The organism is Klebsiella sp. ME-303, from assembly GCF_007910085.1.
GTDB classification, from domain to species: domain Bacteria; phylum Pseudomonadota; class Gammaproteobacteria; order Enterobacterales; family Enterobacteriaceae; genus Klebsiella; species Klebsiella michiganensis.
In genome coordinates, this window is sequence record NZ_VOJB01000083.1 from 87,937 (window position 1) to 144,718 (window position 56,782).

Genomic DNA, 56,782 nt, shown 5'->3' on the forward strand with positions numbered 1-56,782 from the left:
TTGGATGAAGATGCCCGCCTGTGTTCATTCTCGGTATTCGACGCTTTTCGCCTGCTGCAGGATCTGATAACCGTCCCGCAGGAGGAGCGCGAAGCGATGTTCTTCGGCGGCCTGTTCGCCTATGACCTGGTCGCTGGCTTTGAAGACCTGCCGCCGCTGGAGAGCGACACCGCCTGCCCGGATTACTGCTTCTATCTGGCGGAAACGCTGCTGGTTATCGACCATCAGACCAAAAATACCCGTATCCAGGCGAGCCTGTTCACGCCGCTGGAAAGCGAAAAACAGCGTCTGCTACAGCGGCTCGCTCAGCTTCGTCAGCAGCTAAACGAGCCGCCGGCGCCGCTGCCGGTGACCACGGTTGCCGAAATGAGCTGCGACTGCGATCAGAGCGACGAAGAGTACGGCGCCGTCGTGCGTAAAATGCAGCGCGCCATCCGCGCGGGCGAGATTTTTCAGGTCGTGCCGTCGCGCCGCTTCTCGCTGCCCTGCCCGTCGCCGCTGGCCGCTTATGATGTGCTGAAGAAGAGCAACCCGAGCCCGTACATGTTCTTTATGCAGGACAACGATTTCACTCTCTTCGGCGCGTCGCCGGAGAGTTCTCTCAAGTACGATGCCACCAATCGCCAGATTGAAATCTATCCCATTGCCGGTACCCGCCCGCGCGGCCGCCGCGCGGATGGTTCGCTGGATCGCGATCTCGACAGCCGCATTGAGCTGGAGATGCGCACCGACCATAAAGAGCTCTCCGAGCATCTGATGCTGGTCGACCTTGCGCGTAACGACCTCGCGCGCATCTGTACCCCGGGTAGCCGCTACGTCGCCGACCTGACCAAAGTCGACCGCTACTCCTTTGTGATGCACCTCGTCTCCCGCGTGGTTGGCGAGCTGCGCCGCGATCTTGACGTGCTGCATGCCTACCGCGCCTGTATGAATATGGGCACCCTCAGCGGGGCGCCGAAAGTGCGCGCCATGCAGCTTATCGCCGCCGCTGAAGGCAAACGCCGCGGCAGCTACGGCGGCGCGGTGGGCTACTTTACCGCCCACGGCGACCTCGATACCTGCATCGTGATCCGCTCCGCCTACGTGCAGGATGGCATCGCCACGGTGCAGGCCGGCGCCGGTATCGTGCTCGACTCCGTTCCCCAGTCAGAAGCGGATGAAACCCGTAATAAAGCTCGCGCGGTGCTGCGCGCTATCGCCCAGGCCCACCACGCGAAGGAGATTTTCTAATGGCCGACATTCTGCTGCTCGATAATATCGACTCTTTTACCTATAACCTGGCAGACCAGCTGCGTTCGAACGGCCATAACGTGGTGATTTACCGCAACTCCGTCCCGGCGCAGGCGCTGATTGAGCGCATCGGCACCATGAAAAACCCGGTACTGATGCTTTCTCCGGGGCCGGGGACGCCGAGCGAAGCGGGCTGCATGCCGGAGCTGCTGACCCGCATGCGCGGCAAGCTGCCGATTATCGGTATCTGCCTCGGCCATCAGGCGATTGTCGAAGCCTACGGCGGCTACGTCGGTCAGGCCGGTGAAATTCTTCACGGGAAGGCGTCAAGCATTGAGCACGATGGCCAGGCGATGTTTGCCGGACTGAGCAATCCGCTGCCGGTCGCCCGCTACCACTCGCTGGTGGGCAGCAATATCCCGGCCGGACTCACCATCAACGCCCACTTCAACGGTATGGTGATGGCGGTGCGTCACGACGCGGATCGCGTCTGCGGCTTCCAGTTCCACCCTGAGTCAATTCTGACCACCCAGGGGGCACGCCTGCTGGAGCAAACCCTGGCCTGGGCGCTGCAGAAGCTGGAGCAGACCAACACCCTCCAGCCGATTCTGGAAAAACTGTACCAGGCCGAAACCCTGAGCCAGCAGGAGAGCCATCAGCTGTTCTCTGCGGTGGTGCGCGGTGAAGTCAAACCCGAGCAGCTGGCCGCCGCGCTGGTGAGCATGAAAGTACGTGGTGAGCATCCGCAGGAAATCGCCGGCGCCGCCACCGCGCTGCTGGAAAACGCCGCGCCGTTCCCGCGGCCGGATTATCCGTTTGCCGACATCGTCGGTACCGGCGGCGACGGCAGCAACAGTATCAATATTTCGACCGCCAGCGCGTTTGTGGCCGCCGCCTGCGGCCTGAAGGTCGCGAAGCACGGTAACCGCAGCGTATCGAGTAAATCCGGTTCTTCCGACCTGCTGGCGGCGTTCGGTATCAACCTGGATATGAATGCCGATAAATCTCGCCAGGCGCTGGATGAACTGGGCGTTTGCTTCCTGTTCGCACCGAAGTACCACACCGGTTTCCGCCACGCGATGCCGGTCCGTCAGCAGCTTAAAACCCGCACCCTGTTTAACGTGCTTGGGCCGCTGATCAACCCGGCTCATCCGCCGCTGGCGCTGATTGGCGTCTATAGCCCGGAACTGGTGCTGCCGATTGCGGAAACCCTGCGCGTGCTGGGCTACCAGCGCGCCGCGGTGGTGCATAGCGGCGGTATGGATGAAGTGTCGCTGCACGCGCCGACGGTGGTCGCGGAACTGAACCATGGCGAAATCAAGAGCTACCAGCTCACCGCCGCCGACTTTGGCCTGACGCCTTACCATCAGGAGCAGCTGGCAGGCGGCACGCCGGAAGAAAACCGTGACATTCTTACGCGCTTGCTACAAGGTAAAGGTGAAGCCGCTCACGAAGCCGCCGTTGCCGCCAACGTCGCCATGTTGATGCGTTTACATGGACACGAAGACCTGAAGGCCAACGCGCAGCAAGTCATCGATGTGCTGCATAGCGGAGCGGCCTATGACAGAGTGACCGCATTAGCGGCAAGAGGGTAAAAAATGCAGACCGTTTTAGCAAAAATCGTGGCCGACAAAGCGATTTGGGTAGAAGCCCGCAAACAACAACAACCGTTAGCCAGTTTTCAAAATGAAGTGGTACCGACGCAGCGCAATTTTTATGATGCCCTCGCCGGAACCCGCACCGCGTTTATTCTCGAGTGCAAAAAGGCCTCGCCATCAAAAGGCCTGATTCGCGAAGATTTTGACCCGGCGGCCATCGCCGGCGTCTACAAGCACTACGCCTCGGCTATCTCGGTGCTGTGCGATGAGAAATATTTCCAGGGCAGCTTCGATTTCCTGCCGATGGTCAGTAAGGTCGCGCCGCAGCCGATTCTCTGTAAGGACTTCACCATCGATCCTTATCAGATTTACCTGGCGCGCTACTACCAGGCCGACGCCTGTCTGCTGATGCTTTCAGTGCTGGATGATGAGCAGTATCGCCAGCTCTCCGCCGTCGCGCACAGCCTGAACATGGGCGTGCTGACCGAAGTGAGTAATGAAGAGGAGCTGGAGCGCGCGATTGCGCTGAAGGCGAAAGTAGTCGGCATCAACAACCGCGATCTGCGCGATATGTCGATTGATCTCAACCGTACCCGTACCCTGGCGCCTAAGCTCGGTCACGATGTCACGGTGATCAGCGAGTCCGGCATCCATACCTACGCGGAAGTGCGCGAACTGAGCCACTTCGCCAACGGTTTCCTGATTGGCTCAGCGCTGATGGAGCACGCCGATCTCAACGCCGCCGTGAAGCGCGTGCTGCTCGGCGAGAATAAGGTCTGCGGCCTGACCCGCCCCCAGGATGCCCAGGTGGCGTATGAATCCGGCGCGGTCTACGGCGGCCTGATTTTTGTCCCGACGTCGCCGCGCGCGGTGAACGAGGCGCAGGCGCAAGCGGTGATCGCCAGCGCGCCTCTGAGCTATGTCGGCATATTCCGCAATACCCCGATGGCGGAAGTGATCGCCCGGGCGGAAAACCTCGACTTAGCCGCCGTACAGCTGCACGGCAGCGAAGACCAGACCTATATTGATACCCTGCGCGCCGAACTTCCGCCGAAGGTGCAAATCTGGAAAGCCCTCAGCGTAGGTGAAACGCTACCGCCGCGCGAGCTGCGCCATGTCGATAAATACGTTCTCGACAACGGTCAGGGCGGCACCGGCCAGCGTTTCGACTGGTCCCTGCTGCAGGGCCAGGACCTGCATAACGTCATGCTGGCAGGCGGCCTCAGCGCCGATAACTGCGTAGAAGCCGCCAAAAGCGGCTGTGCCGGACTCGATTTTAATTCAGGCGTAGAGTCGCAGCCGGGTATTAAAGATGCCGACAAGCTGTCCTCTGTGTTTCAAACGCTGCGCGCATATTAAGGAGCAATAATGAGTACTTTACTGAACCCCTACTTTGGCGAATTCGGCGGGATGTACGTTCCGCAGATCCTGATGCCCGCCCTGCGCCAGCTGGAAGAAGCCTTCGTCAGCGCGCAAAAAGATCCGGCATTCCAGGCCGAATTTACCGACCTGCTGAAAAACTACGCCGGTCGTCCGACGGCGCTGACCAAATGCCGCAACCTCACTGAAGGCACCCGCACGACGCTGTATCTGAAACGTGAAGACCTGCTGCACGGCGGTGCGCATAAAACTAACCAGGTGCTCGGCCAGGCTCTGCTGGCGAAACGGATGGGCAAAACGGAAATTATCGCCGAAACCGGCGCCGGTCAGCACGGCGTGGCCTCTGCCCTCGCCAGCGCCCTGCTCGGCCTGAAGTGCCGCATCTATATGGGCGCGAAGGATATCGAACGCCAGTCGCCGAACGTTTTCCGCATGCGCCTGATGGGGGCGGAAGTGATCCCGGTTCATAGCGGCTCTTCTACGCTGAAAGATGCCTGCAACGAGGCCCTGCGCGACTGGTCCGGCAGCTACGAAAAAGCCCACTATATGCTCGGCACCGCCGCGGGTCCGCACCCGTTCCCGACCATTGTGCGTGAATTCCAGCGCATGATTGGCGAAGAGACCAAAGCGCAGATCCTCGAGAAAGAAGGTCGCCTGCCGGATGCGGTTATCGCCTGCGTCGGCGGCGGATCGAACGCTATCGGCATGTTCGCCGATTTTATCGACGAAACCGCTGTTGGCCTGATTGGCGTGGAGCCGGCAGGTCACGGTATTGAGTCCGGCGAGCACGGCGCGCCGCTTAAGCACGGTCGTGTGGGCATCTACTTCGGTATGAAATCGCCGATGATGCAAACCGAAGAAGGCCAGATTGAGGAGTCCTACTCCATCTCCGCCGGGCTCGATTTCCCGTCAGTCGGCCCGCAGCATGCTTATTTAAACAGCATTGGCCGCGCCGATTACGTGTCGATTACCGATGACGAAGCGCTGGAGGCCTTTAAAGAGCTATCACGCCATGAAGGGATTATCCCGGCGCTGGAATCCTCCCACGCCCTGGCGCACGCGCTGAAAATGATGCGTGAAAACCCGGAAAAAGAGCAGCTGCTGGTGGTTAACCTCTCCGGCCGCGGCGATAAAGACATCTTCACCGTACATGATATTTTAAAAGCGCGAGGGGAAATCTGATGGAACGTTATGAGACGCTGTTTGCACAACTGAAAGCTCGCCGGGAAGGCGCGTTTGTTCCCTTCGTCACCCTCGGCGATCCGAATCCGGAACAGTCGCTGAAAATTATCGATACGCTGATTGAAGCCGGTGCCGACGCGCTGGAGCTGGGCATTCCTTTCTCCGACCCGCTGGCGGATGGCCCGACCATTCAGGACGCCACCCTGCGCGCTTTTGCCGCCGGGGTGACCCCCGCGCAGTGCTTCGAAATGCTGACGGCGATTCGCCAGAAACACCCTACCATTCCTATCGGCCTGCTGATGTACGCCAACCTGGTGTTCAGCCCCGGCATCGATGAATTCTACGCCGCGTGTGAACGCGCGGGCGTCGATTCCGTGCTGGTTGCCGATGTTCCCGTGGAAGAGTCCGCGCCGTTCCGCCAGGCCGCGCTGCGCCACAATATCGCGCCGATTTTCATCTGCCCGCCCAATGCCGATGACGATCTGCTGCGCCAGATAGCCTCTTACGGTCGCGGTTATACTTACCTGCTGTCGCGGGCGGGCGTGACCGGCGCGGAAAACCGCGCCGCGCTGCCGCTGCATCATCTGATTGAAAAGCTGGCCGAGTACCACGCCGCGCCGCCGCTGCAGGGCTTTGGCATCTCGGCGCCGGAGCAGGTTACCGCCGCGATTGAGGCCGGCGCGGCCGGCGCGATTTCCGGCTCAGCCATCGTCAAAATCATCGAACGGAACGTGAATGATCCGCAGGCCATGCTGGCGGAACTCAAGGCTTTCGCCCGAAGCCTGAAAGCCGCCACTAAAGCGGCTTAACGTACCTGCCGTCCGGCCCCGGGCCGGGCGGTTATTTCAGCTGTAAGCTGTCGGCGTATTTACGCGTCAGGCGAAACAGCGCCATCACCTCTTCTTGCGTCCATCCGGCCAGCACCTCATTCATCAGCCGCGTTCTTGCTCCCGCGATACGATCGATCATCGCCTGCCCCGCTTCGCTGAGCGTCACCTCGCTAATCCGGCGATCTTTTGCATTGGGCTGCTTGAGTACCAGCTGCTGCGCTTCCAGCTTCTTCACCTGCCCTTTCCGCCGCCGATATCTCTCTCAATGGCGCGGTGCTACGATCCTCGCCGCTGCAGCTGATGGGCAGCGGAATTGGCAGCCTTTCTGTGCCCCAGCTGCTGGCCGCCACCGGGGAGATGCTGCAGGCCGCCGTCGCCGGCGGATTGACTATCGCCACGACTCCCCGGCCGCTTCGCGAGGTCGCCACGGCGTGGCCGCAGGACGACAGCCAGAAACGCACCGTCTTTGTCGTCGATTAAAAAAATCGCTTCTGCACAAAAGTTGGGGTTGATATCTTAAATGAGAAATATTATCTTTCTCATTACTGAATAGTTGAGCAAACAGCTCAGGTATTCGGTACGACATTGCTCACATTGCTTCCAGTATTTTTGCCCGCACCTGTGCGGGCTTTTTTTATGGTTGTCGACACACTCTGCGCACCAGCTGCCTTAGCCAGCGATGTGCCGATTCATGCTCCTGGCGAGGATGCCACATTTGTGACACCGTTATCTCCGGCGTACTCACCGGGAGAGGAAAAGCGACCATCTCTTTTCCCGCCGCGCTCTGCAGGCAGGAGGCCGGGACAACGGCGATGAGCTGAGAATCCCGGGCCACGGCCAGCGCGGCGGAAAAACCAGGCACCACCGCGGCAATCCTGCGGCGCATGCCACACGCCGCCAGCGCATCATCAACCGGCCCGCGTATCAACCCGCGACGGGAGGTAATGACGTGCCCCACGGAAACAAATTGTTCTCGCGACATATCGGCAAAGGCGGCCAGCGGATGGTTTTTGGCCAGCGCGACGACAAAACGATCGCGAAACAGCGCCTGCAGGCGGATCTCCGGCCCCATATTTTTCAGTACGCCAATTTCCAGGTCCACCCGCCCCTCGCGTAAAAATCGGGCATCTTTCTCCGGCTTAGCGACAAACTCCAGCGTCACGCCCGGTGCTTCCCGCGCGGCCGCGTTCACCAGCGCCGGGCCAAAAGCTTCTATAAATCCCTCATTGGTACGCAAAGTAAATCGCTTCTCGAGGGTCGATAAACTCAGCGGCGCAGGCGAAGCCTCGAGCACCGCGCGCATCTCGGAGACAACGTTTTTTGCCCGCGCCTGCAGACTTTCTGCGTGCGGAGTCAGCACCATGTTTCGCCCGGCTCTGACCAGTAGCGGGTCGCCGGTGACCTGCCGTAGGCGCGTCAGCGTGCGGCTCATCGCCGAAGCGCTGAGCTCAAGCCGTTTAGCCGCCCCGGCAACGCTTTTCTCGCTCAACAATACATCCAGCGCCGCCAGTAAATTGAAATCAGGATCGGTCATTTTTTCTCCACTCCAGGATAAGGCGTCTGATGCACTTTATTATTGCAAATGCTGCGCCTTCCGCCTGCTACAGCACCAGCCTATATTTACCCCATCATGTATTTACTCAGGAGTTATGCCCATGGTCACTTCCCCTAAAACAGTATTGATCGCAGGCGCGTCACGCGGGCTTGGGCACGCCATGGCTGAACAGTTTCTGCTGCATGGCTGGCAGGTCATCGGCACCGTACGCGATCTCTCACAAACGACGCCGCTGCATCATCTGGCCGAGGCTTATCCTGGACGGGTGCGCATTGAGGCGCTGGATATTTGTGATAGCGACGGGATCGCGGCGCTGCGCAATGCGCTTGCCGATAGCGTGCTGGATATGCTGTTCGTCAACGCGGGCACCACCAACCGCGATCCCACACAAACCATCGGCGAGATCGCGACGGAAGAGTTTATTCACGTCATGCTGACCAACGCGCTCGCGCCGATGCGGGTTATAGAAAATCTGCAGGCGCTGGTGCTGCCGCAGGGGCTGATTGGCGTTATGTCTTCAGGACAAGGCAGTTTGAGCAATAATACCGGCGGGCAGCGCGAGCTGTATCGCGGGAGCAAAGCCGCGCTGAATATGTTTATGCGCAGCTTTGCCGCCCGCCCTGCCAGCGTATCGCATCCGATGGTGGTCATGGCGCCGGGGTGGATCCGCACGGCTCTTGGCGGCGAGAGCGCCCCGCTCACCATGGCGGAGACCATCCCCTCGCTGGTGAACGTGCTGCTGGAAAAACAAAATCGTCCCGGATTAGAGTATCTGGATTATCGCGGATGTCGCGTGCCGTGGTGATAAGTCTATGCGTATTAATGGCCTGCAGACGGGTTCATGGCAGTCAATTTTCGCTTTTTACTGGGCAAAGCTGCCATCTTCTAAATATAACCGACCGGGACATAATAATGCAGAGTGTAAATGGGTCGGTCGTTTCCTAAAGGAATATTTTCCTGAGGGACAAAACGTTCGATATCATAACCTTCACGTCGATACAGACCCAGTTCAGGAAGGTATTTCAGATAGACATGATTCGAAAGAAAAATAAAGTCTTCCCATGAGCCACTAAATTCAAGACCAAGGTATAGCCCACGTTTAGCGACCCGTACCTCACGAAAAGAAGCCGCCCGCGAATTAAACGGTGTGCCGATGAATGCATTGATCGCTGTTTTATATATATTGTGCGCAGCGGGGGAACATGCAGAGAGAATGTAGATATCGCGGTCTGCGCCTGTCGCGCCGCCGGCAATTTTTCTCCGGGTGACCTCTTTTCGCGTAGCGATATCATCAGTCAGAGATAGCGTATAGTTGAATCCATATCCAGCAAACGACTGTCCTTCAAGAAAACAAAGGTAAGGTGCCGGTACGCCGCCGCCCTGCGGTGCCACCTTCTGATAAAGTAACGACATATCCCAACAGGTCGAATCCCGATACGCTCCGGGACTAAGGCCAAAGGTTTTTTTAAACTCACGGGAAAAGGTTTGATGAGAATCAAAGTGCAGTAAACAGGCAATCGATGAAATTGATTGCTGAGTCAGCTTTAGCTTACCGGCGGCAAGCGTCATTCTGCGCATGCGAATATATTTCCCGACGGGAAGGCCGGCATGCTCATGGAACAGGTTATAAACAAAACGCCGGGAATACCCAACCCCACAGGCGATATCATCAACGGCCGGATTGATTGTCAGGCGGGATTCAATCCACTCCACCACCTCATTAAAAATTGCCCGTTTCATTACCTTTAAGAATACCCTGACCAGTTCATCCTCAGCCAAAATCTTACCAGTAAAGCAATACGGACACTAAGCTTTTCGTGCACGACAAAAATAAATAAAAACGATCTCAGTTAAAAAACTCAAAAAGGCTCACTATCTATTTGAAAGATAAGATTTTTCCCATGAAAAATATCTGAATTCTCATTTTCTATAGAAATATTGCTTTTTAAAAACCTCTACAATATCTTATTTGCAGTTTGTTAAACCACTCATTACCGTTAGACCTCTTAGTTTTACGTACGGCCATTATCAGGCACTGACACTATTTTAATTCTGATTTATTTATTCATAAGCATGTGAATCTTTATTTATGATAACCATTTTAATCAATACCAAAAACATCTACACCCGATATGCCATCAAGCAGCTGATGCAGGAAAGCGTAGCCCATGAGGAAAACCTCATTTTTGTAGATAGCTACACCCCCGGTAACATCGCAGAGGCTCAGATCATATTCACCGAAATGGCACCCGGAGAAATATTTTTATGCCATGATGAATTGAAATATAAAACCACGAAAAGCTTACTATTTATTCTTCAGGAAAGGGAAAATCAATGTTCGGAAAATGAACTCCCCAACTGTACTAAAGATTGTTTGTTTTTATATAAAGGTGATTCGCTTCCGGCGATAAGAAATAAAATAAAAGTTCATGTTTATGCATTCACCTGGACGGACAATGAAACAGGATATCGCCCGCAGACTAGCCGCTGCATTAACTGTCCCTGTAAATCGCTGACCCAGGCGCAGTCAAAGGTCGTTCATGCCCTGAGTCTTGGGCTTAACCAGCTGGAAATCGCGAATAAATTGAACATTAACTATAAAACAGTGTATTCTCACAAGAAAAATGTCATGCATGACTTTAAGATTGAAAGCAATACCGATCTTAATAAGTTTCTAAACGTGCTAGAGAAAAGAAAACAGTTTATGACCTAGCGTCACGATCGTCAGAAGTATAAAAACAACGAAACACATTACGTCGTCTTCTGATCTCATTAAAATAAGCCACACCATTGTATACGGAAATAACCAATAGCAAGATGGAGATAAATAAAAGAAGTAAATTACTCATAAGGCACCCTGGATATAAAAGAAAAGACATTTACAGGCAGAGGCATCATAGAGCACGGCGTATTATTCCAACAAGCCATTTGCTTTTATTTCAGAATTGATGGTGTCGCGGCAAGAGTTTTCTCATTAAACGTGCAGCTCAAATAACATAGCATTAGAAACCAGATGTTTAATAACGCTCCAAACGGAACAACCGTACCAATAGCCTTAATAAAGGCCAGCGCATGTCGCACGAACATCCTTACGCCTCGATAGCGGGGCGTTACCCTCCCGTTGCGCATAGTGTGGGCTAGTCATACGTTTTTCTGGGCGTTCCTGAGCTAAAGCCAGGCAGGGGTGATACTATTCAAGCCAGAAAATGCAGGCACAACGTCAACCGGGAGCGATTTATGCACGAGGAAGTACCACTGAAATATTACGACATTGCGGATGAGTATTCGACGGAGTCCGCCGAGCCCGTCAGCGAGTCAGAACGTGAGCCCCTGGCGCGCTATTTTCAACTGCTGATTACGCGGCTGATGAATAACGAAGAAATCAGCGAGGAGGCGCAGGGAGAGATGGCCATACAAGCGGGCATCGATCGGCAGCGCATCGATGATATCGCGGTATTCCTGAATAAATGGGGTAATGAGTAGCGGTTGACGCGGACGTTCCGCGGAATGATTGCGGCAAATGACGCATCGGCAATCGCGGCAGCGGACTTCGCGTTGGGATGTGCAATAAAGCTGGTCATTGCGACCAGCTTTACCTGAGACTTTAGAACCGGTATCCCGCAGAGAACATAAACACCCACGGATCCAGACGGATGCTGTCGTGCTGCTGCGCGCCCGCCAGCTTATAGTTGGCGGTGGTGTCGATATCCATGTACCACACCGACATGTTAATCAGCCAGTCGCGGTTAATCAGATAGTCCATCCCCACCTGTCCTGCCGCCCCCCAGGAGTCTTTCAGGCTCAGATCGGATATGCCGGTCTTTTTACCCGTATCGTTCACGCTTTCATCGAAGAAGGTCGTGTAGTTGATACCCGCGCCAATGTATGGACGGAGCTTGCTGCTGGAGTCGCCAAAATACCACTGCGCCATGAGCGTCGGCGGTAAATGGTGAACGGTCGCAATATTGCCGGTTGCCGCGGTCCCGACTTTATGGCGGAACGGCGTGGCGGCCAGCAGTTCAACGCCGATGTTATCCGTTGCCATATAGGTGAACGTCAAACCCAGTTGCGTATTATTGCTGACGTTAAAGCCCCCCAGGCTGCCTAACGTGCCGCCCGCGCCTTCGGTCGGTCTGACCGTTGCCGAACCCGCGCGAATAAAAAATTCACCGGCTTCATGCGCCCAGACGCTGCTGCCGGAAAGACTGCTCAGAATAACAACCGCCGCTGCTAACTTTTTCATACCCACTTCCTCATTATGGTTATTCAGCGCCAGAATATACCTACATTGAAGTATGTTTGATCCAACATAGATCACATTAAGTGGGCAAATTTAACATTTATTGATCCAGATTAATTTTCACTTTCTCAATACAATCAGTGAGAAGCGTGTCATATCAAATTTCTTCCTTTATGACACTCAAGGCAGCGCGTCGCTGATTTCCTCTTCTATTTACAAAGATATACTTAGCGTGCAGGAGCAGAGACTGCTACCCAGCCGCGATTTGCGGTACAATCGCCGGCTAGTTAACACCTGCAATACTCAAGGAGAATGCATGTCTATCACGGCGAAGTCCGTCTACCGTGACACCGGGAACTTTTTCCGCAATCAGTTCGTTACTATCCTGCTGATTGCGCTGCTATGCGCGTTCATTACGGTAGTACTTGGCCATGCCTTTTCACCCAGTGAAGAGCAGCTGTCAATACTGAGCCAGGGCGATAGCCTGGCGGGTAGCGGCGGGCTGTTCGAACTGGTCCAGAGCATGACGCCGGAGCAGCAGCAAATCCTGCTGCGCGCGTCTGCGGCCTCCACCTTCTCAGGGCTGGTAGGTAACGCCATTCTTGCCGGCGGCATTCTGCTCATGATTCAGATGATCTCCGCCGGCCAGCGAGTCAGCGCCCTGCGCGCGATCGGCGCTTCTGCGCCGGTGCTGCCAAAGCTGCTGCTGCTGATCCTGCTGACGACGTTTATCGTGCAGATGGGAATGATGCTGGTGGTGGTGCCGGGCGTCCTGCTGGCTATCGTGCTCTCTTTCGCACCGGTTATGCTGGTGCAGGATAAAATGGGGATTTTCAGCGCCATGCGTAGCAGTATGCGTCTGGCCTGGGCCAACGTACGTCTGGTGGCGCCGGCCATTATCGGCTGGCTGCTGGCGAAAACGCTGCTGCTGCTGTTTGCCTCCAGCTTCGCGGTCCTGACGCCAAACGTTGGCGCGGTGGTAATAAATACCCTCAGCAATCTTATCTCCGCATTGTTGCTGATCTATTTATTTCGCTTGTATATGCTCATTCGTAACTAACCTAATCCGGGGCGGGTGCTCCCTGCCCCAACCTGAACGACGGAATCGATGTATGAAGCAGTTTCTGGATTTTTTACCGCTGGTAGTCTTCTTCGCATTCTACAAGCTTTATGATATCTACGCCGCGACGACCGCGCTGATTATCGCTACCGCCATCGTGCTGATTTACAGCTGGGTGCGCTATCGTAAAGTCGAGAAAATGGCGCTGATTACCTTTGTGCTGGTGGCCGTATTTGGCGGCTTAACCATCTTCTTCCATAACGATGAGTTTATTAAATGGAAGGTGACGGTTATCTACGTGCTGTTTGCCAGCGCGCTGCTGTTTAGCCAGTGGGTGATGAAGAAGCCGCTGATCCAGCGCATGCTGGGTAAAGAGCTGACGCTGCCGCAGCAGGTATGGTCGCGTCTGAATCTTGCCTGGGCGGTGTTTTTCATCCTTTGCGGACTGGCGAATATCTATATCGCTTTCTGGCTGCCGCAGAATATCTGGGTCAACTTCAAGGTCTTTGGTTTGACCGCCCTGACGCTGGTATTCACCCTGCTGAGCGGCGTGTATATCTATCGCCATATGCCGCAGGACGACAACCACTAAGCTGGCTTTCCCACGGCACGCCGGACGGCGTGCCGCGTTCTTCGCTTTTCCCCTCTCCGCATAAATCGCTTCAGCTGAAACGATTCGTAATGTAAGCTATTTCTCACAGGAGATGGCATTCCTCCTTGAACCGCCATGTGGCTAATGATGCCTGCTTTTTATTCCCGGACCGGGAATGGGCAGGCATATCTGAATTGCAGGCACCGCGTCCGGGAAGGTTAATCTTCTAAGGAACTGACGATGCGTGCAAACCGCTTTTCATCACTCTCTCTGCTTTTCTTCCTCGGAAAATGGCTGCTCCTCGCCTTTATCATCGCGGTGCTGGCGGGTACGGCATCGGCGTTTTTTCTTTTCTCACTGCAGTGGACCACGGCAACGCGTGAAGCTCACCGCTGGCTTATCGGGCTCCTGCCGTTGGCCGGTTTTGCCGTCGGTTGGATCTACCTGCGCTACGGCACCCGCGTGGAGGCCGGCAATAACCTGATTCTGGAAGAGATTCACGACCCTCAGCGCGTCATTCCCTTGCGCATGGCGCCGCTGGTCTTTTTTGGTACCGTTGTTTCTCATCTGTTTGGCGCCTCCGTCGGGCGTGAAGGCACGGCGGTGCAGATGGGTGCCTCGATTGCCGACCGTTTTACGGCCCTTTTCCGCCTTAACGACGATGCCCGGCGAATGATACTGATGGCCGGGATCAGCGCCGGTTTCTCTTCGGTTTTCGGTACCCCGCTCGCCGGAGCGCTATTCGGGCTCGAGGTCCTGGCTATCGGACGGATGGACTACAGCGCCATTCTTCCCTGTCTGTTTGCCGCGATTATCGCCGATCGGGTCGGCATCATGTGGGGGGTGCAGCATACGCACTACTTTATTACCGGCTTTCCCACGCTGACGCTCTGGACGCTGCTGGCCATCATTATCGCCGGCTGCTGCTTTGGCCTCGCGGCGCGCATTTTCGCCGACAGCACGCATGCGGTCGGCGCCTTCATGAAAAAACGGATTCACTACGCGCCGCTGCGGCCGTTTATTGGCGGACTGGCGATTGCCGGCGCCGTCTGGCTGCTGCACGGAGAGCGCTATATTGGCCTGGGCATACCGGTGATAGTGGACGCTTTCCAGCATCCGCTGGCGCCGTGGGACTGCTTCGGCAAACTGATCTTCACCGTTGTCTCTTTAGGCAGCGGATTTAAAGGTGGCGAAGTCACCCCGCTGTTTTACGTCGGCGCGACGCTGGGCAATGCGCTGGCGCCGCTGCTGCATATGCCGCCAGGTTTTCTGGCCGGGATAGGTTTTGTCGCCGTCTTTGCCGGCGCGGCGAATACCCCCATCGCCTCGACGCTGATGGCGATTGAGCTATTTGGCGCGGAAATCGGTGTTTACGCGGCGCTGGCCTGCGTGGTGGCATGGCTGGTCTCGGGCTATACCGGTATTTATCGTTCCCAGCGCATAGCCTGCCTGAAACAAAGCTATGTCCCGACCGGCATCAGACTGGCTGAGCTCCCGGCGTGGTACCAATCGCAAACACGCCGTCAAAAAACCGACAACGAAACCCCCACCTCCTGACGAACGCGCCCGGAAACCGGAGGGTTCAGGCTCGCCGGTTTCTTCATGATATCTACCACATGTCGGAAAGTTGCGGCAATTGTGAGGATTTAATGGAGATTAGCGTCTCTTTATTGAAACGATAATGATTATCATTGATATTCTCGATCTCAATTTTTTCATGATTTGATATGGATATTTATAATGAGAACGCAGAAAAATCACATAGCAACGCCCCTGGCCCTGGCCATTGCAGGCTTACTCAGCCCAGGGGTCTTCGCCGAAGAGGTGGAACAGGATACGGAGACCATGGTGGTTCATGGCACCGCCGAAGAGGCGCTGAAGCAGCAGCCGGGCGTCTCGATCATCACTGCGGAAGATATTGCTAAAGATCCCCCGGTTAACGATCTCTCAGAAATCATCCGTAAAATGCCCGGCGTCAACCTGACCGGCAACAGCGCCAGCGGCAGCCGCGGCAACAACCGTCAGATCGACATTCGCGGAATGGGACCGGAAAACACGCTGATTCTTATCGACGGCGTGCCCGTCACCTCCCGCAATTCAGTGCGCTATAGCTGGCGCGGCGAGCGCGATACCCGCGGCGACAGCAACTGGGTACCGCCGGAAATGGTGGAACGCATTGAAGTTCTGCGCGGCCCTGCCGCAGCGCGCTACGGCTCAGGCGCCGCGGGCGGCGTTGTCAATATCATCACCAAGCGCCCCACCAACGACTGGCACGGCTCGCTTTCGCTGTATACCAATCAGCCGGAAAATAATAAAGAAGGCGCCACCAACCGGGCTAACTTCAGCCTCAACGGACCGCTGGCGGGAGATGCCCTGACCATGCGTTTGTACGGCAACATCAACAAAACGGAGCCCGATGCCTGGGATATTAACCGCGCGCAAAATGGCTCTTACGCGGCGGGCCGCGAAGGGGTACGCAACAAAGATATTAACGCCCTGCTGTCGTGGAAAGTTACCCCGCAGCAGATCCTGGATTTTAGCTACGCCTATAGCCGCCAGGGCAATATTTATGCCGGCGATACGCAGTACAGCAACAGCAATATGAGCCCAAATGGCCTGGTGGATACGCTGTACGGTCAGGAAACCAACCGGCTATATCGGCAGACCTGGGGCCTGACCTACAACGGGATCTGGGACTGGGGCCAGTCGAAGGCGGGCGTCTACTACGAAAAAACCAACAATACCCGCCTGCAGGAGGGCACCACCGGCCGCGTTGAAGGGATGATCAACAGCGATGTCTATGACACCAGCCGCCTGGAGTCGTGGCGCTCAACCGCAGAGGTGAATCTCCCCTTCAACTGGCTCGCTGAACAGACCCTGACTCTGGGCATGGAATGGAATCGCGATGAGCTAAACGATCCGGCGTCCATGCAGGCCACCACCACCACGGATGCTCTCCCCGGGATTTCTGGCGATCCTTCACAACGCAGCCCTAAAAACAGCGCCACCCTGACCGGTATCTATCTGGAAGACAATATTGAAGCGATGCCGGGCACCAATATTATCCCGGGTCTGCGCTTCGACTATCATAACGACTTCGGCAGCAACTGGAGCCCGAGCCTGAACCTGGCGCAGGATCTGGGCGATATGTTTAAGGTCAAAGCGGGCATCGCCCGGGTATTTAAAGCGCCGAACCTGTATCAGTCGAGCGAAGGCTATCTGCTTTCTACGCGGGGTAACGGCTGCCCGATAAGTATTGCCGATGGCAACTGCTATCTGTTGGGTAACCCGGACCTCGATCCGGAAATCAGCATCAATAAGGAGATTGGCCTTGAGTTTAACCTGAACGGTTACAACGCCGGCGTCACCTGGTTTCGCAACGACTACAAAAACAAGATCGTCTCCGGCACAGAGATACTGGGTAATACCGCGACCGGAGCGAATATCCTGCAGTGGGAGAACGGCGGGAAAGCGGTCGTCGAAGGCCTTGAAGGCACGCTGCTGGTTCCGGTCATTGCCGATACGCTCAGCTGGCGCACCAATGCCACTTATATGATCAAATCGGAAAACAAAGATACCGGAAACCCGCTGTCCGTTATTCCGAAATACACCATCAATACCCTGCTCGACTGGCAGGTGACCAGCAAGTTTTCGGCGAACGTCAACTGGACTCTGTACGGTCGGCAGAAACCGCGGGAATATGCGGAAATTCGTACTGAAAACGGCGTGCTGGCCACCAATGAAGTGGGCTCCTATTCAGTGGTTGGTATCGGCGGCAACTATCAGCTAATGAAAGATCTGCGCCTGAACGCCGGGATCAGTAACCTGTTCGATAAGCAAATTTATCGTGAAAACGAAGGGGCTTCGACCTATAACGAACCGGGTCGCGCCTATTACGCTGGCGTCACGATCTCCTTCTAACCCCTCACGCCCGCTATCGCGGGCGTATTCCCTATTCTCTCAGCGTCATTTTCATAGTAGCATCCGCCTGATCATCTTTGACTAGTACAGAGTATAGAATGACAACAACAGATCTTACGCCGAAGGGCGAATTGGTATTACGCACCCTGGCGATGCCGGCGGACACCAACGCTAACGGCGATATTTTCGGCGGCTGGCTGATGTCGCAGATGGATATTGGCGGGGCGATTATGGCCAAAGAGATTGCCCACGGTCGCGTCGTGACCGTGCGCGTCGACGGCATGACTTTTTTACGCCCGGTCGCGGTCGGCGACGTGGTGTGCTGCTACGCCAACTGCGTGAAGCGCGGCAATACGTCGATAACCATCAATATGGAAGTGTGGGTCAAGAAGGTGTCGTCTGAACCCATCGGCCAGCGCTACAAAGCAACCGAAGCGCTGTTTATCTACGTCGCGGTAGATAATGAGGGTAAACCGCGCGCCCTTCCCGCCCAGTGATTCTGCCGGCCCGGCGCTTCCGGGCCGGTCCTTTACAGAACGCCGAGTAAAGAGAAGAAGAAGTAGCCCAGCACGATAATAATAACCGGCAGGACGTATAGCGGAAAATACTGCACCAGGATGGTATGGCGCGGCACCACAACGCGTTCAGAGATTTGTTCGCGCGTCAGCCCTTCGGCCCCTTTCGCCTGCTCCAGAATCAGCTGATCCTCAACGCCCTCGCGCAGAAACTTCGCCTGGCGCCCCATCCGCGCTCCGGAGGCCTGTAGCGCCATGCCGACGAACACCAGAATATAGATAACCCAGAAGCCGATATTCATACCGTGCTTAAAGTCCGGCAGCGGCGAGTTGTACCAGAAGAAATTCAGGAACGGCGTATTGAAACGCATCATCTCAATCATCACATGAGCAAAGTCCATCATCACCGCGTCAATGCCCGGTTTTTTCTCACTGTGCTCGTACATAAACTTCAGTACGGAAATCAGCGTCGAGATAACCGCCGGGATAAATACCACCCACCCCAAAATACGTTTAAGTACTGCAACGCGTCCAGCTTGTTGATACGTCATGGGTTCCCCTTGTTAAGACGCCTGTCTACCCTAAGTCTACCTTCGTCGGCGAATTTCGCCCAATAATGCGCGGTATGATATACCATGAGTGCCGATTCGTTATCTACTTACGCTACAGGAGAGGGACTTATGTCAGCCAGGCGCCAGATTCACGCCGCGATTTTTGATATGGATGGTTTACTGATTGATTCTGAGCCGCTGTGGGATAAAGCGGAGCTGGAGGTGATGGCAAGCCTCGGGGTGGATATCAGCCGCCGCCATGAAATGCCCGATATCCTGGGGCTGCGCATCGATTTAGTCGTCGATCTGTGGTTTGCCCAGCAGCCGTGGAAAGGCCCGGATCGTGCCGAAGTCACCGCGCGGATCATCAACCGCGCCATCCAGCTGGTGGAAGAAGCGCGTCCGCTCCTCCCCGGTGCGCGGGAAGCGGTGGCGATGTGCAAAGCCCAGGGGTTGAAAATCGGCCTGGCGTCGGCTTCGCCGCTGCGGATGCTGGAAAAAGTCCTCACCATGTTTGAACTGCGCGATCAATTTGACGCCCTCGCTTCCGCCGAAGGGCTGCCGTTCAGCAAACCGCACCCGCAGGTCTATCTGGACTGCGCCGCCAGACTCGGCGCCAGCCCGATGCACTGCGTGGCGCTGGAAGACTCGGTTAACGGCATGATTGCCAGCAAAGCGGCCCGAATGCGATCTATCGTCGTACCGGAAGCGGAAAACAGCCGCGATCCGCGCTTCGTGCTGGCGGACGTGAAGCTTGCCACCCTTGAATCCCTCACCCTGAGCGACCTGCTCGGTTAATCCTGCCGCTGATGATGAGATAGCGGCACCGTCTCATCATCACAAAATTAAAACAGCGTTTCATTTTTATTTGTTTTTTCTTCTCCCGCCCTCTATGCTTGTCTCAACGGCGTTATTTAACGCGTGAAATCAGCATACAGAGGTGCATATGGTACTGAACGCCTTTGACCTTACGGGCAAGGTCGCTATCGTGACGGGTTGTGATACCGGGCTGGGCCAGGGAATGACGCTGGGCCTTGCGCAGGCCGGGTGCGATATCGTCGGCGTGAATCGCCGGATCCCCCATGAAACCGCAGAGAAGGTTCAGGCGCTGGGCCGACGCTTTACCGCTATTCAGGCCGATCTGAGCCGGCAGGATGAGATTGAAACCATTGTCGATCGGGCCGTGGCCGCCATGGGCCGGGTAGATATTCTGGTCAACAATGCGGGAACCATCCGCCGCGCCGATGCGCTCTCCTTTAGCGAAAAAGACTGGGACGAGGTGATTAACCTGAATCTGAAGTCGGTGTTCTTTCTTTCACAGGCGGTCGCCAGGCAGTTTATTCAGCAAGGTGACGGCGGGAAAATTGTTAACATTGCCTCAATGCTCTCCTTTCAGGGGGGGATTCGGGTACCCTCCTACACCGCGTCAAAAAGCGGCGTACTGGGCATTACCCGCCTGATGGCCAACGAATGGGCGGGGCATCGCATCAACGTTAACGCCATTGCCCCGGGATACATGGCTACCAATAATACTCAGCAACTGCGTGAAGACGCCGAGCGCAGCAAAGCGATTCTCGATCGTATTCCGGCCGGGCGCTGGGGCGTGCCGGATGACCTTCAGGGGCCGGTGGTTTTTCTCGCCTCCCGGGCGGCGGATTACATTAGCGGCTTTACGCTGGCGGTAGATGGCGGCTGGCTGGCACGCTGATGTTTTTGTGACAAAGAGTTACACCGTCACCTCTTCCGCACACTGTATAAAAACCCTATACTGTATGAATTGACAGTTTAGGGTGTTTATCATGACGGCGGAAGGCCACCTCCTCTTCTCTATCGCCTGTGCGGTATTTGCGAAAAACGCGGAATTGACCCCCGTGCTGGCTCAGGGCGACTGGTGGCACATCGTTCCTTCCGCCATCCTGACCTGTCTGCTGCCGGATATCGATCACCCTAAGTCGTTTCTCGGTCAGCGATTAAGCTGGATATCAAAACCGATAGCGCGCGCCTTTGGCCATCGCGGCTTCACCCATAGCCTGCTGGTAGTCTTTGGCGCGGTCGCGATTTTCTCATTGAAAGTACCGGAAAGCTGGATAGTGCCGGCAGACGCGGTTCAGGGCCTGGTTCTTGGCTACCTCAGCCATATTCTCGCCGACATGCTCACCCCGGCAGGCGTTCCGCTGCTCTGGCCCTGCCGCTGGCGTTTTCGCCTGCCCCTGCTTGCACCGCGCAAGGGTAACCAGCTGGAGCGCGCGCTGTGTATGGCGCTGTTTATCTATGCCGTATGGATGCCGCAAAACGTTGCCGAAAACAGCGCCATTCGCTGGTCATCGGACATGATTAATTCTTTGCAAACCACCTTTAATCGCTTAATTAGCCACCAGGTTGGACGATAAACCAGCGAATTATTCAATTGGTTATAATCAATTCCATTTGAATATAAGTAACGAATAACGCCTTCTGCTACCCTTGCCGTCATAAGAGTTGGTTATTGACCAACCCGGTAATAAAAGATATCAGGAGAACGGGGATGAACTTTCCATTAATAGCGAACGTAGTCGTGTTCGCGGTTTTACTGTTGGCGCTGGCCCAAACCCGCCATAAACAGTGGAGCCTCGCTAAAAAAGTGCTGGTCGGTCTGGCGATCGGCGTTGTCTTCGGCCTGGCGCTACAGCTTATCTATGGTTCCGACAGCCCGGTGCTGAAGGATTCTATCCAGTGGTTCAATATCGTCGGTAACGGCTATGTTCAACTGCTGCAAATGATCGTCATGCCGCTGGTTTTCGCCTCCATTCTGAGCGCGGTCGCCCGTCTGCATAATGCCTCGCAGCTGGGTAAAATCAGCTTCCTCAGTATTGGAACCCTGCTGTTCACCACGCTGATTGCGGCGCTGGTCGGGGTGCTGGTCACTAATATGTTTGGCCTGACCGCCGAAGGGCTGGTTCAGGGCAGCGCTGAGACCGCCCGCCTCAACGCCATTCAGAGCAATTACGCCGGTAAAGTCGCCGACCTGAGCGTCCCGCAGCTGATCCTCTCTTTCGTACCGAAAAACCCGTTTGCCGATCTGACCGGCGCGAACCCAACGTCGATTATCAGCGTGGTTATCTTCGCCGCGTTCCTCGGCGTCGCGGCGCTGAAATTGCTGAAAGATGACGTCGCCAAAGGCCAGCGCGTACTCACCGCCATCGACACGCTGCAGAGTTGGGTAATGAAGCTGGTGCGCCTGGTTATGCAGTTAACGCCGTACGGCGTGCTGGCGCTGATGACCAAGGTGGTCGCGGGCTCTAACCTGCAGGACATCATCAAGCTCGGCAGCTTCGTTATCGCCTCCTATATTGGTCTGGGCATCATGTTCGTGGTGCACGGTCTGCTGCTGGCGGTCAACGGCGTGAGTCCTCTGAAGTACTTCCGTAAAGTCTGGCCGGTATTGACCTTCGCCTTTACCAGCCGCTCCAGCGCGGCGTCTATTCCGCTGAACGTGGAAGCGCAAACGCGTCGCCTGGGCGTGCCGGAGTCTATCGCCAGCTTCTCCGCATCGTTCGGCGCCACGATCGGGCAGAACGGCTGCGCGGGCCTCTATCCGGCGATGCTCGCCGTGATGGTCGCCCCTACCGTCGGTATTAACCCGCTCGATCCGCTGTGGATTGCGACGCTGGTGGGCATCGTGACCGTTAGTTCCGCCGGGGTCGCGGGCGTGGGCGGCGGCGCGACCTTTGCCGCCCTGATCGTCCTGCCGGCGATGGGCCTGCCGGTCACGCTGGTGGCGCTGCTGATCTCGGTTGAGCCGCTGATTGATATGGGCCGTACCGCGCTGAACGTAAGCGGTTCCATGACCGCCGGTACCCTGACCAGCCAGTGGCTGCGTCAAACCGATAAAGCTATTCTCGATAGCGAAGAGGACGCGGAGCTCGCGCACCGCTAAGCGGGCCCGCACTTCAGGTTGTTAAAAACAAAAAACCGCTGATTTTCAGCGGTTTTTTATTGTGCCCGGCACATTCAGGCGTCGATTTCACCTTCCTGCCTCATTTGCGTCGCCCAGCGCTGCGCCGCTTCCGGCACGTTAAACGGCGGGGAGCGACGAAAATGTTCGTCTATCAGCACAAAAGCAACGTATTTACCCCGCAAAACCCAGACGTCGCGAAAACCATCCATTTTGACGGCGTGTTCCGGCGGCGCAGGCTCGACTCGCGGCACGTAGCTAATGACCTGACGATTTTGTTGGCGAAGTGGTTTCATCACAAATAGATTCACTAAACACAGCGGGAAACAGAAACCCCTATCATAGCCGAAAAAGCCCCCTTTCGTCGCCCCCAGCTTGCGGCCCTTTAGTAGTAAAACTCTTATAAAAATATATTCTTGAAATGATGTTCTACAATTAGAAGGGTTTTGGTTTAGCAACGACCATTTTCAGCAATGAAAGCAGGAGCGAGCAATGTCTGATAAACACCATAACCCGCAACCCCATCAATCACCGGTTCACGACGACCGGGAAGCAAAACCAGGTCTGGATGCCTTAGCCCCCGAAGATCAGAACTGGCGGCCCACGCCGCATCCCACCGCCCCAGGTGAAGAGCCGACCGCCCCGGGCAGTATGAAAGCCCCGGATACGCGCAGCGAAAAGCTCGATGCCCTTGAAAAACAGCGTAAAGGCGGCGAGGATTTTGCGCTCACCACCAATCAGGGCGTACGCATCGCAGACGACCAGAACTCGCTGCGCGCGGGCAAACGCGGCCCCACGCTGCTGGAAGATTTTATCCTGCGCGAAAAAATCACCCATTTTGACCACGAGCGCATTCCTGAGAGGATCGTCCATGCCCGCGGCTCCGCTGCGCACGGCTATTTCCAGGCGTACAGCGATTTAAGCGATATCACCAAAGCGGCTTTCCTCTGCGATCCGCAGAAAAAAACGCCGGTCTTCGTCCGGTTTTCCACCGTTCAGGGCGGCGCAGGCTCCGCCGATACGGTGCGCGACATCCGCGGCTTTGCCACCAAGTTTTATACCGACGAGGGCATCTTTGACCTGGTCGGCAACAACACGCCGATCTTTTTTATTCAGGACGCGATCAAGTTCCCTGATTTCGTCCACGCGGTCAAACCCGAGCCGCACTGGGCCGTCCCGCAGGGGCAAAGCGCGCACGACACGTTCTGGGATTACGTCTCACTGCAGCCCGAAACGCTGCATAACGTGATGTGGGCGATGTCCGACCGCGGACTGCCCCGCAGCTACCGCACGATGGAAGGGTTCGGCATCCACACCTTCCGCCTGATTAACGCGGAAGGTAAAGCCACCTTCGTACGTTTTCACTGGAAGCCGGTCGCGGGCAAAGCCTCCCTGGTATGGGACGAGTCGCAAAAGCTGACCGGTCGCGATCCCGATTTCCACCGCCGTGATTTATGGGAAGCGATTGAAGCCGGCGATTATCCTGAGTACGAGCTGGGCTTACAGCTGATCCCGGAAGAGGACGAGTTTGCTTTTGATTTCGATCTGCTGGATCCCACCAAGCTGATTCCGGAAGCGCTGGTCCCGGTGCAGCGCGTCGGTAAGATGGTCCTCAATCGCAACCCGGACAACTTCTTTGCCGAAAACGAACAGGCGGCCTTCCATCCAGGGCATATCGTTCCGGGGATAGACTTCAGCAACGATCCGCTGCTGCAGGGCCGACTCTTCTCCTATACCGATACGCAGATCAGCCGCCTCGGCGGGCCGAATTTCCATGAAATTCCGATCAATAAACCCACCTGCCCGTACCATAATTTCCAGCGTGACGGCATGCACCGGATGGATATTGATACCAACCCGGCAAACTATGAACCTAACTCCATCAACGATAACTGGCCGCGGGAGACGCCGCCGGCCGCTAAACGCGGCGGCTTTGAATCCTATGCCGAGCGGGTTGACGGGGAAAAGATTCGCCAGCGCAGTCCGTCGTTTGGCGAATATTACTCGCAGCCCCTGCTGTTCTGGCGTAGCCAGACGCCTATTGAGCAGCAGCATATTATCGACGGATTCAGCTTCGAGCTGAGCAAGGTCGTCAGGGAGTGGATCCGCGAGCGGGTGGTCGATCAGCTGGCGCATATCGACCTGCAGCTGGCTCAGGCGGTGGGTAAAAATCTGGGTATTGAGCTCACCGACGAACAGCGCAGCATCACGCCGCCGCCGGATGTTAACGGTCTGAAAAAGGATCCTACGTTAAGCCTGTACGCTATTCCCAGCGGTGACGTAAAAGGCCGGGTGGTAGCGGTACTGCTTAACGATCGTCCGGTCGCCAAAGAGCTCCTGACGCTGCTCAAGGCGCTGAAAGCGCACGGGGTGCATGCCAAACTACTCTATTCCCGAATGGGGAAAGTGCAGGCCGATGACGGTACCGAGCTGCCGGTGGCCGGGACCTTTGCCGGGTCGCCATCGCTTACCGTGGACGCGGTCATTGTTCCCGGCGGCGATCTGCAAAGCCTGAGCAACAACGGTGATTTCCACTACTACCTGCTGGAAGCCTATAAACACCTGAAGCCGATTCTGCTGGCAGGCGATGCCCGGCAGTGCAAAGCGCCGCTGCAGGTTGCCAGTCAGGGGGAAGAAGGCATCGTTGAGACGGACGCCATCGATAATGCGTCGGTGGATGCGCTGATTACCCTGATGGCGGCGCATCGGGTGTGGTCGAGAAGCGCCAAAATCTCCGCGATCCCGGCGTAAAAAAAGCCCGGCATTTCTGCCGGGCTTCTCACTTCTCTTTACTTACACATCGCGATAGGTGCCGAGCCGGTAGCCGCGCTCGGCAATCGCATACTTCAGCGACTCGGCGGTGAGCACGTCCAGTTCGGTCAGGCGCGGGTAGCAATAGGCGCTACCCATAATCGTGTTATCAACGAACGCCGGGTGGCACATCACCTCCAGCGATCGCTCATCACGCTGGATAGAGGCATCCAGGGTTTGCAGAAACAGCGCTTCCGAAACCCCTTCCCCGTAAAACTCGCTGGTAAACCCGTCGCTGCTGCGCGCCGCATCCTGCGCTAAACCTGACAGCGTCGCCAGTTGCCGATCGATCCGCAGCGCCACCCCCTTCTCGCGCGCAAAGGCCGCGACGATGGGGTAAATCTGCGCAATCATATGCACATGGTGATGGCTGTCGATATGCGTCGGCTCATGGCCAAACAGCTCGACAAAGCGCCGGTACTGGCACTCCAGCTCGTGCGCGATCTCATCCAGCGGCAGGCTATCCTCTTCCGCCATCTGCCAAATCCACTTACCGAGACGACCTTCGCGGGTTAAGCCCGGCATCGCCGACAGCGGTTCGCCCAGCGTCAGGACAAAGTGCATCCCCACCGCCAGCTCAGGGACGCAGCGGCTAAGCTGGGCAGCGTGGCCGATCGCCGCGCCGTTGACCAGCGCCGTCGTGGAGGTGACCAGACCGTTCTTGCAGGCTTCGATAATGCCGTAGTTTTGCCCTTTGCTGAGGCCAAAATCATCGGCATTGACGATTAACACGCGTTCCATAAGCCGCTCCCGTTACTGTTTCAGTTTTTCGATAGTCGCCGCAAAGTTTGGCAGCCACTGCTCGTGCGCAAGGATCATCTCACGCGCCAGCTGTTCGGCGTCACGATCGGAGTGGATCAGCGGGCTCAGGTTAAGCGCCAGCAGCACGTCATCCAGTTTACCGCTGATTGCCGCTTCGCTGGCCGCGACTTCAAAGCCTTTAATGGTGTAAATCAGTCCCAGCACTTTTTCGTCGAAATGCGTGATGCGCGGCGTCGGTTTCGCACCGTCGCGACCCAGCGTACAGGTCATCTCGACCGCCCAGTCGGCCGGGATGTTATCCACGTGGCCATGGTGCGGCACGTTCACGTAATGTTCGGCCTGCTTATCATTGTAAATGGCGTTAATCACTTCACAGGCCGCGTCGGAGTAATACGCCCCGCCGCGCTGTTCCAGCTCTTTTGGTTTAACGTTCAGATCCGGATCTTTGTATAGCTCAAACAGCTGTTTCTCAACCTTCTGCACCACCTGCGCGCGGGCGCCGCCTTTGTAGTACTCGCCCATTTCAATCGCCAGCATCTCTTTTGGCTTAAAGTAGTAGAGCAGATAGGAACAAGGGATCAGGCGCAGCGAACGGAGCAGCCCTTCGCTAAACGGCAAATCAAAGATATTTTTCACCGAGTTTGCGCTCAATCGACCCGACGCCACGCCGTCAAGCAGCTCGTCAAAGCGCGAAACGCCGTTGACCAGCACATCCCGCACGAACACCAGATGATTCAGACCAAACAGATCGATATTGAGCTCATCGCTCGGGCTCAGCTTCAGCACATCGGTGATAAACATCTTCATGCCGATAGGAATATTGCATACGCCGATAAAGCGCTTAAAGCCGGTATGACGATAAACCGCTTCGGTCACCATACCCGCCGGGTTGGTAAAGTTAATCACCCAGGCGTTCGGACAGACTTCCTGCACATCTTTCACAATGTCAAAAATGACCGGAATGGTGCGCAGACCTTTAAACAGTCCGCCCGCGCCGTTGGTTTCCTGGCCTAAATAGCCGTGGCTCAGCGGAATACGCTCATCCTTTTCGCGCGCCTTAAGCTGGCCGACGCGCAGCTGGGTGGTGACGAAATCTGCGCCTTCCAGCGCCGCGCGGCGATCGAGGGTCTTGTAGACTTTCATCGGGACGCCGGCTTTTTCCACCATGCGCTGGCACAGCGCGTGGATTATATCGAGCTTTTCCTGCCCTTCCGCGACGTCCACCAGCCACAGTTCGCTAATCGGCAGTTCATGGTAACGCTTCAGGAATCCTTCCAGTAATTCCGGGGTATAGCTGCTGCCGCCGCCGATAGTCACTACCTTCAATTTCTGGCTCATCTTTTTCTCCCTTGCGGATAGCGCGTATGCGGCACCCGCTCTCCGTTTAAATACGGACAGTTAATTTGAATATTTAGACCGCGCGGACTATTCCGCGCCCGGTTAATTAATACTGGTGAGGTGTTTCCGATAGCTGCTGGGGGTAAAAGAAGTCAGCTTCTTGAATGTTTTAATAAACAGACTTGGGCTACTGTACCCCGACTCATAGGCGATATCGGTCACCGAGTAGTTGGTTATCTCCAGCTGTTTTTTGGCGAAGTTGATGCGAATATCGTTAATCATCTGCATCGGCGTTTTGGCGTAATAACGCTGGGTCGCCCGGGTTAAGTATTCCTGAGTTTTCCCGGAAAGCTCGACCATATTTTCCAGCGCCCCCTCGCCAAATTTAAGCTTATCGTGCATACCCTCAACGGTATTTTTTAACCATTGCGGAATAACGTCTTCCGTAGGTTCTTCACGATAATGCCGCAAACGATTCAGGGTGTAAAAAGACACCAGCTCGATAAATTCGTCGAATTCAGTTTCGCGAAAATTCAGTGATGCAATAACCGACTCAATATAACTGAGAAAAGTACTTTTAACGGCATAGACCTGTGAGGCGACCAGACCAAACGGCAGCAGCGGCAGATAGTGTTTCTCAAAGAAACTTTTGCTGATGCCAACGTTAAGAATGCGCGTCGCACCAAATTCATAAAAACTCTGGTGATGCGACCCCATTGGGATGAAGACAAAATCCCCGCGCTCCAGCAGCACCCGCTTGCCATTAATAACCTGATAATAGCGCCCGGTTAAAACGATGGTGTACTCGTAGTAATCATGCTGGTGAAGCCCGCTTACGCTCTCCGTTTTGTTATAGATGACCACATGAAAGTTCTTGCCGTTAAAGAGTTGTTGCTCCCGGGCGGTACTGATTTCAGTGGTCATCATCTTTGGCTGCCTCATCGTGTCGATGACCTATTGTACCTTCTCGTGCAGCTCAATCAATTCGGCAACCAGCTCACGAGCCAGCATTGAGGTCATCAGATGATCCTGCGCATGAACCAGCACCAGGCTCACCTTCATTTTGCCTTCACCCTCATCGCTCTCAATCAGCTGCGTCTGCACAAGGTGCGCTTCGCTCAGCGCCATGCGCGACTGTTCCATCATCGTTTTCGCCGCCTCGAAATCTCCCTGCTTTGCCTGCTTCAGCGCGGCATAAGCCAGGCTGCGCGCTTGACCGGAGTTGATAATCAGCCCCATCACCACCTCTTCGAGGTCGTTTACCGCGGTCTCTTCTGCTGCGATGTTATCCAGATCAAACATAATGACTCCCTTATTTCCAGGACGGTACGGGAAATCTCCCGTACCGTTCAATATTAGAATTTCAGTGCGTTAGCGATATCTTCTTCGCTCTCTTCCTGCTCAATGACGCCCTGCGCTTTGTTGGAAATCACCACAAACGGCAGGTAGACCAGGGTGGACACGGCAAGGTTGAACAGGGCCAGCAGCAGAGCGGCTACGCTACCGTTGGTGTTAAAGAAGGCGCCTAAACCGGTTGGCATGGTCCACGGCGCGATATTGGTAATCGGCGGGATGATGCCCAGGGTATAAGCCGTCATGGTGATAGCCGCCAGCAGAGGCTGAATCAGAATGAAGGGGATAAACATCACCGGGTTCATAATGATCGGCAGACCGAACAGGATTGGCTCGTTAATCTGGAAGATGCCTGACGGCAGCGCCAGTTTCGCCACCTGACGATGATCCTCACGACGTGAAGCGATAAAGATGGCGATGATTAAGCCCAGAGTCGCGCCGGTACCGCCAAGGAAGATGTAGGAATCCAGCATCGGCTTGGCCCACATATGGAAGCTCTTACCCGCGGCCAGCGCGGCCTCGACGGAACCGTACTGCTGGTAGGTTGCGATGTTTTCCAGCGCCCACGGCGTCATGATTCCGCTATCCAGCGCTGACAGCGCCAGCGACCCGTGTACGCCGAAGAACCACAGCAGCGAGGTGAAAATGACGTATGCCCAGCCTACGACGGCGCCCATTGAAGCCAGCGGCGTGGAGATAGTGTCCATGATGATCTGGTGGAAGTTAGTCCCCCAGTGGGTCAACGCCCAGGAGATAATCCCCATAATCGAGAGGATGATAAAGGCCGGAATAACCGCAGAGAATGAACGGGAAACCGAAGCCGGCACGCTGGACGGCAGCGTAATCACCCAGTTGCGATGAACGATAAAGGTGAACATCTCGGCAACGACCAGACCGATGACAATACCAGAAATGATATTGGCGCCGCCTAACCAGTTCGCGCCCACGGCGTAGGCTTCACCGACGCTATAAGGCGTGACGGTCATAAATGCCGCAACGGCCAGTAAACCGGCGGCCATCGGGTCTACTCTCCGCTCCTCAGCTAAAGCGGAGCCAATAAAGAAAGGCGCCATCAGCGACATAATGCCAAGCGTACCGTTATAAACGTTACCGCCGATAGCTTTAAAACCGTTAAGCGTTTCTATTGTAGACGCATCCAGACGGATGCCCATTGAATAAAAGAATGAGCCGTCGCCAAAGCTCAAAAATACGTTGTTAATTAAAACAAACATCGCCCCGGCTAGCGTCAATGGCATTAACTTAATAAAGCCGTTTTTAATTGCATTGACGTGGGGCTGCCTTCCTATTTTGACGGCAAAAGGCAGGAGTACCTTTTCAAGCGAGTCAATCACTTTACTCATAATAAATACCCTTTAAGGCCGCAATATAGTCACTGCGGCAATGATAGATGAAATTACTCTTTGACGGGAAAATAAACTCTGGGTATTTCGGACAGCGAGCAGCTAAAACACACCCTCACGAAATTCTAACCGCTGCTATCCGAAATATGTCGAGTTTTAAAATAAAATTATTGTGCAGCAGCTTTCTTAATGGCCGCAACGGCCGCTTTCAGAACACCTAAACCATCGATCTTACCGTACAAAACAGAATCAATGACTTCTACGGGTTTATTTGGCAGTAAACGCTGAATGTCCGGCAGCATATAGGAAATTTGTGGGCCTAATAATACGACATCCGCATCAGGTCCTTTTTCACCGGCTAAGGTCTCCGGAAATGCTTCAATAATCACCGGCACTTCATACTTCTCGGCCTGGGCACGCATTTTCGATACCAGCAGTGATGTCGACATCCCGGCAGAACAGAACAGGTAGATATGTTTCTTTTCCATGAACGCTTCCTCAATTTGTGTGACCCGGTCCTCTCTGCAGCATTGATGCCTGAGAGGCGGTAAGAGATGTTTCTTTGAATTAGTATTGTTTATGCATTGAGTATACGGCATCGATCGGCAGCAGGATAATTCCTCCTTGAACAGAATTGTCTCTCATTGACCTCGCGTTTTGACTGCCTTCACATTTCCCTCAAATAATTCGCGCAATTAAATAAGCATCAGAACTCATAAAAAAACCCGACCACTGGTCGGGCTTTCGTAGGAATCAGCACTATGGCGGGGCGTTACTTACTGTTGCGCGGGTCGGTATCGTACTCGGCGCAGGTTTGATAGCCAGAATTCATCACGCGGCCGGTTTCATCCAGCGCAACGAAGTAGGTTTCAATTTTACCATCGCGTTGACCCAGGATATATGTCTGGCAGGTACCGCGCGCGTGGATCATGGTGACTTCTGATGAAGGTTTACCGGCAATTTGCGCAACCTGCGCGCGGGTCATGCCTTTCTTAACGTCTTTAACCACGGGTTGAGTGAACTGATCTTTCGTACGGTCGTAGGCCGTACACCCTGCCAGCAGGGTCAATACTGCTGCTGCGCCCAGAAATCCTGCAAAATGCTTGTTCATATACCATCCTCTTTTTTTTGGCGTGTTAATAAGCCTGGAATAAATATCGTTATTTTTCAAGCCGAAGGTGGAAATGAAGCGAAATTAAGAGCTTTCCAATAATAAATCCCCTCTTGTTGAGGTTGCCTGCTTTTGCTTCACTCAAAATTGTGATCCTTGTCGTTTTACCGGCAAAGAGGTAGGTTAAACCACTGCTTATTGGCAAACAGATTCACTTCCCGGAGGGCGCAATGACGCTACAACAAGAGATTATTCAGGCGCTGGGCGCAAAACCCCAGATCGATGTCGAAGCCGAGATACGCCGCAGCGTAGACTTTTTGAAGGCCTATCTTCAGAGATACCCTTTTATTAAATCACTGGTCCTCGGCATCAGCGGCGGCCAGGATTCAACGCTAACCGGTAAATTGTGTCAGTTAGCCATCAACGAACTGCGTGCCGAAACCGGTGACAGCAGCCTGCAGTTTATTGCCGTGCGCCTGCCCTACGGCGTGCAGGCGGATGAGCAGGACTGCCAGGACGCTATCGCTTTTATTCAGCCGGATCGCGTATTAACGGTCAATATCAAAGGCGCCGTGCTGGCCAGCGAACAGGCGCTGCGCGAGGCCGGGATTGAACTTAGCGACTTTGTTCGCGGTAACGAAAAAGCCCGCGAACGCATGAAGGCGCAGTACAGCATCGCCGGAATGACCCACGGCGTCGTGGTGGGTACCGACCATGCAGCGGAAGCCATTACCGGATTCTTCACCAAATACGGTGATGGCGGTACGGATATTAACCCTATCTTTCGCCTTAACAAACGCCAGGGCAAACAGCTGCTGGCCCAGCTAGGCTGCCCGGAGCATCTGTATAAAAAGCTGCCGACCGCCGATCTTGAGGACGACCGCCCCTCCCTGCCGGACGAAGTGGCGCTGGGCGTGACCTACGAAAATATCGATGATTATCTGGAAGGCAAAGCGCTGGATGAGAAAATTGCGAAAACGATTGAAGGCTGGTATTTGAAAACCGAGCATAAACGCCGACCGCCGATTACGGTCTTCGACGACTTCTGGAAAAAGTAATTCGCCTCTCCCCCTCCGCCCCGACCCGGTTCGGGGCGATTTTTTATCCTTTTCGCCTCTTCCTTCGGCTGCTATACTGGATAAATAACCAGCACCAGGAGCAAAAGTGGCAAGAAGGCAATCCGCCCCGCGTCTCGAATTTGAAGCGGCGGCAATTTATGAGTATCCCGAACATCTGCGTCCGTGGCTTGAGGCTTTGCCCAGGCAGCCGGGGGTGTATCTGTTCCACGGCGAAAGCGATACCCTACCGCTCTATATCGGGAAAAGCGTGAATATCCGCAGCCGGGTGTTGTCGCATCTGCGCACGCCCGACGAAGCGGCGATGCTGCGCCAGTCCCGGCGCATTACCTGGCAACGAACGGCGGGAGAGCTGGGCGCACTCTTATTAGAGGCACAGCTCATTAAAGAACAGCAGCCGCTATTCAATAAGCGTCTGCGGCAAAACCGACAGCTATGTTCATTACGCCTGGCTGACGCCCGTCCGCAGGTGGTGTACGCCAGCGAGCTGGATTTTTCCCTGCAAAGCGATCTCTATGGTCTTTTTGCCAACCGCCGCGCGGCGCTGCAGGCGCTGCAAAAAATTGCCGACGAGCATCGCCTGTGCTACGGATTAATGGGCCTCGAGCCGCTCAACCGCGGGCGGGCCTGCTTTCGTTCGGCGCTCGGCCGCTGCGCGGGCGCCTGTTGCGGAAAAGAGAGCGTTGAAGCACACCAGCAGCGTCTGGTCGACAATATGCAAAAGATGCAGCTGGTATGCTGGCCCTGGGCCGGGGCGATCGCGCTGGAAGAGAGCAGCGAGGATATGACCCAATACCACATTATTCAAAACTGGCTTTGGCTCGGCGCGGTAGAGTCTCTGTCGCAGGCGTCATCACTCACGCGCCTGTCGGCCAAATTTGACCATGACGGTTATAAAATATTGTGTAAGCCGCTGCTCAGCGGCCGCTATAAGCTCCATCCTCTGTGAGGCGAATGTCAGCCCCGATGCGCTATCGGGGCAATTACCAGCCGCCCCCGCCGCCCCCGCCAGAGCCGCCTCCGGATGAACCGCCTCCGGAGGAACCGGAGCCGCTGTAACCGGAACCTGATGATGAACCGTTCCCTGAACCGCTATCCGGCGTTGACATAGAGGCGGTTCGGCAGGCTTCGCTGAAGTGGTGGACGCTTCCCCAGTCGGCGCCGGCAAACGCATGCGACACGGCGCCTGTACTACTCAGGTAGTGGGCAAAGGTATTTGCCCATGTTTTCCCTACGCCAAGCGCCAGGGCAACCGGCAGCAGCGCTTCAAAATGGGAAATCATCTGCTCGGGCGGATAGATAATCTGATAACGATGCTTTTCGGCGGTGCCCAGATAGCGCATCAATCCTTTCGCGATAGCCAGTTCATCAAGCCCGCGCTGCGTATAGCGAGGCGTTTTCCAGGCCACGAAAACGCAGAGCACCAGCGCGGCCATAAGCGCGCCAATGTATCCTGACGGAAGCTGGGTGATGGGCAGTATACCAAAGAGAAAAATCCCGCCTCCCAGCGTCGCGAAGGGGCCGAAGATCGCCAAAAAAAAGAGCGGCACCGGCCCCCAGGCACGCCACATTTCCCGCGGGCGGCATATAAAGCGCAGCAAACAGGCGAGCATCGCTCCGCCAATCAGCATAAAAACCGCGGCCGGTATCGTCAGCAGCGCGGCCTCCGTATTAACCCAAAGACCGCAGGCCACCGGCACCAACAGCGCAATGTAGATGCAGCGCCGCAGCGGCTGCCCCCATTTGCGAAATAATTTATCCCGCTGCGCTTCACAACGCTTTTCCTGCTCTTCACGCGCTGTCTGCATCGATCGCTGATGGGCCTTGCTGAGATCGATATTTTTTTGTTTACCTTTAAAAAGCGTACTTAATAGCTGCCTGTCATCATAGTTTAATTGCCGGTTTCCCTCGACGGGCAAACGGGTCAGCCGCTGTTTTACGCCGGCGTTCGCAAGCCACGGGTTAGGGGTGTGTTGACTGTCCCCGCTGACCGCCATTCCGCGTTTAGCCACCAGCGCTAATAAATCGCTACTAAAAGCCACATCATCATATTTACGCCGGGTGATAAAACGCAGGTAGCCCGGAGACATGCCGGGAGGAGGCGAATAAAGCGCAACGACCGGCGGCATTTTTAGCCCGGCTTTGGTGACGTTTTTTCGCCACCAGATCAGGTAATAAGCGGCCATCAGCAGCAGAGGTAGCCAGACCACGCCGGTTTTTAGGGTGGGGATAAGGAGATGCACCAGCGGCAAAGCGGCCTCCGGCGCCGGAGCATCGGCAAGGATCGACCGAGGCCAGGTATAGACCACGGTCAGCCCCTCCCCCCGCGCCAGAGGCCGCAGGGTGCGGACGCTACCGTCAGGAAGCACCTGCGCGTTGTGTTCTTTCGCCCCTGCGACGCCGGTATAAACATCAAGCGACCGCACTCTGGCGTCCTTAGCGTCGGCGTTGAGATTTCCGGCGGCGTCCGGCAGTTCAAGACGAAAGCTGGCCTTGCTGATAGGCCACGCCCAGTCATTGCCCGTCACGTTCCAGTAAAGCTCATCCCATTCGGGGAAGCGGCTGAAATGGTTGCTGATTTGATAGCGAATCTCGTAGTTATAGATCCCTGGTTTCAGGAGCCGTTCGCCGCTGCCAATGCGTACCGTCAGGTTTTTTTCCGCTTCATCAAGGCTAAACGGCTCAGGCACGCCATCGCGCGACACCGACTCGATCGCGTAATACACGCGAAAGATCTTGCCGTCCTGGCGGTTCCAGGTCAGGGGCAGCGTACGGAAAATTCCCCGCCGAATCTGCCTGCCCAGAGAAAGTACTTTGATATTTTCCCGCATCTCCATGCTACCGTCCGGGTTAAAGCGCGCCCGGGCATCGAAAGAGAGGATATGTTCATACGCTGGAATAGCGCCAGCGGGAAGCTGGGAAGCATCCTTGATGATGATCATGTCGCCGGCGGCAAAAGCCGCGCTGATGTTCAGAAGCAGCAGCAGGACGAGGGTGCGCAGCCCCCGAAAAAGTAAATTCGCCATTTAATCACGCCATCCGCGGTGATTTAGCTTCTTCTGGTGAGTCCAGCTCGAAGAACACTTCCGTTTGAAAATTAAACAGTCGCGCCAGCAGCAGGCTGGGGAAAGACTCGACCAGGATATTGAAATCGCGCACCGTACCGTTGAAGTAGCGGCGAGCCATCTGCAGCTGCTCTTCTATTTCGCTGAGAGATTGCTGTAAGGCAAGGTAGTTTTCGCTGGCTTTAAGTTCCGGGTACGCTTCGCCAAGCGCGAAAACGCGCCCTAGCGTACCCGAGTACTGGCGTTCGCTGTCGGCGATCTGTCGGGTGCTTCCGACCAGTTCGCCGCGCTGGCGGGAGATCTCTTCCAGCAGTTCTTTTTCATGCTGCGCATAGCGTTTCACCAGGCTCAGCAGATTCGGCGCCAGGTCGTGGCGGCGCTTAAGCTGTACGGCAATGCCGCTCCAGGCTTCGTCTTTGAAACGTCGCAGGGAGATAAAGCGGTTATAGGTCATCACGACCCAGATGAGGACGACAACGAGGACGGCGAGGCCGATATACATTTCCATATGCAAGATCCATGAGCAGAGTAGGCTTTAGACCAGGACACCAGAGTCCGTGGCGATGGCACTCATACTGGCACATTCGTCCCTGCCGGGTAAATCAGCTTGTCGCTACAGATAAAGAAAAACCGCCGGTCCTGCCCAAAGCCTGTTGGCGTTATTGGGCAAGACCGGCGGTCTTAAGTCAGCGCGCTGAGTTATTCAGCAGGTGCAGGCATTTTACCTTCCGGCGCTTTACGATCTGTCAGATGCTTCTCAAAATTGGCATTGAACTGCTTTTTCTGTTCCGGCGTCAGAATGTTGTAAATCTTATTCTGGGTTTCCAGACGAGCCAGCGCCATCTCTTTATGCTGGGCTTCCATCTTATCAATCTGCGCTTCCGCTTTTGCCTTATCGAAGGTATCGCTGGCTACCAGCTCATGCATCGCGCGGCGCTCATCCAGGGACGGACGCTTCATGTTGTCGCGCTGGCTCTTCATAATGTCGCGGATTTGCGTTTTCTGCGCATCGGTCAGGTTCAGCCCTTTAAACATCATTTCATGTGGGCCCGCAGGTCCGCGCTTATGATGCATCATCGGCGCGTTATCGGTTGGGGTTGCAGTAGCGTCAGCCGCGTGGGCCAGGTTAGCCGCGCCCAGAGCCAGAGTAGAGGCAACAAACAGTGCAGTAATCTTCTTCATAGTTCAATCCTTACTTTGCGTTATTCTTACGGCGCGTTGCCGTGTTGACGAGATTAACTTTACGACGTTTATCGTCAATTAATCAGAGCAAGCGTAAAACATTGAAAGTGTAAAAAACATTTTCTCGCCAATTATGGAGAAAATAAGGAAAATGAGGGAACAAATGCAATAGAAAATAAATAAGCAACTGTTTTAGTGGGAAATTATGAAGATTATAAATCAGCGGAGATTAAAAACAAAGCATTTAACCAGGAATAATCTGCAATCAATGGACAGAGCACGAAAAAATAAGATGGCTGCGGAAAAATAAACGCTGAAATAAATGCCGCCGCCCGGACGGGCGACGGATTCACCGGAAGCGCTCCAGCATGAGCCCGGCGCGCTGGCCGAAGGCGACGCTGGGGTTGGGAAACAAAACGTACTCTTGCTCCCTTTCCACTATGTAGCGGGTATCGCCATCCTCAGCAAGCAGCGTCCCGGCGGCAAACGGCGTAAAGTTCAGCGTCTGCGCCGACATATGCAGCCGGAAACTGTCGCTGCTGCGGGTAATTTGCTGTACCACCCTGTAGCGCAGCGGCGCGTGCGCCTCTTCCGCCGCCACTTCTCCCGCCAGCAGCAGCGACAGCGCGCGTTGAGTCGTCGCGAACAAGCGCAGATCGTTTTCGCCAAAAGGTAGCGCCTTGCCGAGCTCCAGCGTGCAGGAGCGCGCGCCGAAGCGTTCGCAGCTGAAATGGGTAAAAGTCCCGCCAGGCTGCTGATGAAACACCAGCGCCTCCAGCCCTGCAGCCCCTAACCAACGCAAAAACGCTTCATCCCACGGCGTATCCCGCGCTGGCAGGACACCAAAGCGGGTATGCAGAGAACCGCGTATGGCGGTATGTAAATCCAGGTGCCAGCGCTCGCCGGGCGTCCCGGCATAAAATCGCGCCAGCGCATGCTCCAGCTGCCGGGCGCGAACGGTTTCATCGCTGGCGCTAAAAGCGCGCCATCGCTCGCCGAACATCCGGTTGATATCGCTGTGCATATAGCGCTTGTTGGCCCGCAGCGCCGGAGGGTTACCAAAGATCGCCAGCAGCCGCCAGCGGAGCGGTATTTCCCCACGAAACAGCTGCCGCAGCAGTAAATCGGTGATTTCGACCGGCGCGGTTTCATTGCCGTGAAGCCCGGATGACAAAACCAATGACCGATCGCAGGGTTCATGAGGAATGAGCTGCAGAATACCGCAGTCAATCCAGTGCCAGCGGAAATGCGCGGTTTGACCATGGAAATGGTGGGGCAGACGCCCCGCCAGAGTAAGTGCCAGAAAGTCGTCCACGACGCCTCCTTATTGCTGAAACGGATACACTGAGCCCAGGCGCAGGATTTGCGTTAAGCGGTCGAGCGCCTCGCGGCCTTCGCGCAGCAGCTGCGGATCCGCGAGATCGACCTGGGTCAGGCGATCGCGATAGTAGCGGTCTACCCAGTCATTAAGGGTGGCGAACAGCGTATCGTTCATCATGACCGCCGGATTCACCGCCTGTCGCTCGTCCTCCGTCAGCACCACCCGCAGCCTCAGGCAGGCCGGGCCGCCGCCGTTGGCCATGCTTTCGCGCAGATCGTAAACCTGTAGCTCATCGATGGGGTTATCGCCCTCCACCAGCCGGTTCAGGTAGCGCCAGACGCCCGGGTGTTCCTGCGCTTCCAGCGGCAAAATCAGCCGCATCCCGCCTTCTTCTTTGCTTAGCAGCTGGCTGTTGAACAGATAGGTCGCCACCGCCTCTTCCACCGAAACCTGACTCGCCGGCACCACCAGCGGCGTAAAGCCGGAGACCTGCTGCGCCAGCTGCTGCAGGAGCTGCGGCTGGTCAACAAACGCCTGCTCGTGGCAAAACAGCACCTGCTGATTGCTTACCGCAATCACATCGTTATGAAACACGCCCTTATCAATCACCGCCGGATTTTGTCGGGCGAAAATCACCTGCCGGGGATTGACCTGATTCAGGCGGGCGACGGCCTGGCTGGCCTCGAGCGTCTGCCGCGCCGGGTAGCGCAGCGGATTATCTTCGCCCCCCTGCTGGCGGCCGTAAATAAACAGCTGCACGCCGGGCGCGCCGTAGTCGCCGCCGAGGCGGTTGTGGTTTGCCGCCCCTTCATCGCCGAACAGCGATACCTGGGGCAGGGCGCCGTGTACAGCAAACCGCTGCTCATCGGGGAAAATCGCCCGCAGCAGCGCTTCGGTGGTCGGCGCTTCGCTGGCGCGATGGAATTTATCGTTCAGGTTGGCGACGGTCAGATGCACCCGGCCATCCAGCGAATCGGCCGAGGGCGAGACCGTGGCGGCGTTAGCCACCCACATCGATGACGCGGAGCTGACCGCCGAGAGCAGTTCCGGCGCCTGGCGCGCCGCCTTTTCCAGCACCTGCTCATCGCTACCGCTAAAACCGATCTGCCGCAACAGCGGAATGTTTGGCCGCTCCTGCGGCGGGATCAGCGCCTGCGGATAGCCAGCATCCGCCAGCGCTTTCATTTTTTTCAGCCCCTGCTTTGCCGCCAGCTGCGGGTTCGACACCCGATAGCGGTGCTTCGTCGAGGCTTCGTTGCCGAAAGATAAACCCGCATAGTGGTGGGTCAGGCCCGGCAGCCCGTCAAAGTTCACTTCCCGGGCTTTCATTGTGATGTCTCCTTACGGAAATTCAGCCCGGGGCTGAGGGTTGCCGGCAGCGCCAGCTCCGGTGATTCGAGACTGGCCATCGGCCAGGCGCAATAGTCTGCGGCGTACCACGCCCCCGGCCGGTGGTTACCGGAAGCGCCGGTACCGCCGAACGGCGCGGTGCTGGCGGCGCCGGTTAAGGGTTTGTTCCAGTTAACGATCCCGGCCCGCGCCTCCAGCAGCAGCTGGTCGAATTTGTCGCGTTCGGCGGAGATCAGCCCGCAGGAAAGCCCGAAACGGGTCGCGTTAGCGAGGGCAATCGCCTCATCGAAATGGTCATAGCGCCAGACGCAGAGCAGCGGCCCGAAGACCTCTTCGTCGGCCACCTGCGCCACCGCGCTCATTTCGATAATACCCGGCGTCAGCAGCGAGGTTCCGGCCTGCAGCAGGCGCGGCTCCAGCAGGGTTTTTCCGCCGCTGGCCACGTGGGCCAGCCAGGCCTGATGTACCTTTTGCGCGGCCTGCGCTGAAATTAACCCGCCGAGGAACGGCTGAGGTTCAGCGTCCCACGCGTCGGGAATCAGCGTTTGTGACACCGTCACAAGCCGCTGAAGAAACGCATCGCCGATCTGGCCGCGTTTTACCAGCAGCCGCCGCGCGCAGGTACAGCGCTGTCCGGCAGTAATAAACGCCGACTGAATGGTCAGATGGACCGCGGCGTCGATATCCTGTGGGTCATCGACGATCAGCGGGTTGTTGCCGCCCATCTCAAGAGCGAGAATTTTTTCCGGCTGCCCGGCAAGCTGACGATGAAGTTGAAAACCCGTCGCAGAGCTGCCGGTAAATAGCAGGCCGTCGATGTCCGCCTGGCCGCTCAGCGCTTCGCCGGTTTCCCGCCCGCCCTGGAGCAGGTTAAGCACGCCCGGCGGCAGGCCGGCTTCGGCCCATAGCTTCACCACCGCCTCTCCGCTTTGAGGCGTCAGCTCGCTGGGTTTGAATACCACGGTATTTCCCGCCAGCAGCGCCGGAACGATATGCCCGTTAGGCAAGTGTCCGGGAAAATTGTAGGGGCCAAAGACCGCCAGCACGCCGTGCGGCCGATGGCGCAGCGTCGCCTCTCCGTCCGCCATCGCGGTCTGCGCTTCCCCCGTACGGCTATGATACGCGTTCACCGAAATGGCGATTTTGTTGATCATCGCGGTAATTTCCGTTGCCGCTTCCCAGCGCGGTTTGCCGGTCTCCTGGGCGATAATCCGGGTTAATTCGCCTTTGTTCGCTTCCAGTAACGAAGCAAACTTTTCCGCTATCGCTTTCCGGGCGGCAAACGGTTGACGCGCCCACGCGGGAAACGCCGCGCGCGCCGCGGTGACCGCCAGCGCCACCTGCCCGGCATCGGCATCGTTGCCCTGCCACAGCAGCGCCTGGCTTACCGGGTTATGTTTACTACGGGCCGGGCCGCGACCGCTTTGCCAGTCGCCGTTAATCCATAAACTCATGATTTTTTCTCCTCAGGGCACAGACGAACCAGGCGAATCTGGTCGCCGGGGTGGCATTTCAGGGCATCCAGCTCGCGCGCGCTTAGCACCAGGCGGTCGCTCTCCGGGTCGGCGTGAACCAGCATGGCGCGAAACTGCTGGTACTGCTCATTAGCAACCAGACAGGCCGGCCACTCGCCCGGCGCGGGCTGGCCTTCAACGACGGTGACCAGCCGGCTTTTGCGAATGGCCCGCACCCGGTCAATTTCGCACTCCAGCGTCGGGCCGCCGTCGAAGATATCGACGTAGTTGAGATAGCGAAATCCCTCTTTCTCCAGCACCGCGCGTGCCGGCGCGGTTTGCGGATGGACCTCGCCGATGACCGCTCGTGCTTCGTCGCTTAAAAAGTCGATATACAGCGGGTGCTTCGGCATCAGCGCGGCGATAAACGCCTTCTGCCCGGTGCCGCACAGGTAGTCGGCGCGGGAGAACTCCATCGCGAAGAAGCGTTTCCCGAGACTCTCCCAGAACGGCGAGTAGCCGTGTTCGTCAATGACGCCGCGCATTTCCGCCACGACCTTATCGTTGAAACGTTCGCGAAAGGCGGCCATAAACAGAAAACGCGATTTCGACAGCAGATAGCCGTTGCCCTCTTTACGCCATTTTGGGTCCAGGAACAGCGTACACAGTTCGCTGCTGCCGGTATGGTCGTTACTGAGAAACAGCGTCGGCAGGGCGTTGTAGACGTTAAGCTCTTTCGATGCGTGCACCTGGGTACCGACGCGATAGTTGTACCAGGGGTCGTTAAGCCCCACGGCCACCTCAATGGCGCAAATTCCCGCTACCGCGCCGCTGGCGCAGTCCTCAAGAACGAACACATAACCCTGCTCGCTTTTCGGCAGCTCGCCGCGCCAGGTCATCTGCGAACGTTCAATGCGCGCGGCCAGCGTGGCTTCATCGGCCGGCAGCGACGTCAGGCCGCCGCCGGTCTCGCCCGCCAGAGTCATTAGCCCCGGCAGATCGCCTTTTTCTACAGGACGGATCACCATCATGATGAGACCCCCGCGAGAAAGCGTTTGCAGGCCAGTTCGAAGCGATCCAGCCCGGCGTTGATCTCTTCTTCGCTGATAATCAGCGCCGGAGCGAAACGCACCACGTTGGCGCCGGCGATCAGCATCATCAGCCCCTCTTCCGCCGCCTCATTACTGATGGTCTTCGCCTTGCCGGCATATTCATCCTTCAGCACGCAGCCGATAAGCAGCCCCAGGCCGCGAATCTCTTTAAACAGGCCGTAACGTGCGTTAATCGCGTTGAGCCGTTCGCAGAACCATTGATGGCGCTGCTTAACGCCGCTGAGCACTTCGCGGGTGTTGACGATGGCAAACACTTCTCCCGCCACCGCGCAGGCCAGCGGGTTGCCGCCGTAGGTCGTGCCGTGGGTGCCGACGGTCATCACGCTGGCGCAGCGCTCCGATGCCAGCAGCGCGCCGATCGGGAAACCGCCGCCCAGCGCTTTCGCGGTGGAAAGCACGTCCGGCGTCACGCCGTAGTGCATATAGGCGTACAGCTCCCCGGTACGGCCGACGCCGGTCTGGACTTCGTCGAAAATCAGCAGCGCGTTGTGCTCATCGCACAGTTCACGCAGGCCGCGCAGGAAGTCCGCATCCGCAGGCACGACGCCGCCTTCACCCTGCATCGGTTCAACGATCACCGCGCAGGTATTGTCGTCGATCAGCGCCTTTGCCGAGTCGAGGTCGTTATAGATGGCGTGCTGAATCTGCGGCGGCAGCGGCGCAAAATCCTGCGAATAGGCCGGCTGGCCGCCCGCGGAAACGGTAAACAGCGTGCGGCCGTGGAAGGCATTCTTGAACGCCACGATGCCGCTTTTCTCGCTGCCGAAACGATCGTGGGCATATTTGCGCGCCAGTTTTAGCGCCGCTTCGTTGGCTTCGGCCCCGGAGTTACAGAAAAAGACCCGGTCGGCAAAAGTGGCGTCAATCAGCTGCTTAGCCAGACGCAATACCGGCTCATTGGTATAGCCGTTACCGGTATGCCAGAACTTTTCCGCCTGCGCGGTCAGCGCTTTAACCAGCCGAGGATGAGCGTGGCCGAGGGCGTTCACCGCAATGCCGCCGGCAAAATCGATATACTCTTTTCCCTGCTGATCCCACAGGCGTGACCCCTCGCCGCGTACCGGAATAAAAGCCGCTGGCGCGTATACAGGCATCATCCATTCATCAAAGTTGCTACGCGTAATTGACTGAGACATATCGACCTCTTCCGGTAAATAAAAAGTTTAAATAATGTTAATGAATATGGTTATTACGCTGTAAATGTAGATTGCACGGTTCGTGCCAGCCAGAGGTAAAAATGCATAAATCGAGGTCGTCAACGAAATATCAATAAGTTACGAAATACCGTTATTCACATAAAATGCATAAAAAGTGAATAAAAATACTAAAAGAGGCTTTTGCAGTGGAATAAAAAGAAAGATTATGCAGGGGTAAGATATAATTCTGTAATTGTGATCCTTGACGAAATTTATCGGCAATAATCGCCCTTTTTTGGCGCAGCGCGTTCCAGAATGGTGCACAGTTTGTGCAAACAGGCTACCAACCGCTGCAATCGGCAGAATAAAGCGCCTTTGCGCAGCCAGCCCGGCGAATTTCTGCTACCATCCCTGCACTATTCACCTTGCACAGTGGCAGCGACTATGAAATTTGTCTCTTTTAATATCAACGGCCTGCGTGCCCGCCCGCATCAGCTGGCCGCCATCATCGATAAACACCAGCCCGACGTCATCGGCCTACAGGAAACCAAAGTTCACGACGATATGTTTCCTCTCGAAGAGGTGGCAAAGCTGGGCTATAACGTCTTTTATCACGGGCAGAAAGGCCATTACGGCGTCGCGCTGCTGACCAAAGAGACGCCGATCTCCGTGCGCCGCGGTTTCCCAAACGATGGTGAAGAGGCCCAGCGCCGCATCATCATGGCGGAAATCCCTTCCCCGTTTGGCAACGTGACGGTGATTAACGGCTATTTCCCGCAGGGCGAAAGTCGCGATCATGAAACCAAATTCCCGGCGAAGGCGGCGTTTTATCAGAACCTGCAAAACTACCTTGATACCGAACTGAATAAAGAGAATCCGGTACTGATCATGGGCGACATGAATATCAGCCCGACCGATCTCGATATCGGCATCGGTGAAGAGAACCGCAAGCGCTGGCTGCGTACCGGCAAGTGTTCCTTCCTGCCGGAAGAGCGCGAATGGATGGAGCGCCTGCTGAGCTGGGGCCTGGTGGATACTTACCGCCATGCGAATCCGCAGGATAACGAACACTTCTCGTGGTTCGACTATCGCTCTAAGGGCTTTGACGATAACCGCGGGCTGCGTATCGATCTGCTGCTGGCAAGCACCCCGCTGGCGCAGCGCTGCATCGAAACCGGTATCGACTACGAAATTCGCGCAATGGAAAAGCCGTCCGACCACGCGCCGGTATGGGCGACCTTTAAAGTCTAAATATTCCCTCCGTCAGGCTCTCCCGTCCGGAGAGCCTGAGCCATATCAAAAAAGCCGCCGTCAGAGATTGTGAACGGCGGCAAACTATTATACTGTCGCGCGCACTTCAGACCGCCCGCGCCATACAGGAGAACCCAATGCAAAAGAAGCCGTCATAAAGCAGAATATAAGCTGCTTTTTGTTGTGGTGATATTGAGCATTGTCGCCTGTCTTATTCAGCAGTCGGGTTTTGCCGGGCTGGTTACCCATTTTGATCGTCTGCGCGAAATGATCCGCCAGAGCGGCGCCTTCGGCTATACGCTCTATATTCTGCTGTTTATCGTCGCCACCCTGTTTTTGCTACCGGGCACTCTTTTAGTGATTGCCGGCGGGGTGATTTTCGGTCCGCTGGCGGGAACTTTGCTATCGCTGCTGGCGGCGACGCTCGCCTCCTCCGCGTCGTTTCTGTTCGCCCGCTGGCTGGGCCGCGAGCTGCTGCTTAAATACGTCGGGCAGACGGCGATATTTCAGGCCATTGAAAAAGGCATCGCCCGTAGCGGCACCGATTTTTTAATTCTGACCCGGCTCATCCCGCTGTTTCCCTATAATGTTCAGAACTACGCCTATGGCCTGACGGCGATTCCGTTCTGGACGTTTACCTTTATTTCCGCCCTCACCACCTTGCCCGGCATATTTATCTATACGCTGATGGCCAGCGAGCTTATCCGCGAGGGTATCACCCCCCTGTTTATACTGAAGCTGACCCTCGCGGGGCTGGCTTTATTTGTCCTGATTCAGGCGGCGAAAAGCTATGCCCGCTATCGGCGAATCGAGACATCACGGATACAGGCTAACGATGAAAAATAGCAACGCGCGCTACCGGATAGCCATCGGCATGACGCTGTTTACGCTTCTGCTGGCATGGTGGCTGATACCCGGCGTCAATGAGTTTATGCAGCGCAGCCTCGCCGCTTTTGCCACGCTCGATCAGCAGGCTATTGAACGCTTTATCGACTCCTGGGGCCCGCAGGCGGCGCTGGTCTCCTTCGCCCTGATGATTTTGCAGGCGATTATCGCCCCGCTTCCCGCCTTCCTGATCACCTTCGCTAACGCTTCCCTGTTCGGCGCCTTCTGGGGCGGCGCGCTGTCGTGGGTGAGCGCGATGGCCGGCGCGGCGCTGTGCTTTTTTATCGCCAGAGCGCTCGGCCGCGACGCGGTGGAAAAGCTCACCGGCAAGAGCGTACTGCAGAGTACGGATGGCTTTTTTACCCGCTACGGCAAACACACCATATTAATCTGCCGTCTGCTCCCTTTCGTTCCCTTCGACCCGGTGAGCTACGCCGCCGGGCTGACGTCAATGCGCTTTCGCCACTTTATGCTGGCCACCGGTCTCGGCCAGCTGCCCGCGACGATAGTCTATTCGTGGACCGGCAGCCTGCTGACCGGCGGCACATTCTGGCTGGTGACCGGTTTATCGATCCTGTTTGCGCTGGCGATTGTGGTGGTCGTCGCGAAAGCGCTCTATCTTGAACAACAAAAGAGGCGTTCACGATGAGCTTACCCCCTCTGAAGTCCATTCCGCTGATTCTTCGCCCGCAGGCCTGGCTGCATCGTCGCCACTACGGCGAGGTGCTCAGCCCTATCCGCTGGTGGGGCCGTATTCCGCTGGTGTTTTACCTGGTGTCGATGTTCGTCGGCTATCTGGAACGCAAGCGTTCGCCCCTCGATCCGGTGCTGAGATCGCTGGTCAGCGCCCGCGTCGCGCAGCTGTGCCTGTGCGAGTTTTGCATTGATATCACCAATATGAAGCTGGCGGAACGCAGCGGCGGCAGCGCTAAGCTGCTGGCGGTCGCCGAATGGCGGGACAGCGCGCTGTTCAGCGACCGCGAGCGGCTGGCGCTGGAGTATGCCGAGGCGGCCAGCATGACGCCGCCGGTGGTCGACGATGCGCTGCGCGACAGGCTGGCAGGCCAGTTTGACGCCCGCGCGCTCACCGAACTCACGGCGCTGATCGGTTTACAAAACCTGTCGGCGCGCTTTAATTCGGCCATGGCGATCCCCGCCCAGGGATTGTGCCGGATCCCAACCGATTCAAAACCATAAGGAGTGGTTATGCGCAGTGTGCTGGTCTTCGCTTTGCTGTTGCTCTCCCCGCTGGCCGCCAGCGCCGGCTGGCAATCCCTACAACAAGAAGCCCGCGGCCAGACGGTGTGGTTTAACGCCTGGGGCGGCGATCCGGCGGTGAACCGCTATCTCGACTGGGTCAGCGGTGAGGTAAAGCGCGACTACGCTATCGACCTGCGCATCGTGCATATTGCGGATGCCGCCGACGCGGTAAAGCGCATCCAGACCGAAGCCCGCGCCGGACGCAGTAAAGGCGGTTCCATCGATCTGCTGTGGGTCAACGGCGAAAACTTCCGCACCCTGAAAAACGCCAGGCTGCTGCAAACCCGGTGGGCGGAAACCCTGCCCAACTGGCGCTTTGTCGATACGCAAAAGCCGGTGCGCGAGGATTTCTCCATCCCCACCGACGGCGCCGAGTCGCCGTGGGGCGGCGCGCAGCTCACTTTTATCGCCCGCCGATCACAAACGCCCGACGGGCCCACCTCTCCGCAGGCGCTGCTGGCTTTCGCCGCCGCGCATCCCGGCAGCGTCACCTACCCGCGTCCGCCGGATTTTACCGGTACCGCGTTTCTTGAACAGCTGCTGCTGACGCTGACTCCGCGGCCCGACGCGCTACGCCAGCCGCCTGAGGAGGCCACCTTCGCCGCCGTGACCGCGCCGCTGTGGCACTATCTTGATCGGCTTCATCCTCTGCTGTGGCGCCAGGGCCGCGACTTCCCGGCTTCGCCCGCCCGCATGGATGCCATGCTTAAAAATGGGACCCTCAGGCTGTCCATCACCTTTAACCCGCTGCACGCGCAGCAAAAAGCGGTCAGCGGCGAGCTGCCGAAAGACAGCTACGGTTTCGGCTTCCGCGAGGGGATGCTTGGCAACGTCCACTTTGTGGCGATCCCGGCCAATGCCCGGGCGACGGCGGGGGCGAAAGTGGTCGCGAATTTCCTGCTCTCGCCCCAGGCCCAGCTACGCAAGGCCGACCCGACGGTGTGGGGGGACCCCAGCGTGCTGGATCCGGCGAAATTAACCGAGACTGAGCGGCAGGCCTTTAACGCCGTTGTGCCGCAGAATATGCCGCCGATGCTGGGTGAACCGCACGCGGCCTGGGTTGACGCGCTGGAGCAGGAATGGCTGCGCCGCTACGGCACGCACTAAGGCTGCTGGCCTGGGCCGCCGTCGCGCTGATCTATCTGCCGCTGCTGCCGGCCGCTGCGCTGATGGCGCTTCCGGCGCTCCGCCGCGCGCGCTGGCTGTCGCTGTTTGCCGACCCGCAATTCAGCCAGGCGCTGGCGGCGACTCTCGTCTCAACTCTGCTATCGGTTGGCGGCGCGCTGATCATCACGCTCACCGTCGTGGCCGCACTCTGGCCGTCGGGCGGCTGGCGGCGGCTGGCCGCAAGGCTCCCTCTGCTGCTGGCGGTACCTCACGTGGCCTTCGCCACCGCCGCCCTGCTGCTCTTCGCCGATGGCGGCTGGCTCCCGCGCCTGTTGCCCTTTTTTACCCCGCCGGTTGACCGCTACGGCATTGGACTGGGCCTGACGATGGCGCTCAAAGAGAGCGCGTTTCTGCTGTGGGTGGTTTATGGCCTGTTAGGCGAGAAACGCCTGGCCGGACAGGCGACGGTATTAAAAAGCCTCGGCTACGGACGCTGGCAGTGCCTGAAATGGTTAGTCTTGCCCACGCTGCTTCCGGCGCTGTCGATAGCGCTGCTGGCCACCGCCGCCTGGAGCCTTTCGGCGGTCGACGTCGCGCTGGTGATTGGCCCGGGTAACCCGCCGACGCTGGCGGTGCTGGCCTGGCAATGGTTAAGCCAGGGCGATGAGATCCAGCAGGCGAAAGGCGCCCTCGCCAGCCTGGTACTGCTGCTGACGCTCGCCATCATGGCGCTGGCGGCGTGGGGAGTCTGGCGTCTCTGGCGACGGCGGATCCCGCAGGTTCAGGGGATCCGCCACCCGCAGCCGCGGGCGCTCGCCGGGAAAAGCTTCGCCCTTCTTCTGCCGCTGTGCGGCGTGGCCTGCGCCCTGCTGCTTGCCGCGGCGGCGCAGAATAGCCAGCCGGTCAGCGATAGCGTCGGCAACAGCCTGTGGCTTGGACTCTGCTCAGCGTCGCTCGGCGCGGTTATCTGCCTGCTGTGGCTGGCGTCTGGCCCTTCCCGTTTCGACGGATGGATCTGGCTGCCGCTGATTTTACCGGCGCTGCCGCTGGTAGACGGCCAATATCAGCTGGCGCTGTATACGTGGCTGGACGGCGAGTGGGTCGCCGTTTTATGGGGGCACCTGCTGTGGGTCGTGCCGTGGATGCTGTTTATTCTGCGTCCCGCGTGGCGCGCTCGCGACCCGCGCATGGAGCTGCTCGCCCGCACCCTCGGCTGGCAACGAGGCCGCATCTTCTGGCTGGTTACCTTACCCGCCCTGACGCGTCCTCTGCTGACCGCGCTGGCGGTGGGCTTTTCGGTAAGCATCGCGCAATATCTGCCGACGTTATGGCTGGGGGGCGGACGGTTCCCGACGCTCACCAGCGAAGCCGTCGCGCTGAGCAGCGGCGGCGAGACGTCCACTCTGGCCGCGCAGGCGCTATGGCAGCTACTGCTGCCGGCGCTGTTTTTTGCCGCCACCGCGCTGCTGGCCTGGCTGACCGGCCGCTATCGACAAGGATTACGCTAATGTTGATCGTCAAAAACCTGACTCTCAGCCTCAACGGAGAGCCTCTGCTGCGCAACGTCGACTTTTCCGTTGCTCCCGGCGAGATACTGACCCTCATGGGCCCCTCGGGCAGCGGTAAATCAACCCTGTTCGCCTGGATGGTCGGCGCGCTGGCGGAGAATTTTCGCGCCGCCGGCGAGCTGTGGCTGGATAACCAGCGCTGCGACAGTTTACCCACCGAGCGACGGCGCATCGGCATCCTGTTCCAGGACGCGCTGCTGTTCGACCACTTCAGCGTCGGGCAAAATTTACTCCTGGCGCTTGCCGCTGACGTCCGCGGCCCCCAGCGCAAAGCCCAGGTCGAACAGGCGCTGGAGCGCGCCGGTCTGGCGGGGTTTTATACGCGCGATCCGGCCACCCTTTCCGGCGGCCAGCGGGCGCGGGTCAGCCTGCTGCGCGCCCTGCTGGCCCGACCGCGGGCGCTGCTGCTGGATGAGCCGTTTAACCGCCTCGACGTTGCGCTGCGCGCCGATTTTCGCCGCTGGGTGTTCAACGAACTGGCGCGGCAGGCGATCCCCGCGGTGCTGGTCACGCATGATGACCAGGATACGCCCGCCGGCGGACGCTGTTTGCATATGGGGCTCTGGCAATGAAAGCCTGCGCTATCGCAAAGAATTCTCCGCGTTGTTCGCGGAGAATTGCCGCTCAATTTTCTACTGCCGGGCATTTCGATGAAACGTGTTTCTCAATTGACCGCACTCGCCCTGCTGATGGGGCTTGCTGCTGCTTCCACCTCCGCCGCTGACACCATGCCAACGCTAACGCTTGCCACGCTGCAACAGCACAACGGCGTCGCTATTGATACGCGCCTTAGCGCTTTCTATAACGGTTGGCCGCAAGGCGCCAACGGCCCTCAGGGCCATGAACCGCAGGCGCTCAACCTCGCCGCCAGCTGGCTTGGCTCGCTGAACGATGAACAGCTGAGCGCCTGGGCTAAGCTGCACAATCTGCAGGCCTCTACGCCGATTGCGCTGTACGGCAACGCCGACGACAACGCGAAAGTCGCGGCGCGCCTTAAGGCGGCTGGTTTCACTCACCTCAGCTCGCTCGGCGACGCCCTGAGCCAGGCGGACCGCCTGCAGAAGCTGCCGCATTTTGAACAGCTGGTGTATCCGCAGTGGCTGCACGACCTCCAGCAGGGTAAACCGGTCACCGCCGCGCCTGCCGGGCACTGGAAGGTGTTCGAGGCCGCCTGGGGCGCGCCGAAGTTTTATCTGCTGAGCCATATTCCGGGCGCCGGGTATATCGATACCAACGAGGTGGAGAGCGAGCCGCTATGGAACAAAGTCTCCGACGCGCAGCTTAAAGCGATGCTGGCAAAACACGGTATTCGCCATGACACCGCGGTGATTTTGTACGGTCGCGACGTGTATGCCGCCGCCCGCGTGGCGCAGATCATGCTCTACGCCGGGGTTAAGGATGTACGCCTGCTCGACGGCGGCTGGAAAACCTGGTCCGACGCCGGGCTGCCGGTCGAGCGCGGAACGCCGCCGAAGCAGAAGCCCGAGCCGGAGTTCGGCGCGCCGATCCCGGGTCAGCCGCAGCTGATGCTCAATACCGAGCAGGCTCGCGCCCTGCTGCACCGTCAGGACGCCTCGCTGGTAAGCATTCGTTCCTGGCCGGAGTTTATCGGCACCACCAGCGGCTACAGCTATATCAAGCCGATGGGGGAGATTGCCGGGGCCCGCTGGGGCCATGCCGGAAGCGACTCCACCCATATGGAGGATTTCCATAATCCGGACGGCACCATGCGTAGCGCAGATGATATCGCCGCGATGTGGAAATCATGGAATATTCTGCCGAACCAGCAGGTCTCTTTTTACTGCGGTACCGGCTGGCGCGCCTCAGAAACCTTTATGTACGCCCGGGCGATGGGCTGGAACAACGTCTCGGTCTACGACGGCGGCTGGTACGAGTGGAGCAGCAACCCGAAAAACCCGGTCTCGCGCGGGGAACGCGGCCCGGAAAGCAGTATGTAATTCGCCTGTTGGCCATATGAACCGCCGGGAGGCATCCTTCCCGGCGCATTTCCCGAAGACGGCGCTGGCGCACCGGACCGCTGACGACTGTGGCCCCGTAGCCCGGCTAAGCGCAGCCGGGAAAAACCCGCCCATCAATCTCTTACCTGCTTCAGGGTCAGGTATCCGCTCCACACCCGCGTAAAGGTCGTCAGCCAGCACAGTGCGCCAAACATCCACGCCAGCCACGCAAACCACGCCGGAAACAGGCAGCTCAGCACAAACAGCGCGATAGTTTCCGTCCCTTCCGTCAGCCCGCCGAGATAATAAAACGATTTGTGGGCGTAGCCCGGATTATCGATTTGATGCTTAGCCGCCAGCGCGGCAAAGGCGAGAAAGCTGCTGCCGGTACCGATAAACGCGAACAGCAGCCAGCCGCCCGCCAGCGCGTTGTGCGCCGGATCGGCAAGAATAAAGCCAAACGGCACCAGGGCGTAAAACAGGAAATCGAGAGAAATATCGAGAAAACCGCCCGCATCGGTTAATCCGCGTCGCCGGGCCAGCGCGCCGTCCAGGCCATCCAGCAGTCGGTTGAGCACGATCGCCGCCAGCGCCGCCGGATACCAGCCCAGGGCTAAAAACGGCAGCGCCAGCACGCCAATCGCAAAGCCAAAGAGCGTCAGGCCATCGGGAGAGATAGCCGGACGATCCAGCAGGGCGGCGGCGGCGTTGAGGACAGGTTTCAGGCGGGGATGCAAATGACGGTCAAGCACAAAGTCTCTCCAGCGAATTCAGGGTTGTTTGACGGGGACAAGGACGGTGATAATAGGCCATTATCCCGTACAGAACGATGATTCACATGCTAAAAACCCTTGATGTTGTTGCCGCCATTATCGAACGCAACGGGCAAATTCTGCTGGCGCAGCGGCCGCCCCACGCGGATCAGCCGGGAATGTGGGAGCTGGCCGGCGGTAAAGTCGAACCCGGCGAAACCCAGGCCCAGGCGCTGGCGCGCGAGCTCCGGGAGGAGCTGGCGATCGACGCCCGGCCGGAATGCTACATCGCCAGCCACCAGCGCGAAGTGTCCGCCCGCCTGATACATCTTCACGCCTGGTGGGTTCCGCATTTTAACGGCGAACCAATCGCCCACTACCACAGTCAGCTGCGCTGGTGTTCACCGCAGGAGGCGTTAACCTTCCCTCTTGCGCCAGCCGATATTCCCCTGCTCGAAGCCTTTATCGCCCAGCGCGCCGCTCTCCATTCCCGCTAATTTTATCGGGTGGTTGTCATCGTTTTTGATTATGACCACCGCCTGATTATAAATTTTGCTTTCTGAACAATTTTTCCTTGCTTAACTAACGATTTCCGATGGTATAGTCGGAAAATCGGCTTTTTCAAGGGCCGAATCATAATAAATAGACGCAACCACAACCATAAGGGGAACTTATATCTATGGATCAGACGTGCACTCTGGAAGGTTTTCTCGCCCGCGTTCAACAGCGCGATCCAAATCAAACTGAATTTGCTCAGGCGGTGCGCGAGGTGATGACCACCCTGTGGCCATTCCTTGAGGAAAATCCGCGCTATCGTCAGATGAATTTGCTGGAACGTCTGGTTGAACCGGAGCGTGCTATCCAGTTCCGCGTCGTTTGGGTTGATGACCGCAATCAGGTTCAGGTTAACCGCGCCTGGCGCGTGCAGTTCAACTCCGCCATCGGCCCGTATAAGGGCGGTATGCGTTTCCATCCCTCTGTAAACCTGTCGATTCTGAAATTCCTCGGCTTTGAACAAACCTTCAAAAACGCTCTCACCACCCTGCCTATGGGCGGCGGTAAAGGCGGCAGCGACTTCGATCCTAAAGGAAAAAGCGATGGCGAAGTGATGCGTTTCTGCCAGTCGCTGATGACTGAGCTGTATCGCCACCTCGGTCCGGATACCGACGTGCCGGCCGGTGATATCGGCGTGGGCGGTCGTGAAGTGGGCTTTATGGCCGGAATGATGCGTAAGCTCTCCAACAACAGCGCCTGCGTCTTCACCGGTAAAGGCCTCTCCTTCGGCGGCAGCCTGATTCGTCCGGAAGCCACAGGTTACGGACTGATTTACTTCACCGAAGCGATGCTTAAGCGCCACGGTTTGGGCTTTGAAGGGGCTCGCGTCGCGGTGTCCGGGTCGGGCAACGTGGCGCAGTACGCGATTGAGAAAGCCATGGAGCTCGGCGCCCGGGTGATTACGGCTTCCGACTCCAACGGTACCGTGGTTGACGAGTCTGGCTTTACTAAAGAAAAACTGGCGCGCCTGATCGACATTAAAGAGCGCTGCCACGGCCGCGTGGCGGATTACGCGCGCGAGTTCGGCCTGACCTACCTTGAAGGCAAGCAGCCGTGGTCCGTGCCGGTGGATATCGCTCTGCCGTGCGCCACGCAGAACGAGCTGGACGTCGACGCTGCCCGCCAGCTCATTGCCAACGGCGTGAAGGCCGTTGCGGAAGGCGCCAACATGCCAACCACTATCGCGGCGACCGATCTGTTCCTCGAAGCGGGCGTGCTGTTCGCGCCGGGTAAAGCGGCCAACGCCGGCGGCGTCGCCACTTCAGGTCTGGAAATGGCGCAGAACGCCGCGCGTATGGGCTGGAAAGCGGAGAAAGTGGATGCCCGTTTGCACCATATCATGCTGGATATCCACCACGCCTGCGTTGAGTACGGCGGTGAAGCGAAGCAGACCAACTACGTACGCGGCGCGAATATCGCCGGTTTCGTGAAGGTCGCCGACGCAATGCTGGCGCAGGGTGTTATTTAAGTCCACTCGCTGAATGAACCCCTGTATATGGGTTCGGAACATAATTGAAAAACCCCGGTTTCCCGGGGTTTTTTATTGCGGACTTTCCGCCGCAGGGCCGGCGGCGCTTTTTTTATCTTTCGCTTTGGCTCTGCCTTTCCCCTTGCTAAAGCTCTTCTTGCCGTCGCCCGGGGCCACAATTCCGCGGAAGCGGCGTACCGGCGTGCTCCTGGCCTGGTCGATAAGCTGGAACAGGGTACCGACCAGCGGCTGCATAAAGTCCTGATAGCGGCACTGTTTCTCGCTGATTTGCGTCAGAATCGATTCCCAGTGGGCGGTCATATCCGGGCGCGTCGCCATTTCAGGCAAAGAGTGGAACAGCGCCTTCCCGGCGTCGGTGGAGTGGATATAGCGCCCTTTCTTGGTTAAGAAGCCGCGTTTGAACAACAGTTCGATAATCCCGGCGCGGGTTGCCTCCGTACCGAGGCCATCCGTTGCGCGCAGGATTTTCTTCAGGTCTTTATCCTGCACAAAGCGGGCAATACCGGTCATCGCCGATAGCAGCGTCGCATCGGTAAAATGACGCGGCGGCTGGGTCTGACGCTCCACCACTTCGCCTTTTTCGCACAGCAGCTCGTCATCCTTTGCCACCACCGGCAGCGGCATGCCGTCGTTCTCTTCATCGCGCTCTTTATTGCCCAGCAGGGTTCGCCAGCCCGCTTCCGCCAGAAAACGCGCTTTGGCAACGAACTTGCCGTTGGCGATATCGAGATCGATCTGGCATTTGCGGAACACCGCATCCGGGCAGAACTGCATCAGATACTGGCGGGCAATCAGGCCGTAAACCTTTTCTTCGTTGTCGCTGAGTTTTACCTGCGAACTGCGGGCGGTCGGAATAATCGCGTGGTGGGCATCGACCTTTTTATCGTCCCAGCAGCGGTTACGGATCTCCGGATCCACCACCGGCTGCGGCAGCAGATCCGCCGCGTGCACGCCGATCGCGTTCAGCACCGCATGGCGCCCGGCAAAATGCTCCTCCGGCAGATAGCGGCTATCCGAACGCGGATAGGTAATCAGCTTATGGGTTTCGTACAGCTTCTGGCAGATATCCAGCACGTTCTGCGCGCTAAAGCCGAAGCGCTTCGCGGCTTCAATCTGCAGCGCCGAGAGGGAGAATGGCAGCGGCGCTGGCTCAGAGTCCCGCTTATCGTTATAAGCGGTGACCGTCGCCGGCTGCCCCTCAATGCGCTTGACGACGTGCTCGGCAAGCGAGCGATGCAGCAGTCGCCCCTCTTCATCCTGGTACGGTTCACAGGCCTCGCTGGGCACCCAGGTGGCGACAAAACGCTCATCCTTGGGGGTAACGATATGCGCCTTGACGTCGAAGAAGTCTTTAGCGACGAAGTTTTCAATCTCTTCATCGCGGCGTACCACCAGGCCAAGCACCGGCGTTTGCACGCGCCCGACCGAGAGTACCCCCTGGTAACCCGCGTTACGGCCAAGGATGGTGTACGCGCGGGTCATATTGATCCCGTATAGCCAGTCGGCGCGGGCGCGGGCCAGCGCGGAGACGCACAGCGGAACAAATTCGCTGTTGGCGCGCAGGCGGTTAATCGCCCGCTCCACCGCCTGCGGGTTAAGATCGTTAATCAGACAGCGCTGCACCTGCTGACGCTTTTCCGGCGCCAGCTGCAGGTAGTCAAGTACCTCATCCACCAGCAGCTGCCCCTCTCTGTCCGGGTCACCCGCATGAATGACTTCCTGCGCATCGCCGAGCAGACGCTTAATCACGTTAAGCTGTTTGGTCACCGACGGTTTAGGCTGCAGCTGCCACTTTTCCGGCACGATAGGCAAGTCGAGCAGGTTCCAGCGCGCATAGCGCGCATCGTAGACGTCGGGCTGGGCCTGCTCCAGCAGGTGGCCGATGCACCACGTGACCACCTGCCCGTTACCGCACTCAATGTAGCCGTCGCCTTTGCGATGCGGTTTTGGCAGCACATCGGCGATGGCGCGACCGAGACTCGGTTTTTCTGCAATAAACAGCCGCATGAAATCAACGGATCTCGATCATGGGGCGTCCGCCGCGGGCGGTAACCAGCTCGCCGATAGCGGTAAGCGTGATACCAAACTCAGCGGCGGCAGCCTGCACCTCAGCCTCGGCTTCCGGCGTTACCGCCAGCAGCAGACCGCCGGAGGTTTGCGGATCGCACAGCAGATCGCGCCACGCTGGCGGCATGTCGCCCATCAAATGGCCGTAGCTGGCAAAGTTACGCCCGGTACCGCCCGGCACCGCGCCCGCCGCGATGTAGGCTTCGACGCCGGGCAATTTCGGGATATCCGCATAGGTAAGCTGCGCCTGTACGCCCGCGCCGCGGCACACTTCGCTCAGGTGGCCCAGAAGCCCGAAGCCGGTGACGTCGGTCATCGCCTTCACGCCGTCAATGTTGGCGAACGCCGAGCCGACGAGGTTCATCTGGCACATGGTTTCCGTCGCCAGCCCCTGGTGCTCAGGCTTCAGCAGCGACTTTTTCTCCGCGGTGGTCAGCACGCCAATACCCAGCGGTTTAGTGAGATACAGCTTGCAGCCGGCCTGCGCGGTGCTGTTTTTCTTCACCCGCTCGGTCGGGACGACGCCGGTCACGGCAAGCCCGAAGATGGGTTCCGGAGCGTCAATGGAGTGGCCGCCGGCAAGCGCGATCCCCGCCTGCTGGCAGGCAAAGCGCCCGCCCTCAACCACCTGACGGGCAATTTCCGGCGCCAGGGTATTGATGGGCCAGCCGAGAATAGCGATCGCCATAATCGGCTTACCGCCCATGGCGAAAATATCGCTGATGGCGTTGGTCGCCGCAATGCGCCCAAAGTCGAACGGGTTGTCGACGATCGGCATAAAAAAATCGGTAGTACTGACGATCGACGTGCCGTTACCGAGATCGTAGACCGCGGCATCATCGCTGGTTTCGTTGCCCACCAGCAGATTCG

Annotated in this window: 52 protein-coding genes, 3 pseudogenes and 1 riboswitch (2 of these 56 running past the window's edge); of the genes and pseudogenes, 31 read left to right on the top strand and 24 right to left on the bottom strand. The window is 57.3% G+C overall.

Features of this window, described 5'->3' with window-relative positions:
- The 5 genes in view from FQK12_RS17220 to trpA are tightly spaced (at most 9 nt apart) and all read left to right on the top strand, a layout consistent with a single transcriptional unit that may run on beyond the window.
- Window positions 1-1,230, top strand: the 3' portion of a protein-coding gene (locus FQK12_RS17220) for an anthranilate synthase component 1 (protein WP_014229006.1). 333 nt of this gene lie to the left of the window's left edge; 1,230 of the gene's 1,563 nt are visible here — the last part of the coding sequence; its start codon lies beyond the left edge, outside the window; the stop codon is at window positions 1,228-1,230.
- On the top strand, window positions 1,230-2,825 hold the full coding sequence (gene trpD / locus FQK12_RS17225; RefSeq protein WP_004850135.1) for a bifunctional anthranilate synthase glutamate amidotransferase component TrpG/anthranilate phosphoribosyltransferase TrpD: 1,596 nt from the start codon (window positions 1,230-1,232) through the stop codon (window positions 2,823-2,825). The genes FQK12_RS17220 and trpD overlap by 1 nt, the downstream gene beginning before the upstream one ends.
- Window positions 2,826-2,828: 3 nt before the next feature.
- Window positions 2,829-4,187 (top strand): bifunctional indole-3-glycerol-phosphate synthase TrpC/phosphoribosylanthranilate isomerase TrpF, encoded by a 1,359-nt coding sequence (gene trpCF, locus FQK12_RS17230; protein ID WP_014229005.1) that lies wholly within the window; start codon window positions 2,829-2,831, stop codon window positions 4,185-4,187.
- A gap of 9 nt (window positions 4,188-4,196) precedes the next feature.
- Window positions 4,197-5,390 carry a tryptophan synthase subunit beta gene (gene trpB / locus FQK12_RS17235; RefSeq protein WP_014229004.1) on the top strand — a complete coding sequence of 398 codons (1,194 nt, stop codon included), beginning with the start codon at window positions 4,197-4,199 and terminating at the stop codon, window positions 5,388-5,390.
- Complete coding sequence (gene trpA, locus FQK12_RS17240) at window positions 5,390-6,199, top strand: tryptophan synthase subunit alpha (RefSeq protein WP_014229003.1); 810 nt, start codon at window positions 5,390-5,392, stop codon at window positions 6,197-6,199. The genes trpB and trpA overlap by 1 nt, the downstream gene beginning before the upstream one ends.
- 31 nt (window positions 6,200-6,230) lie before the next feature.
- Here trpA and FQK12_RS17245 read toward each other — a convergent pair.
- A pseudogene (locus FQK12_RS17245) lies at window positions 6,231-6,458 on the bottom strand (MarR family winged helix-turn-helix transcriptional regulator); the annotation flags it as partial.
- Between FQK12_RS17245 and FQK12_RS17250 the strand changes: the two are divergent.
- A pseudogene (locus FQK12_RS17250) lies at window positions 6,425-6,700 on the top strand (zinc-binding alcohol dehydrogenase family protein); the annotation flags it as partial. The pseudogenes FQK12_RS17245 and FQK12_RS17250 sit on opposite strands and share 34 nt — an antisense overlap.
- 154 nt (window positions 6,701-6,854) lie before the next feature.
- On the opposite strand, the gene FQK12_RS17255 reads toward FQK12_RS17250, so the two are convergent.
- A complete protein-coding gene (locus FQK12_RS17255; RefSeq protein WP_014229000.1) occupies window positions 6,855-7,754 on the bottom strand; it encodes a LysR family transcriptional regulator in 900 nt (299 codons plus the stop codon).
- Between the two features lie 121 nt (window positions 7,755-7,875).
- Here FQK12_RS17255 and FQK12_RS17260 point away from each other — a divergent pair, with 121 nt between their 5' ends.
- Window positions 7,876-8,580 (top strand): SDR family NAD(P)-dependent oxidoreductase, encoded by a 705-nt coding sequence (locus tag FQK12_RS17260; RefSeq protein ID WP_014228999.1) that lies wholly within the window; start codon window positions 7,876-7,878, stop codon window positions 8,578-8,580.
- An 80-nt stretch (window positions 8,581-8,660) separates the two neighbouring features.
- Here FQK12_RS17260 and FQK12_RS17265 read toward each other — a convergent pair whose 3' ends face one another.
- Window positions 8,661-9,554 (bottom strand): helix-turn-helix domain-containing protein, encoded by an 894-nt coding sequence (locus tag FQK12_RS17265; RefSeq protein WP_224357478.1) that lies wholly within the window; start codon window positions 9,552-9,554, stop codon window positions 8,661-8,663.
- A 310-nt stretch (window positions 9,555-9,864) separates the two neighbouring features.
- On the opposite strand from FQK12_RS17265, the gene FQK12_RS17270 reads away from it, so the two are divergent.
- The gene (locus tag FQK12_RS17270; RefSeq protein WP_014228997.1) at window positions 9,865-10,488 is read left to right on the top strand and encodes a helix-turn-helix domain-containing protein; all 624 of its coding nucleotides are present in this window, start codon (window positions 9,865-9,867) and stop codon (window positions 10,486-10,488) included.
- Between the two features lie 524 nt (window positions 10,489-11,012).
- Complete coding sequence (locus tag FQK12_RS17275; RefSeq protein WP_014228996.1) at window positions 11,013-11,258, top strand: YmjA family protein; 246 nt, start codon at window positions 11,013-11,015, stop codon at window positions 11,256-11,258.
- Between the two features lie 121 nt (window positions 11,259-11,379).
- Here FQK12_RS17275 and ompW read toward each other — a convergent pair whose 3' ends face one another.
- The gene (gene ompW / locus FQK12_RS17280; RefSeq protein WP_004121296.1) at window positions 11,380-12,018 is read right to left on the bottom strand and encodes an outer membrane protein OmpW; all 639 of its coding nucleotides are present in this window, start codon (window positions 12,016-12,018) and stop codon (window positions 11,380-11,382) included.
- Between the two features lie 313 nt (window positions 12,019-12,331).
- Here ompW and FQK12_RS17285 point away from each other — a divergent pair, with 313 nt between their 5' ends.
- From FQK12_RS17285 to yciA, 5 genes are all read left to right on the top strand, one after another.
- Window positions 12,332-13,075, top strand: a complete 744-nt coding sequence (locus FQK12_RS17285) for a YciC family protein (RefSeq protein ID WP_014228995.1) — start codon at window positions 12,332-12,334, stop codon at window positions 13,073-13,075.
- Between the two features lie 52 nt (window positions 13,076-13,127).
- Window positions 13,128-13,667 (top strand): septation protein A, encoded by a 540-nt coding sequence (locus FQK12_RS17290; protein WP_004101360.1) that lies wholly within the window; start codon window positions 13,128-13,130, stop codon window positions 13,665-13,667.
- Between the two features lie 99 nt (window positions 13,668-13,766).
- Window positions 13,767-13,828, top strand: a riboswitch (Fluoride riboswitch).
- A 79-nt stretch (window positions 13,829-13,907) separates the two neighbouring features.
- Entirely contained in the window at window positions 13,908-15,224 is a 1,317-nt protein-coding gene (locus FQK12_RS17295) for a voltage-gated chloride channel family protein (RefSeq protein ID WP_014228994.1), read from the top strand.
- A 183-nt stretch (window positions 15,225-15,407) separates the two neighbouring features.
- Window positions 15,408-17,588: a TonB-dependent siderophore receptor gene (locus FQK12_RS17300; protein ID WP_014228993.1), complete on the top strand. Its 2,181-nt coding sequence runs from the start codon at window positions 15,408-15,410 to the stop codon at window positions 17,586-17,588.
- Between the two features lie 98 nt (window positions 17,589-17,686).
- Window positions 17,687-18,085: an acyl-CoA thioester hydrolase YciA gene (gene yciA, locus FQK12_RS17305; RefSeq protein ID WP_014228992.1), complete on the top strand. Its 399-nt coding sequence runs from the start codon at window positions 17,687-17,689 to the stop codon at window positions 18,083-18,085.
- A gap of 32 nt (window positions 18,086-18,117) precedes the next feature.
- Here the strand turns inward: yciA and FQK12_RS17310 are convergent, their stop codons facing one another.
- Entirely contained in the window at window positions 18,118-18,654 is a 537-nt protein-coding gene (locus tag FQK12_RS17310) for a YniB family protein (RefSeq protein WP_014228991.1), read from the bottom strand.
- A gap of 129 nt (window positions 18,655-18,783) precedes the next feature.
- On the opposite strand from FQK12_RS17310, the gene hxpB reads away from it, so the two are divergent.
- From hxpB to FQK12_RS17330, 4 genes are all read left to right on the top strand, one after another.
- Window positions 18,784-19,452: a hexitol phosphatase HxpB gene (gene hxpB, locus FQK12_RS17315; RefSeq protein ID WP_014228990.1), complete on the top strand. Its 669-nt coding sequence runs from the start codon at window positions 18,784-18,786 to the stop codon at window positions 19,450-19,452.
- A 148-nt stretch (window positions 19,453-19,600) separates the two neighbouring features.
- Window positions 19,601-20,362 carry a 2-dehydro-3-deoxy-D-gluconate 5-dehydrogenase KduD gene (gene kduD / locus FQK12_RS17320; protein WP_014228989.1) on the top strand — a complete coding sequence of 254 codons (762 nt, stop codon included), beginning with the start codon at window positions 19,601-19,603 and terminating at the stop codon, window positions 20,360-20,362.
- A gap of 91 nt (window positions 20,363-20,453) precedes the next feature.
- Window positions 20,454-21,044, top strand: coding sequence for a metal-dependent hydrolase (locus FQK12_RS17325; protein WP_014228988.1), 591 nt, complete (start codon window positions 20,454-20,456; stop codon window positions 21,042-21,044).
- Window positions 21,045-21,178: 134 nt separating this feature from the next.
- On the top strand, window positions 21,179-22,570 hold the full coding sequence (locus tag FQK12_RS17330; RefSeq protein WP_014228987.1) for an L-cystine transporter: 1,392 nt from the start codon (window positions 21,179-21,181) through the stop codon (window positions 22,568-22,570).
- A gap of 74 nt (window positions 22,571-22,644) precedes the next feature.
- Here the strand turns inward: FQK12_RS17330 and cedA are convergent, their stop codons facing one another.
- Window positions 22,645-22,884, bottom strand: a complete 240-nt coding sequence (gene cedA, locus FQK12_RS17335; protein WP_009653410.1) for a cell division activator CedA — start codon at window positions 22,882-22,884, stop codon at window positions 22,645-22,647.
- Between the two features lie 196 nt (window positions 22,885-23,080).
- On the opposite strand from cedA, the gene katE reads away from it, so the two are divergent.
- A complete protein-coding gene (gene katE, locus FQK12_RS17340) occupies window positions 23,081-25,339 on the top strand; it encodes a catalase HPII (RefSeq protein ID WP_014228985.1) in 2,259 nt (752 codons plus the stop codon).
- 42 nt (window positions 25,340-25,381) lie between these two features.
- Here katE and chbG read toward each other — a convergent pair whose 3' ends face one another.
- The 7 genes from chbG to osmE all read right to left on the bottom strand — a co-directional run bounded on the left by chbG (window position 25,382) and on the right by osmE (window position 31,324).
- Complete coding sequence (gene chbG / locus FQK12_RS17345; protein ID WP_014228984.1) at window positions 25,382-26,140, bottom strand: chitin disaccharide deacetylase; 759 nt, start codon at window positions 26,138-26,140, stop codon at window positions 25,382-25,384.
- A gap of 12 nt (window positions 26,141-26,152) precedes the next feature.
- Complete coding sequence (locus FQK12_RS17350; RefSeq protein ID WP_009653470.1) at window positions 26,153-27,499, bottom strand: 6-phospho-beta-glucosidase; 1,347 nt, start codon at window positions 27,497-27,499, stop codon at window positions 26,153-26,155.
- A 102-nt stretch (window positions 27,500-27,601) separates the two neighbouring features.
- A complete protein-coding gene (gene chbR, locus FQK12_RS17355) occupies window positions 27,602-28,441 on the bottom strand; it encodes a transcriptional regulator ChbR (protein WP_071532282.1) in 840 nt (279 codons plus the stop codon).
- A 12-nt stretch (window positions 28,442-28,453) separates the two neighbouring features.
- Window positions 28,454-28,801, bottom strand: coding sequence for a PTS N,N'-diacetylchitobiose transporter subunit IIA (gene chbA / locus FQK12_RS17360; protein ID WP_004850090.1), 348 nt, complete (start codon window positions 28,799-28,801; stop codon window positions 28,454-28,456).
- A 53-nt stretch (window positions 28,802-28,854) separates the two neighbouring features.
- Complete coding sequence (chbC, locus tag FQK12_RS17365; RefSeq protein ID WP_004850089.1) at window positions 28,855-30,213, bottom strand: PTS N,N'-diacetylchitobiose transporter subunit IIC; 1,359 nt, start codon at window positions 30,211-30,213, stop codon at window positions 28,855-28,857.
- Window positions 30,214-30,380: 167 nt separating this feature from the next.
- Window positions 30,381-30,701, bottom strand: coding sequence for a PTS N,N'-diacetylchitobiose transporter subunit IIB (chbB, locus tag FQK12_RS17370; RefSeq protein ID WP_004101340.1), 321 nt, complete (start codon window positions 30,699-30,701; stop codon window positions 30,381-30,383).
- Window positions 30,702-30,985: 284 nt separating this feature from the next.
- On the bottom strand, window positions 30,986-31,324 hold the full coding sequence (osmE, locus tag FQK12_RS17375; RefSeq protein WP_004850085.1) for an osmotically-inducible lipoprotein OsmE: 339 nt from the start codon (window positions 31,322-31,324) through the stop codon (window positions 30,986-30,988).
- Window positions 31,325-31,554: 230 nt separating this feature from the next.
- Between osmE and nadE the strand changes: the two genes are divergently transcribed.
- Both nadE and cho read left to right on the top strand, forming a co-directional pair.
- Window positions 31,555-32,382: an ammonia-dependent NAD(+) synthetase gene (gene nadE / locus FQK12_RS17380; protein WP_004850083.1), complete on the top strand. Its 828-nt coding sequence runs from the start codon at window positions 31,555-31,557 to the stop codon at window positions 32,380-32,382.
- Window positions 32,383-32,488: 106 nt separating this feature from the next.
- Entirely contained in the window at window positions 32,489-33,349 is an 861-nt protein-coding gene (gene cho, locus FQK12_RS17385; protein WP_004850082.1) for an excinuclease Cho, read from the top strand.
- Between the two features lie 34 nt (window positions 33,350-33,383).
- Here the strand turns inward: cho and FQK12_RS17390 are convergent, their stop codons facing one another.
- From FQK12_RS17390 to FQK12_RS17425, 8 genes are all read right to left on the bottom strand, one after another.
- Window positions 33,384-35,426 (bottom strand): DUF2207 domain-containing protein, encoded by a 2,043-nt coding sequence (locus tag FQK12_RS17390; RefSeq protein WP_014228983.1) that lies wholly within the window; start codon window positions 35,424-35,426, stop codon window positions 33,384-33,386.
- Between the two features lie 4 nt (window positions 35,427-35,430).
- Window positions 35,431-35,973: a LemA family protein gene (locus tag FQK12_RS17395; RefSeq protein WP_014228982.1), complete on the bottom strand. Its 543-nt coding sequence runs from the start codon at window positions 35,971-35,973 to the stop codon at window positions 35,431-35,433.
- Window positions 35,974-36,164: 191 nt separating this feature from the next.
- A complete protein-coding gene (spy, locus tag FQK12_RS17400) occupies window positions 36,165-36,647 on the bottom strand; it encodes an ATP-independent periplasmic protein-refolding chaperone Spy (RefSeq protein WP_014228981.1) in 483 nt (160 codons plus the stop codon).
- 349 nt (window positions 36,648-36,996) lie between these two features.
- Window positions 36,997-37,962: a succinylglutamate desuccinylase gene (gene astE, locus FQK12_RS17405; RefSeq protein WP_014228980.1), complete on the bottom strand. Its 966-nt coding sequence runs from the start codon at window positions 37,960-37,962 to the stop codon at window positions 36,997-36,999.
- 9 nt (window positions 37,963-37,971) lie between these two features.
- On the bottom strand, window positions 37,972-39,297 hold the full coding sequence (astB, locus tag FQK12_RS17410; RefSeq protein WP_009653522.1) for an N-succinylarginine dihydrolase: 1,326 nt from the start codon (window positions 39,295-39,297) through the stop codon (window positions 37,972-37,974).
- Window positions 39,294-40,772, bottom strand: a complete 1,479-nt coding sequence (gene astD / locus FQK12_RS17415) for a succinylglutamate-semialdehyde dehydrogenase (protein WP_014228979.1) — start codon at window positions 40,770-40,772, stop codon at window positions 39,294-39,296. Before astD ends, astB begins: the two co-directional genes overlap by 4 nt.
- Complete coding sequence (gene astA, locus FQK12_RS17420) at window positions 40,769-41,803, bottom strand: arginine N-succinyltransferase (RefSeq protein ID WP_014228978.1); 1,035 nt, start codon at window positions 41,801-41,803, stop codon at window positions 40,769-40,771. Before astA ends, astD begins: the two co-directional genes overlap by 4 nt.
- Complete coding sequence (locus tag FQK12_RS17425; protein WP_014228977.1) at window positions 41,800-43,020, bottom strand: aspartate aminotransferase family protein; 1,221 nt, start codon at window positions 43,018-43,020, stop codon at window positions 41,800-41,802. The genes astA and FQK12_RS17425 overlap by 4 nt, the downstream gene beginning before the upstream one ends.
- Before the next feature lie 444 nt (window positions 43,021-43,464).
- Here FQK12_RS17425 and xthA point away from each other — a divergent pair, with 444 nt between their 5' ends.
- From xthA to FQK12_RS17465, 8 genes are all read left to right on the top strand, one after another.
- Window positions 43,465-44,271, top strand: coding sequence for an exodeoxyribonuclease III (gene xthA, locus FQK12_RS17430; protein ID WP_014228976.1), 807 nt, complete (start codon window positions 43,465-43,467; stop codon window positions 44,269-44,271).
- Window positions 44,272-44,484: 213 nt separating this feature from the next.
- The gene (locus FQK12_RS17435; protein ID WP_369816092.1) at window positions 44,485-45,117 is read left to right on the top strand and encodes a TVP38/TMEM64 family protein; all 633 of its coding nucleotides are present in this window, start codon (window positions 44,485-44,487) and stop codon (window positions 45,115-45,117) included.
- Window positions 45,107-45,805 carry a TVP38/TMEM64 family protein gene (locus FQK12_RS17440; RefSeq protein WP_014228974.1) on the top strand — a complete coding sequence of 233 codons (699 nt, stop codon included), beginning with the start codon at window positions 45,107-45,109 and terminating at the stop codon, window positions 45,803-45,805. Before FQK12_RS17435 ends, FQK12_RS17440 begins: the two co-directional genes overlap by 11 nt.
- Entirely contained in the window at window positions 45,802-46,353 is a 552-nt protein-coding gene (locus tag FQK12_RS17445) for a carboxymuconolactone decarboxylase family protein (protein WP_014228973.1), read from the top strand. Before FQK12_RS17440 ends, FQK12_RS17445 begins: the two co-directional genes overlap by 4 nt.
- A 9-nt stretch (window positions 46,354-46,362) precedes the next feature.
- A complete protein-coding gene (locus tag FQK12_RS17450; protein ID WP_014228972.1) occupies window positions 46,363-47,523 on the top strand; it encodes an ABC transporter substrate-binding protein in 1,161 nt (386 codons plus the stop codon).
- The gene (locus tag FQK12_RS17455; protein ID WP_014228971.1) at window positions 47,496-49,031 is read left to right on the top strand and encodes an ABC transporter permease subunit; all 1,536 of its coding nucleotides are present in this window, start codon (window positions 47,496-47,498) and stop codon (window positions 49,029-49,031) included. The genes FQK12_RS17450 and FQK12_RS17455 overlap by 28 nt, the downstream gene beginning before the upstream one ends.
- Window positions 49,031-49,663, top strand: a complete 633-nt coding sequence (locus FQK12_RS17460) for an ATP-binding cassette domain-containing protein (protein ID WP_014228970.1) — start codon at window positions 49,031-49,033, stop codon at window positions 49,661-49,663. The genes FQK12_RS17455 and FQK12_RS17460 overlap by 1 nt, the downstream gene beginning before the upstream one ends.
- Before the next feature lie 78 nt (window positions 49,664-49,741).
- A complete protein-coding gene (locus FQK12_RS17465) occupies window positions 49,742-51,049 on the top strand; it encodes a rhodanese-like domain-containing protein (protein WP_014228969.1) in 1,308 nt (435 codons plus the stop codon).
- A gap of 134 nt (window positions 51,050-51,183) precedes the next feature.
- On the opposite strand, the gene FQK12_RS17470 is transcribed toward FQK12_RS17465, so the two are convergent.
- Window positions 51,184-51,801 carry a CDP-alcohol phosphatidyltransferase family protein gene (locus FQK12_RS17470; RefSeq protein WP_014228968.1) on the bottom strand — a complete coding sequence of 206 codons (618 nt, stop codon included), beginning with the start codon at window positions 51,799-51,801 and terminating at the stop codon, window positions 51,184-51,186.
- An 86-nt stretch (window positions 51,802-51,887) separates the two neighbouring features.
- On the opposite strand from FQK12_RS17470, the gene FQK12_RS17475 reads away from it, so the two are divergent.
- Complete coding sequence (locus tag FQK12_RS17475) at window positions 51,888-52,298, top strand: pyrimidine (deoxy)nucleoside triphosphate diphosphatase (protein ID WP_014228967.1); 411 nt, start codon at window positions 51,888-51,890, stop codon at window positions 52,296-52,298.
- Window positions 52,299-52,480: 182 nt separating this feature from the next.
- The gene (gene gdhA / locus FQK12_RS17480; RefSeq protein WP_004850048.1) at window positions 52,481-53,824 is read left to right on the top strand and encodes an NADP-specific glutamate dehydrogenase; all 1,344 of its coding nucleotides are present in this window, start codon (window positions 52,481-52,483) and stop codon (window positions 53,822-53,824) included.
- Between the two features lie 95 nt (window positions 53,825-53,919).
- Here the strand turns inward: gdhA and FQK12_RS17485 are convergent.
- Both FQK12_RS17485 and selD read right to left on the bottom strand, forming a co-directional pair.
- Window positions 53,920-55,852: pseudogene (locus FQK12_RS17485) on the bottom strand (DNA topoisomerase III); the annotation flags it as partial.
- Window positions 55,853-55,856: 4 nt separating this feature from the next.
- Window positions 55,857-56,782, bottom strand: the 3' portion of a protein-coding gene (gene selD / locus FQK12_RS17490; RefSeq protein WP_014228965.1) for a selenide, water dikinase SelD. It continues 118 nt past the right edge of the window; the window shows 926 of its 1,044 coding nt (coding positions 119-1,044); its start codon lies off the right edge, out of view — the gene reads right to left on this strand; the stop codon is at window positions 55,857-55,859.

Bases quoted from the DNA above. Each gene is read 5' to 3' on its own strand.
- trpD (WP_004850135.1), top strand. From the start codon at position 1,230: ATGGCCGACATTCTGCTGCTCGATAATATCGACTCTTTTACCTATAAC.
- trpCF (WP_014229005.1), top strand. From the start codon at position 2,829: ATGCAGACCGTTTTAGCAAAAATCGTGGCCGACAAAGCGATTTGGGTA.
- trpB (WP_014229004.1), top strand. From the start codon at position 4,197: ATGAGTACTTTACTGAACCCCTACTTTGGCGAATTCGGCGGGATGTAC.
- trpA (WP_014229003.1), top strand. From the start codon at position 5,390: ATGGAACGTTATGAGACGCTGTTTGCACAACTGAAAGCTCGCCGGGAA.
- FQK12_RS17255 (WP_014229000.1), bottom strand. From the start codon at position 7,754: ATGACCGATCCTGATTTCAATTTACTGGCGGCGCTGGATGTATTGTTG.
- FQK12_RS17260 (WP_014228999.1), top strand. From the start codon at position 7,876: ATGGTCACTTCCCCTAAAACAGTATTGATCGCAGGCGCGTCACGCGGG.
- FQK12_RS17270 (WP_014228997.1), top strand. From the start codon at position 9,865: ATGATAACCATTTTAATCAATACCAAAAACATCTACACCCGATATGCC.
- FQK12_RS17275 (WP_014228996.1), top strand. From the start codon at position 11,013: ATGCACGAGGAAGTACCACTGAAATATTACGACATTGCGGATGAGTAT.
- ompW (WP_004121296.1), bottom strand. From the start codon at position 12,018: ATGAAAAAGTTAGCAGCGGCGGTTGTTATTCTGAGCAGTCTTTCCGGC.
- FQK12_RS17285 (WP_014228995.1), top strand. From the start codon at position 12,332: ATGTCTATCACGGCGAAGTCCGTCTACCGTGACACCGGGAACTTTTTC.
- FQK12_RS17290 (WP_004101360.1), top strand. From the start codon at position 13,128: ATGAAGCAGTTTCTGGATTTTTTACCGCTGGTAGTCTTCTTCGCATTC.
- FQK12_RS17295 (WP_014228994.1), top strand. From the start codon at position 13,908: ATGCGTGCAAACCGCTTTTCATCACTCTCTCTGCTTTTCTTCCTCGGA.
- FQK12_RS17300 (WP_014228993.1), top strand. From the start codon at position 15,408: ATGAGAACGCAGAAAAATCACATAGCAACGCCCCTGGCCCTGGCCATT.
- yciA (WP_014228992.1), top strand. From the start codon at position 17,687: ATGACAACAACAGATCTTACGCCGAAGGGCGAATTGGTATTACGCACC.
- FQK12_RS17310 (WP_014228991.1), bottom strand. From the start codon at position 18,654: ATGACGTATCAACAAGCTGGACGCGTTGCAGTACTTAAACGTATTTTG.
- hxpB (WP_014228990.1), top strand. From the start codon at position 18,784: ATGTCAGCCAGGCGCCAGATTCACGCCGCGATTTTTGATATGGATGGT.
- kduD (WP_014228989.1), top strand. From the start codon at position 19,601: ATGGTACTGAACGCCTTTGACCTTACGGGCAAGGTCGCTATCGTGACG.
- FQK12_RS17325 (WP_014228988.1), top strand. From the start codon at position 20,454: ATGACGGCGGAAGGCCACCTCCTCTTCTCTATCGCCTGTGCGGTATTT.
- FQK12_RS17330 (WP_014228987.1), top strand. From the start codon at position 21,179: ATGAACTTTCCATTAATAGCGAACGTAGTCGTGTTCGCGGTTTTACTG.
- cedA (WP_009653410.1), bottom strand. From the start codon at position 22,884: ATGAAACCACTTCGCCAACAAAATCGTCAGGTCATTAGCTACGTGCCG.
- katE (WP_014228985.1), top strand. From the start codon at position 23,081: ATGTCTGATAAACACCATAACCCGCAACCCCATCAATCACCGGTTCAC.
- chbG (WP_014228984.1), bottom strand. From the start codon at position 26,140: ATGGAACGCGTGTTAATCGTCAATGCCGATGATTTTGGCCTCAGCAAA.
- FQK12_RS17350 (WP_009653470.1), bottom strand. From the start codon at position 27,499: ATGAGCCAGAAATTGAAGGTAGTGACTATCGGCGGCGGCAGCAGCTAT.
- chbR (WP_071532282.1), bottom strand. From the start codon at position 28,441: ATGAGGCAGCCAAAGATGATGACCACTGAAATCAGTACCGCCCGGGAG.
- chbA (WP_004850090.1), bottom strand. From the start codon at position 28,801: ATGTTTGATCTGGATAACATCGCAGCAGAAGAGACCGCGGTAAACGAC.
- chbC (WP_004850089.1), bottom strand. From the start codon at position 30,213: ATGAGTAAAGTGATTGACTCGCTTGAAAAGGTACTCCTGCCTTTTGCC.
- chbB (WP_004101340.1), bottom strand. From the start codon at position 30,701: ATGGAAAAGAAACATATCTACCTGTTCTGTTCTGCCGGGATGTCGACA.
- osmE (WP_004850085.1), bottom strand. From the start codon at position 31,324: ATGAACAAGCATTTTGCAGGATTTCTGGGCGCAGCAGCAGTATTGACC.
- nadE (WP_004850083.1), top strand. From the start codon at position 31,555: ATGACGCTACAACAAGAGATTATTCAGGCGCTGGGCGCAAAACCCCAG.
- FQK12_RS17390 (WP_014228983.1), bottom strand. From the start codon at position 35,426: ATGGCGAATTTACTTTTTCGGGGGCTGCGCACCCTCGTCCTGCTGCTG.
- FQK12_RS17395 (WP_014228982.1), bottom strand. From the start codon at position 35,973: ATGGAAATGTATATCGGCCTCGCCGTCCTCGTTGTCGTCCTCATCTGG.
- spy (WP_014228981.1), bottom strand. From the start codon at position 36,647: ATGAAGAAGATTACTGCACTGTTTGTTGCCTCTACTCTGGCTCTGGGC.
- astB (WP_009653522.1), bottom strand. From the start codon at position 39,297: ATGAAAGCCCGGGAAGTGAACTTTGACGGGCTGCCGGGCCTGACCCAC.
- astD (WP_014228979.1), bottom strand. From the start codon at position 40,772: ATGAGTTTATGGATTAACGGCGACTGGCAAAGCGGTCGCGGCCCGGCC.
- astA (WP_014228978.1), bottom strand. From the start codon at position 41,803: ATGATGGTGATCCGTCCTGTAGAAAAAGGCGATCTGCCGGGGCTAATG.
- FQK12_RS17425 (WP_014228977.1), bottom strand. From the start codon at position 43,020: ATGTCTCAGTCAATTACGCGTAGCAACTTTGATGAATGGATGATGCCT.
- xthA (WP_014228976.1), top strand. From the start codon at position 43,465: ATGAAATTTGTCTCTTTTAATATCAACGGCCTGCGTGCCCGCCCGCAT.
- FQK12_RS17440 (WP_014228974.1), top strand. From the start codon at position 45,107: ATGAAAAATAGCAACGCGCGCTACCGGATAGCCATCGGCATGACGCTG.
- FQK12_RS17445 (WP_014228973.1), top strand. From the start codon at position 45,802: ATGAGCTTACCCCCTCTGAAGTCCATTCCGCTGATTCTTCGCCCGCAG.
- FQK12_RS17450 (WP_014228972.1), top strand. From the start codon at position 46,363: ATGCGCAGTGTGCTGGTCTTCGCTTTGCTGTTGCTCTCCCCGCTGGCC.
- FQK12_RS17455 (WP_014228971.1), top strand. From the start codon at position 47,496: ATGGCTGCGCCGCTACGGCACGCACTAAGGCTGCTGGCCTGGGCCGCC.
- FQK12_RS17460 (WP_014228970.1), top strand. From the start codon at position 49,031: ATGTTGATCGTCAAAAACCTGACTCTCAGCCTCAACGGAGAGCCTCTG.
- FQK12_RS17465 (WP_014228969.1), top strand. From the start codon at position 49,742: ATGAAACGTGTTTCTCAATTGACCGCACTCGCCCTGCTGATGGGGCTT.
- FQK12_RS17475 (WP_014228967.1), top strand. From the start codon at position 51,888: ATGCTAAAAACCCTTGATGTTGTTGCCGCCATTATCGAACGCAACGGG.
- gdhA (WP_004850048.1), top strand. From the start codon at position 52,481: ATGGATCAGACGTGCACTCTGGAAGGTTTTCTCGCCCGCGTTCAACAG.